The sequence below is a fragment of the Hydrogenophaga sp. L99 genome, from assembly GCF_058731905.1.
The window spans coordinates 3,363,991-3,416,027 of sequence record NZ_CM178972.1; the positions used below are offsets into that span (position 1 = coordinate 3,363,991).

General features: G+C 61.7%; 67 protein-coding genes and 1 tRNA gene (2 of these 68 only partly in view). 20 read left to right on the forward strand and 48 right to left on the reverse strand.

The window, feature by feature from the left end:
* The 3 genes in view from pcaF to catC are tightly spaced (at most 15 nt apart) and all read left to right on the forward strand, a layout consistent with a single transcriptional unit that may run on beyond the window.
* Window positions 1-486: the 3' portion of a 3-oxoadipyl-CoA thiolase gene (gene pcaF, locus AC4QBL_RS15980; RefSeq protein WP_472908135.1), read on the forward strand. The gene continues 720 nt to the left of window position 1, outside the view; only the last 486 of its 1,206 coding nucleotides appear in the window; the start codon falls outside the window, past its left edge; the stop codon is at window positions 484-486.
* A 12-nt stretch (window positions 487-498) separates the two neighbouring features.
* Window positions 499-1,326: a 3-oxoadipate enol-lactonase gene (gene pcaD / locus AC4QBL_RS15985; RefSeq protein ID WP_472908136.1), complete on the forward strand. Its 828-nt coding sequence runs from the start codon at window positions 499-501 to the stop codon at window positions 1,324-1,326.
* Between the two features lie 15 nt (window positions 1,327-1,341).
* On the forward strand, window positions 1,342-1,620 hold the full coding sequence (gene catC / locus AC4QBL_RS15990) for a muconolactone Delta-isomerase (RefSeq protein WP_472908137.1): 279 nt from the start codon (window positions 1,342-1,344) through the stop codon (window positions 1,618-1,620).
* 723 nt (window positions 1,621-2,343) lie between these two features.
* Here catC and AC4QBL_RS15995 read toward each other — a convergent pair.
* A tRNA-Arg gene (locus AC4QBL_RS15995) sits at window positions 2,344-2,419 on the reverse strand.
* A 327-nt stretch (window positions 2,420-2,746) separates the two neighbouring features.
* Here AC4QBL_RS15995 and AC4QBL_RS16000 point away from each other — a divergent pair.
* Entirely contained in the window at window positions 2,747-3,616 is an 870-nt protein-coding gene (locus AC4QBL_RS16000; protein ID WP_472908138.1) for a c-type cytochrome, read from the forward strand.
* Between the two features lie 47 nt (window positions 3,617-3,663).
* Here AC4QBL_RS16000 and AC4QBL_RS16005 read toward each other — a convergent pair whose 3' ends face one another.
* Genes AC4QBL_RS16005 through AC4QBL_RS16015 form a run of 3 tightly spaced genes read right to left on the reverse strand, consistent with a single transcriptional unit; the run spans window position 3,664 to window position 5,717 of the window.
* Window positions 3,664-4,233, reverse strand: a complete 570-nt coding sequence (locus tag AC4QBL_RS16005; protein ID WP_472900153.1) for a DUF2946 family protein — start codon at window positions 4,231-4,233, stop codon at window positions 3,664-3,666.
* A 13-nt stretch (window positions 4,234-4,246) separates the two neighbouring features.
* Window positions 4,247-5,230, reverse strand: coding sequence for a YheT family hydrolase (locus tag AC4QBL_RS16010; protein WP_472900152.1), 984 nt, complete (start codon window positions 5,228-5,230; stop codon window positions 4,247-4,249).
* Window positions 5,231-5,279: 49 nt separating this feature from the next.
* On the reverse strand, window positions 5,280-5,717 hold the full coding sequence (locus AC4QBL_RS16015) for a YybH family protein (RefSeq protein ID WP_472900151.1): 438 nt from the start codon (window positions 5,715-5,717) through the stop codon (window positions 5,280-5,282).
* 139 nt (window positions 5,718-5,856) lie between these two features.
* Here AC4QBL_RS16015 and AC4QBL_RS16020 point away from each other — a divergent pair, with 139 nt between their 5' ends.
* From AC4QBL_RS16020 to AC4QBL_RS16030, 3 genes are read left to right on the forward strand one after another with little or no spacing between them, the layout of a single operon-like run.
* Entirely contained in the window at window positions 5,857-6,471 is a 615-nt protein-coding gene (locus tag AC4QBL_RS16020; protein ID WP_472900150.1) for a LemA family protein, read from the forward strand.
* Window positions 6,468-7,430, forward strand: coding sequence for a TPM domain-containing protein (locus AC4QBL_RS16025; RefSeq protein WP_472900149.1), 963 nt, complete (start codon window positions 6,468-6,470; stop codon window positions 7,428-7,430). Before AC4QBL_RS16020 ends, AC4QBL_RS16025 begins: the two co-directional genes overlap by 4 nt.
* Window positions 7,431-7,444: 14 nt before the next feature.
* The gene (locus AC4QBL_RS16030; RefSeq protein ID WP_472900148.1) at window positions 7,445-7,972 is read left to right on the forward strand and encodes a TPM domain-containing protein; all 528 of its coding nucleotides are present in this window, start codon (window positions 7,445-7,447) and stop codon (window positions 7,970-7,972) included.
* A 15-nt stretch (window positions 7,973-7,987) separates the two neighbouring features.
* On the opposite strand, the gene AC4QBL_RS16035 is transcribed toward AC4QBL_RS16030, so the two are convergent.
* The 10 genes from AC4QBL_RS16035 to AC4QBL_RS16080 all read right to left on the reverse strand — a co-directional run bounded on the left by AC4QBL_RS16035 (window position 7,988) and on the right by AC4QBL_RS16080 (window position 15,997).
* Window positions 7,988-8,557, reverse strand: a complete 570-nt coding sequence (locus AC4QBL_RS16035) for a Crp/Fnr family transcriptional regulator (RefSeq protein WP_472900147.1) — start codon at window positions 8,555-8,557, stop codon at window positions 7,988-7,990.
* 118 nt (window positions 8,558-8,675) lie between these two features.
* The gene (locus AC4QBL_RS16040; RefSeq protein ID WP_304829076.1) at window positions 8,676-9,092 is read right to left on the reverse strand and encodes a F0F1 ATP synthase subunit epsilon; all 417 of its coding nucleotides are present in this window, start codon (window positions 9,090-9,092) and stop codon (window positions 8,676-8,678) included.
* A 122-nt stretch (window positions 9,093-9,214) separates the two neighbouring features.
* Window positions 9,215-10,621 carry a F0F1 ATP synthase subunit beta gene (atpD, locus tag AC4QBL_RS16045; RefSeq protein ID WP_439112167.1) on the reverse strand — a complete coding sequence of 469 codons (1,407 nt, stop codon included), beginning with the start codon at window positions 10,619-10,621 and terminating at the stop codon, window positions 9,215-9,217.
* A gap of 38 nt (window positions 10,622-10,659) precedes the next feature.
* Entirely contained in the window at window positions 10,660-11,526 is an 867-nt protein-coding gene (gene atpG, locus AC4QBL_RS16050; RefSeq protein WP_472900146.1) for a F0F1 ATP synthase subunit gamma, read from the reverse strand.
* 31 nt (window positions 11,527-11,557) lie between these two features.
* Window positions 11,558-13,114, reverse strand: a complete 1,557-nt coding sequence (atpA, locus tag AC4QBL_RS16055; RefSeq protein WP_472900145.1) for a F0F1 ATP synthase subunit alpha — start codon at window positions 13,112-13,114, stop codon at window positions 11,558-11,560.
* Window positions 13,115-13,168: 54 nt separating this feature from the next.
* Window positions 13,169-13,699: a F0F1 ATP synthase subunit delta gene (locus tag AC4QBL_RS16060; RefSeq protein WP_472900144.1), complete on the reverse strand. Its 531-nt coding sequence runs from the start codon at window positions 13,697-13,699 to the stop codon at window positions 13,169-13,171.
* 48 nt (window positions 13,700-13,747) lie between these two features.
* Window positions 13,748-14,218, reverse strand: coding sequence for a F0F1 ATP synthase subunit B (locus AC4QBL_RS16065; protein ID WP_439112171.1), 471 nt, complete (start codon window positions 14,216-14,218; stop codon window positions 13,748-13,750).
* Window positions 14,219-14,344: 126 nt separating this feature from the next.
* A complete protein-coding gene (atpE, locus tag AC4QBL_RS16070; RefSeq protein WP_291088794.1) occupies window positions 14,345-14,590 on the reverse strand; it encodes a F0F1 ATP synthase subunit C in 246 nt (81 codons plus the stop codon).
* A 79-nt stretch (window positions 14,591-14,669) separates the two neighbouring features.
* Entirely contained in the window at window positions 14,670-15,539 is an 870-nt protein-coding gene (gene atpB, locus AC4QBL_RS16075; RefSeq protein WP_472908139.1) for a F0F1 ATP synthase subunit A, read from the reverse strand.
* A 26-nt stretch (window positions 15,540-15,565) separates the two neighbouring features.
* Window positions 15,566-15,997 carry an ATP synthase subunit I gene (locus tag AC4QBL_RS16080; protein ID WP_472908140.1) on the reverse strand — a complete coding sequence of 144 codons (432 nt, stop codon included), beginning with the start codon at window positions 15,995-15,997 and terminating at the stop codon, window positions 15,566-15,568.
* Window positions 15,998-16,213: 216 nt separating this feature from the next.
* Here AC4QBL_RS16080 and AC4QBL_RS16085 point away from each other — a divergent pair, with 216 nt between their 5' ends.
* Genes AC4QBL_RS16085 through lipA form a run of 4 tightly spaced genes read left to right on the forward strand, consistent with a single transcriptional unit; the run spans window position 16,214 to window position 19,166 of the window.
* Complete coding sequence (locus AC4QBL_RS16085) at window positions 16,214-17,125, forward strand: D-amino acid aminotransferase (protein ID WP_472908141.1); 912 nt, start codon at window positions 16,214-16,216, stop codon at window positions 17,123-17,125.
* Window positions 17,126-17,135: 10 nt separating this feature from the next.
* A complete protein-coding gene (locus AC4QBL_RS16090; RefSeq protein ID WP_472908142.1) occupies window positions 17,136-17,420 on the forward strand; it encodes an HP0495 family protein in 285 nt (94 codons plus the stop codon).
* Complete coding sequence (lipB, locus tag AC4QBL_RS16095) at window positions 17,421-18,110, forward strand: lipoyl(octanoyl) transferase LipB (protein ID WP_472900139.1); 690 nt, start codon at window positions 17,421-17,423, stop codon at window positions 18,108-18,110.
* 27 nt (window positions 18,111-18,137) lie between these two features.
* Entirely contained in the window at window positions 18,138-19,166 is a 1,029-nt protein-coding gene (gene lipA, locus AC4QBL_RS16100) for a lipoyl synthase (protein WP_472900138.1), read from the forward strand.
* Window positions 19,167-19,180: 14 nt separating this feature from the next.
* On the opposite strand, the gene AC4QBL_RS16105 is transcribed toward lipA, so the two are convergent.
* Window positions 19,181-19,534 carry a carboxymuconolactone decarboxylase family protein gene (locus AC4QBL_RS16105; RefSeq protein ID WP_472900137.1) on the reverse strand — a complete coding sequence of 118 codons (354 nt, stop codon included), beginning with the start codon at window positions 19,532-19,534 and terminating at the stop codon, window positions 19,181-19,183.
* A 106-nt stretch (window positions 19,535-19,640) separates the two neighbouring features.
* Here AC4QBL_RS16105 and AC4QBL_RS16110 point away from each other — a divergent pair, with 106 nt between their 5' ends.
* A complete protein-coding gene (locus AC4QBL_RS16110) occupies window positions 19,641-20,480 on the forward strand; it encodes a DMT family transporter (RefSeq protein ID WP_472900136.1) in 840 nt (279 codons plus the stop codon).
* 3 nt (window positions 20,481-20,483) lie between these two features.
* On the opposite strand, the gene gloA2 is transcribed toward AC4QBL_RS16110, so the two are convergent.
* The 6 genes from gloA2 to AC4QBL_RS16140 all read right to left on the reverse strand — a co-directional run bounded on the left by gloA2 (window position 20,484) and on the right by AC4QBL_RS16140 (window position 25,336).
* Window positions 20,484-20,879: an SMU1112c/YaeR family gloxylase I-like metalloprotein gene (gene gloA2, locus AC4QBL_RS16115; protein WP_472900135.1), complete on the reverse strand. Its 396-nt coding sequence runs from the start codon at window positions 20,877-20,879 to the stop codon at window positions 20,484-20,486.
* A gap of 13 nt (window positions 20,880-20,892) precedes the next feature.
* Window positions 20,893-22,644: a phosphoenolpyruvate--protein phosphotransferase gene (ptsP, locus tag AC4QBL_RS16120; protein ID WP_472900134.1), complete on the reverse strand. Its 1,752-nt coding sequence runs from the start codon at window positions 22,642-22,644 to the stop codon at window positions 20,893-20,895.
* Between the two features lie 79 nt (window positions 22,645-22,723).
* Window positions 22,724-22,993: an HPr family phosphocarrier protein gene (locus tag AC4QBL_RS16125; RefSeq protein WP_472900133.1), complete on the reverse strand. Its 270-nt coding sequence runs from the start codon at window positions 22,991-22,993 to the stop codon at window positions 22,724-22,726.
* Entirely contained in the window at window positions 22,962-23,408 is a 447-nt protein-coding gene (locus tag AC4QBL_RS16130; RefSeq protein ID WP_472900132.1) for a PTS sugar transporter subunit IIA, read from the reverse strand. Before AC4QBL_RS16130 ends, AC4QBL_RS16125 begins: the two co-directional genes overlap by 32 nt.
* Window positions 23,409-23,417: 9 nt before the next feature.
* Window positions 23,418-24,671 (reverse strand): MFS transporter, encoded by a 1,254-nt coding sequence (locus tag AC4QBL_RS16135; RefSeq protein ID WP_472900218.1) that lies wholly within the window; start codon window positions 24,669-24,671, stop codon window positions 23,418-23,420.
* A gap of 92 nt (window positions 24,672-24,763) precedes the next feature.
* Window positions 24,764-25,336 (reverse strand): hypothetical protein, encoded by a 573-nt coding sequence (locus tag AC4QBL_RS16140; RefSeq protein WP_472908143.1) that lies wholly within the window; start codon window positions 25,334-25,336, stop codon window positions 24,764-24,766.
* 70 nt (window positions 25,337-25,406) lie between these two features.
* Here AC4QBL_RS16140 and AC4QBL_RS16145 point away from each other — a divergent pair, with 70 nt between their 5' ends.
* Together AC4QBL_RS16145 and AC4QBL_RS16150 are read left to right on the forward strand one after the other, a co-directional pair.
* Complete coding sequence (locus AC4QBL_RS16145; protein WP_472908144.1) at window positions 25,407-26,672, forward strand: CaiB/BaiF CoA transferase family protein; 1,266 nt, start codon at window positions 25,407-25,409, stop codon at window positions 26,670-26,672.
* A 42-nt stretch (window positions 26,673-26,714) separates the two neighbouring features.
* Window positions 26,715-27,152 (forward strand): thioredoxin fold domain-containing protein, encoded by a 438-nt coding sequence (locus AC4QBL_RS16150; RefSeq protein ID WP_472900129.1) that lies wholly within the window; start codon window positions 26,715-26,717, stop codon window positions 27,150-27,152.
* Window positions 27,153-27,192: 40 nt separating this feature from the next.
* Here the strand turns inward: AC4QBL_RS16150 and AC4QBL_RS16155 are convergent, their stop codons facing one another.
* The gene (locus AC4QBL_RS16155) at window positions 27,193-27,897 is read right to left on the reverse strand and encodes a DUF4197 domain-containing protein (RefSeq protein WP_472908145.1); all 705 of its coding nucleotides are present in this window, start codon (window positions 27,895-27,897) and stop codon (window positions 27,193-27,195) included.
* Between the two features lie 78 nt (window positions 27,898-27,975).
* Between AC4QBL_RS16155 and AC4QBL_RS16160 the strand changes: the two genes are divergently transcribed.
* Together AC4QBL_RS16160 and AC4QBL_RS16165 are read left to right on the forward strand one after the other, a co-directional pair.
* Complete coding sequence (locus tag AC4QBL_RS16160) at window positions 27,976-28,500, forward strand: TlpA family protein disulfide reductase (protein WP_371136586.1); 525 nt, start codon at window positions 27,976-27,978, stop codon at window positions 28,498-28,500.
* Between the two features lie 260 nt (window positions 28,501-28,760).
* Entirely contained in the window at window positions 28,761-29,258 is a 498-nt protein-coding gene (locus AC4QBL_RS16165; RefSeq protein WP_305659988.1) for a GNAT family N-acetyltransferase, read from the forward strand.
* 64 nt (window positions 29,259-29,322) lie between these two features.
* On the opposite strand, the gene AC4QBL_RS16170 is transcribed toward AC4QBL_RS16165, so the two are convergent.
* From AC4QBL_RS16170 to AC4QBL_RS16275, 22 genes are all read right to left on the reverse strand, one after another.
* Window positions 29,323-29,835, reverse strand: a complete 513-nt coding sequence (locus AC4QBL_RS16170; protein ID WP_472908146.1) for a peroxiredoxin — start codon at window positions 29,833-29,835, stop codon at window positions 29,323-29,325.
* A gap of 131 nt (window positions 29,836-29,966) precedes the next feature.
* On the reverse strand, window positions 29,967-30,236 hold the full coding sequence (rpsQ, locus tag AC4QBL_RS16175; protein ID WP_322304771.1) for a 30S ribosomal protein S17: 270 nt from the start codon (window positions 30,234-30,236) through the stop codon (window positions 29,967-29,969).
* 11 nt (window positions 30,237-30,247) lie between these two features.
* Window positions 30,248-30,451, reverse strand: coding sequence for a 50S ribosomal protein L29 (rpmC, locus tag AC4QBL_RS16180; RefSeq protein ID WP_304835036.1), 204 nt, complete (start codon window positions 30,449-30,451; stop codon window positions 30,248-30,250).
* 17 nt (window positions 30,452-30,468) lie between these two features.
* Window positions 30,469-30,885, reverse strand: a complete 417-nt coding sequence (gene rplP, locus AC4QBL_RS16185) for a 50S ribosomal protein L16 (protein WP_304835037.1) — start codon at window positions 30,883-30,885, stop codon at window positions 30,469-30,471.
* A 2-nt stretch (window positions 30,886-30,887) separates the two neighbouring features.
* The gene (gene rpsC, locus AC4QBL_RS16190; protein WP_439112196.1) at window positions 30,888-31,763 is read right to left on the reverse strand and encodes a 30S ribosomal protein S3; all 876 of its coding nucleotides are present in this window, start codon (window positions 31,761-31,763) and stop codon (window positions 30,888-30,890) included.
* A gap of 15 nt (window positions 31,764-31,778) precedes the next feature.
* The gene (gene rplV, locus AC4QBL_RS16195) at window positions 31,779-32,114 is read right to left on the reverse strand and encodes a 50S ribosomal protein L22 (protein WP_439112197.1); all 336 of its coding nucleotides are present in this window, start codon (window positions 32,112-32,114) and stop codon (window positions 31,779-31,781) included.
* A gap of 9 nt (window positions 32,115-32,123) precedes the next feature.
* On the reverse strand, window positions 32,124-32,399 hold the full coding sequence (gene rpsS / locus AC4QBL_RS16200; RefSeq protein ID WP_304835043.1) for a 30S ribosomal protein S19: 276 nt from the start codon (window positions 32,397-32,399) through the stop codon (window positions 32,124-32,126).
* A gap of 12 nt (window positions 32,400-32,411) precedes the next feature.
* Window positions 32,412-33,236, reverse strand: coding sequence for a 50S ribosomal protein L2 (gene rplB / locus AC4QBL_RS16205; RefSeq protein ID WP_304835046.1), 825 nt, complete (start codon window positions 33,234-33,236; stop codon window positions 32,412-32,414).
* A gap of 2 nt (window positions 33,237-33,238) precedes the next feature.
* Window positions 33,239-33,553 (reverse strand): 50S ribosomal protein L23, encoded by a 315-nt coding sequence (rplW, locus tag AC4QBL_RS16210; RefSeq protein WP_304835048.1) that lies wholly within the window; start codon window positions 33,551-33,553, stop codon window positions 33,239-33,241.
* Window positions 33,550-34,170, reverse strand: coding sequence for a 50S ribosomal protein L4 (gene rplD / locus AC4QBL_RS16215; RefSeq protein WP_304835050.1), 621 nt, complete (start codon window positions 34,168-34,170; stop codon window positions 33,550-33,552). Before rplD ends, rplW begins: the two co-directional genes overlap by 4 nt.
* Window positions 34,170-34,844 carry a 50S ribosomal protein L3 gene (rplC, locus tag AC4QBL_RS16220; RefSeq protein WP_304835053.1) on the reverse strand — a complete coding sequence of 225 codons (675 nt, stop codon included), beginning with the start codon at window positions 34,842-34,844 and terminating at the stop codon, window positions 34,170-34,172. Before rplC ends, rplD begins: the two co-directional genes overlap by 1 nt.
* A 225-nt stretch (window positions 34,845-35,069) precedes the next feature.
* Window positions 35,070-35,384: a 30S ribosomal protein S10 gene (gene rpsJ, locus AC4QBL_RS16225; protein ID WP_304828262.1), complete on the reverse strand. Its 315-nt coding sequence runs from the start codon at window positions 35,382-35,384 to the stop codon at window positions 35,070-35,072.
* Window positions 35,385-35,393: 9 nt separating this feature from the next.
* Window positions 35,394-36,584 (reverse strand): elongation factor Tu, encoded by a 1,191-nt coding sequence (gene tuf / locus AC4QBL_RS16230; RefSeq protein WP_472900126.1) that lies wholly within the window; start codon window positions 36,582-36,584, stop codon window positions 35,394-35,396.
* A 168-nt stretch (window positions 36,585-36,752) separates the two neighbouring features.
* Window positions 36,753-38,855 (reverse strand): elongation factor G, encoded by a 2,103-nt coding sequence (fusA, locus tag AC4QBL_RS16235; protein WP_472900125.1) that lies wholly within the window; start codon window positions 38,853-38,855, stop codon window positions 36,753-36,755.
* 81 nt (window positions 38,856-38,936) lie between these two features.
* Entirely contained in the window at window positions 38,937-39,407 is a 471-nt protein-coding gene (gene rpsG / locus AC4QBL_RS16240; protein WP_439112201.1) for a 30S ribosomal protein S7, read from the reverse strand.
* Between the two features lie 164 nt (window positions 39,408-39,571).
* On the reverse strand, window positions 39,572-39,949 hold the full coding sequence (gene rpsL / locus AC4QBL_RS16245; RefSeq protein WP_056266875.1) for a 30S ribosomal protein S12: 378 nt from the start codon (window positions 39,947-39,949) through the stop codon (window positions 39,572-39,574).
* Between the two features lie 178 nt (window positions 39,950-40,127).
* Window positions 40,128-41,306: a D-alanyl-D-alanine carboxypeptidase family protein gene (locus tag AC4QBL_RS16250; protein WP_472908278.1), complete on the reverse strand. Its 1,179-nt coding sequence runs from the start codon at window positions 41,304-41,306 to the stop codon at window positions 40,128-40,130.
* A 54-nt stretch (window positions 41,307-41,360) separates the two neighbouring features.
* Entirely contained in the window at window positions 41,361-41,984 is a 624-nt protein-coding gene (locus AC4QBL_RS16255; RefSeq protein ID WP_472900124.1) for an alpha/beta hydrolase, read from the reverse strand.
* A 66-nt stretch (window positions 41,985-42,050) separates the two neighbouring features.
* Window positions 42,051-42,389: a (2Fe-2S) ferredoxin domain-containing protein gene (locus AC4QBL_RS16260; RefSeq protein WP_472900123.1), complete on the reverse strand. Its 339-nt coding sequence runs from the start codon at window positions 42,387-42,389 to the stop codon at window positions 42,051-42,053.
* A 21-nt stretch (window positions 42,390-42,410) separates the two neighbouring features.
* Entirely contained in the window at window positions 42,411-43,508 is a 1,098-nt protein-coding gene (locus AC4QBL_RS16265; RefSeq protein ID WP_472900122.1) for a VanZ family protein, read from the reverse strand.
* A gap of 137 nt (window positions 43,509-43,645) precedes the next feature.
* A complete protein-coding gene (locus AC4QBL_RS16270) occupies window positions 43,646-44,086 on the reverse strand; it encodes a CopD family protein (RefSeq protein WP_472908275.1) in 441 nt (146 codons plus the stop codon).
* Between the two features lie 279 nt (window positions 44,087-44,365).
* Entirely contained in the window at window positions 44,366-45,493 is a 1,128-nt protein-coding gene (locus tag AC4QBL_RS16275) for a response regulator (RefSeq protein WP_472908274.1), read from the reverse strand.
* Between the two features lie 280 nt (window positions 45,494-45,773).
* Between AC4QBL_RS16275 and hemB the strand changes: the two genes are divergently transcribed.
* Both hemB and AC4QBL_RS16285 read left to right on the forward strand, forming a co-directional pair.
* A complete protein-coding gene (gene hemB / locus AC4QBL_RS16280; protein WP_472908273.1) occupies window positions 45,774-46,775 on the forward strand; it encodes a porphobilinogen synthase in 1,002 nt (333 codons plus the stop codon).
* 22 nt (window positions 46,776-46,797) lie between these two features.
* Entirely contained in the window at window positions 46,798-47,916 is a 1,119-nt protein-coding gene (locus AC4QBL_RS16285) for a magnesium transporter CorA family protein (RefSeq protein WP_472900118.1), read from the forward strand.
* A 7-nt stretch (window positions 47,917-47,923) separates the two neighbouring features.
* Here AC4QBL_RS16285 and AC4QBL_RS16290 read toward each other — a convergent pair whose 3' ends face one another.
* From AC4QBL_RS16290 to AC4QBL_RS16305, 4 genes are read right to left on the reverse strand one after another with little or no spacing between them, the layout of a single operon-like run.
* Window positions 47,924-48,574, reverse strand: a complete 651-nt coding sequence (locus tag AC4QBL_RS16290; protein ID WP_472908272.1) for a glutathione S-transferase family protein — start codon at window positions 48,572-48,574, stop codon at window positions 47,924-47,926.
* A gap of 2 nt (window positions 48,575-48,576) precedes the next feature.
* Entirely contained in the window at window positions 48,577-49,452 is an 876-nt protein-coding gene (locus AC4QBL_RS16295; protein ID WP_472908277.1) for an amidohydrolase, read from the reverse strand.
* Window positions 49,453-49,510: 58 nt separating this feature from the next.
* Entirely contained in the window at window positions 49,511-50,194 is a 684-nt protein-coding gene (locus tag AC4QBL_RS16300) for a dienelactone hydrolase family protein (RefSeq protein ID WP_472900116.1), read from the reverse strand.
* A gap of 36 nt (window positions 50,195-50,230) precedes the next feature.
* Complete coding sequence (locus AC4QBL_RS16305) at window positions 50,231-50,830, reverse strand: 2-hydroxychromene-2-carboxylate isomerase (protein ID WP_472900115.1); 600 nt, start codon at window positions 50,828-50,830, stop codon at window positions 50,231-50,233.
* A gap of 111 nt (window positions 50,831-50,941) precedes the next feature.
* On the opposite strand from AC4QBL_RS16305, the gene AC4QBL_RS16310 reads away from it, so the two are divergent.
* Both AC4QBL_RS16310 and AC4QBL_RS16315 read left to right on the forward strand, forming a co-directional pair.
* Window positions 50,942-51,688, forward strand: coding sequence for an SDR family oxidoreductase (locus AC4QBL_RS16310; protein ID WP_472900114.1), 747 nt, complete (start codon window positions 50,942-50,944; stop codon window positions 51,686-51,688).
* A 138-nt stretch (window positions 51,689-51,826) separates the two neighbouring features.
* Window positions 51,827-52,037: the 5' portion of a MaoC family dehydratase gene (locus AC4QBL_RS16315; RefSeq protein WP_472900113.1), read on the forward strand. The gene runs 287 nt beyond the window's last position; the window shows 211 of its 498 coding nt (coding positions 1-211); the start codon lies at window positions 51,827-51,829; the stop codon falls past the right edge of the window.

Below are 52,037 nucleotides of genomic sequence, written 5' to 3' on the forward strand. Positions count from 1 at the left end.
GTGGTGCGCCCGGGCGGCAGCGTGACGGCCGGCAACGCCAGCGGTGTGAACGACGGTGCCTGCGCCGTGCTGCTGGCCAGCGCTGCGGCCGCCGAGCGCCACGGGCTCACGCCCCGCGCCCGGGTGGTGGGCATGGCCACGGCCGGTGTCGCACCGCGCATCATGGGCATCGGCCCCGCACCGGCCACGCTGAAGGTGCTGGCGCAGACCGGGCTCACGCTGGCGCAGATGGACGTGATCGAGTTGAACGAAGCCTTCGCCTCTCAGGGACTGGCCGTGCTGCGCCAACTGGGCCTGGCCGACGACGACGCACGCGTGAACCCGCAAGGCGGTGCCATCGCCCTGGGCCACCCGCTGGGCGCCAGCGGCGCGCGGCTGGTGACCACCGCCGTGGCTCAACTGCACCGCACCGGCGGGCGCTACGCGCTGTGCACCATGTGCATCGGCGTGGGTCAGGGCATCGCACTGATCATCGAACGTGTTTGAAGGAGACCGGACATGCCACATGCCAAGCCTTCGTCACCCGTGCCGCTGACCACAGCGCGTGGCACATTCCGCGTCACGGTCGACGGCGATGCCGACGCACCGGCGCTCATCCTGTCCAACTCGCTGGGTACCCCACTTGAGATGTGGGACCCGCAGGTGGACGCGTTCTCCGAACACCACCGGCTGATCCGGTACGACACCCGCGGCCACGGCGGCAGTCCGGTGACGCCAGGCCCCTACAGCTTCGCCGACCTGGGCCAGGACGTTCTTGCCGTGCTGGACGCACTGGACATCGCACGCGCCGCGTTCTGCGGTATTTCGATGGGGGGCCACACCGGCCTGTGGCTGGGCATCCATGCCGGCAGCCGCTTCAACGCCATCGCCGTGTGCAACAGTGCCGCCAAAATCGGTACGCCGCAGGGATGGAACGACCGGGCGACGATGGTCCGCGAAGGCGGCCAGGCCAGCATGCAGGCCCTGGCCGCATCGTCCCCTGGCCGGTGGTTCAGCGCGGATTTTGTCTATTCGCAACCTGTCGCCGTGCAACGGGCGCAGGCCTGGATCGCCGGCATCGCGCCGCAGGGCTATGCCGCTTGCTGCGAGGCCCTGGCCACATCGGACCTGCGCGAGGACCTCGGCCGTATCACCCTTCCCACACTGCTTTTGGCGGGCGCATCGGACCCGGTCACAACCGTTGCCGATGCCCAGACCATGCAGATGGGCATTGCCGGTGCGGAGTTGGCTGTGGTGTCAGCGTCCCATCTGTCCAACCTGGAAGCGCCCAAGGCGTTCAACCAGGCCGTACTTCGTTTTCTTTCCACCTCAAGGCTCTCTGCCTGACCAAAAGGACATCCCATGCTTTACCTGGTTCACATGGTCGTCAACATTCCATCCACGCTCGCACCGGAAGAGGCCGCACGCATCAAGGCCGAGGAGAAGGCCTACTCGCAGCAATTGCAGAGCGCCGGCAAGTGGCCTCACCTCTGGCGCGTGGTGGGCGAGTACGCCAATTACAGCGTGTTCGACGTGGAGAGCAACGACGAGCTGCACAACACCTTGAGCAACCTGCCGCTGTTCCCGTTCATGAAGATCACGGTCACGCCGCTGGCCAAGCATCCCTCGTCCATCGTCTAGTCCCCGGGGCCATTCACCGTCGAACCTTGGCCCTGCCAACCGTCCTGGGGCTACCCAGCTCAGCCATGGCGCTGACCTGACAGGCTGCTGAAATACCCCACGCCGAAACGACCGCCATCAGTGCAATGAGTCAGTTTCCGTCGATAGGGTCTATTGCGGTCGCGCAAAGCGCCATCCAGGGGGCCGGTTTGCGCGTTTGAAGGACCTTTTTTCCCGCATTTGGCACCCATTGCGCACCCTGCAGACGGAATTGTCCCAAGGTGCGCATGCGCACACAGCCCTCGGCGGGCTTTCGTTCACTACCGCATAGCCATCTGTGTTGGTTCCTGGCGGGGCCTCCTTCCGTTCACGAAAGGGTGGTCATCCCACGAATAACCGTCGAATTTGATCAACTGCAGCTTGCCCAAATGGATTTAAGTTGTTTTTTCGCTACGAATTGACATCAAATTTTCCTGACGGCAAGGCTTCTTCGCTAGTGGCTATCGATCACAGAAAAGAAGCGAGTCGGGCTCCAGACCTACAGTCAAAAAAGACCGTCGGCGAGTTTAAGGACAGAGTCGGTGGGCCACGCGTGGGCCACAGGTGGGCCATAGCCAAAAGGTCAGAGCTGCTGTGACCATCGGCCCCGTACATTGCGTAGCCCAAATTTTGAGCTAGGTGAGGCTGATGGCAAGTTTTCGACTGTCGCGTGGGCCACGGAAAACCCACGTAAGTCATTGATTTTGGTGCGGCTGGCGGGGATCGAACCCACGACCCTTGGCTTCGGAGGCCAATACTCTATCCACTGAGCTACAGCCGCATGCTGTCAAAAGACCAATACTCAAATTCTGCGCCGCATCTCGAATGCCTAAAGGCTTCAGAGGCCAATACTCTATCCACTGAGCTACAGCGGCATGCTGTTTTGGGACCGATAGTCGATACGGACCCTCTCGTGTCGATGTTGATCGGCTTTAGGCCCCAACACCAAGTTTCGTGGATGCGCGGTGCAAGACGCGATTCTATCAGCTACCCCTCCAAGCAAGGCCAGCGCAGGGGGCGCTTGACTATAATCGCGGGCTGTCTGCCCAACCCGTGCAGGCCTGCCATTTCCCATCTTGGCCCCGTTCCGCCACCCCTTGAGGACACCATGAGCGATCACGCGCACGAATCTCACACCGGCCCGATCAAGACACCCGCACAGCTGTTGTGGACGTCTTTCTTCTCCTTTGTGGCTCCCATTTTTATCATCATTGGTTTGGTTTACGTCGTCACCTCAGGCGACAAGCCTGCCGCTGGCGCCGTGGACCCAGAGCTGGCTACTGCCATGCGAATCCAGCGCGTGGGCTCGGTTGAACTGCGTGACGCCAACCGTCCACTGCAAGCTGGCGACGCGGTTTACAAGGCGCAATGTGCCGCCTGTCACGACGCTGGTCTGGCTGGCGCGCCCAAGTTTGGCGATACCGGTGCATGGGCTGCCCGCGTGGCAACGGGTTACGACGCTTTGCTGGCCTCGGTGCTGCAGGGCAAGGGAGCCATGGGTTCGCAAGCTGGCGGCGCTTTCAGCGACGTGGAATTAGGTCGCGCTGTGGTGCACTTGGCCAACGCAGGTGGTGGCAAGTTTGCCGAGCCCGCAGCGCCAGCGCCAGCGGCAGAAGCTGCAGCCCCAGCGGCTTCCGCCGCCGCTGCCCCTGCCCCTGCGGTGGAAGCCCCTGCCGCCGTTGTAGCCGCAGCGCCTGTTGCAGCTGCAGCAGCCGTGCCTGCATCGGCCACGGTTTCCGCGGGTGCTGGTGAAGCGCTTTACAAGCAAGCCTGCGCTGTGTGCCATGTGGCCGGCGTGGCGGGCGCACCCAAGTTTGGCGACAAGGCCGCCTGGGCACCTCGTCTGGCTTTGGGCGTTGACGGCCTGACGGCCAGCGTGATCAAAGGCAAGGGAGCCATGCCACCCAAAGGCGGTTCCGCGGCTTCTGATGCTGATATCAAGGCATCTGTTGAGTACATGCTGGCTTCGGTGAAGTAATTCACCTCAGCTGCGAAAAAGCCGGACAGCGTCCGGCTTTTTTTTGCTCAAATGGCTGTCTGTGCGCTTTGGGCCATCCGCTGCGGGCTCCTGACAAAGGCACCCATCAAGGGCAGGTCCTTCGACTGTATGTCTTGCGGACTCCAGCTTCCCGCTTCGACCGCATCTGCGGCCTGCACCATGTCGCTGGTATGCACCAGACCCCAACCGAGTTCGGTTTGCAGGTACAGCCGCCCCAGTTCATCGACCGCGCAAGCTTTCACGCGTCCAGCCGGCTGACCCGTATGGGCCAGTACAGCGCCGCCGGGCTGAAGGCGCCAGATGTAAGGCGTGTTTTCCAGCTCGACGTAGACCCGCTGTGGACCATTTTGAAAGAACCAGCACCCGCCAGCATCGCGGCTGTAGTTGCGGTGTATGAATTCGATCAGTTTTTCGTGCAAAAGCAGGGAGCCTTTGGCTGATTTGCAAGGTTCGCCGGGTTCGCAGGCAAAGGGGCCTGCAGCCTGGGTGGCGTCATCCCGCATGAACCATTGGCCCCGCGCGTCGAGCCCGAGCCAACCGTAACAATGCGGCACGTTAGGCCATTTGGCCATGGCGGCTTTGACGATATCGTCCATGTGAATCTCCTTTTCAGGTGTGCGCGAGCAGCCAGCGCCCGACCGATTCGGGCATGGTGCGCACATGCCCCGGAACACCCAGGGGCCCAGCCGAGCAGGGAAAGCCCACATGTCCGCCCTGGGTTGGCTGCCACAGCGTCACACAGGGGCCGACGTGTTGCGCGGAAGGCAAGGATGGCGCTGGAACGAAGGGGTCGTTCAGGGCGTTCAGTGCCAGCGCGGGCACGCGTATGCGGTGCAGCACCGGCTTGGCAGACGCACGCGCCCAGTAATCGTCGGTGTTGCGAAAGCCATGTAGTGGCGCGGTGAACAGGTTGTCAAATTCGTAGAGATCGCGCGCTGCCAGAAGGGCTTCTCGGTCAAACAGACCGGGGTGCTGTTCCAGCTTTTTGAGGGCCTTGGGGACCATGGTGGAAAGAAACACGCGGGTGTACACCTGCCGGTTGAATCCACGGCCAATGGCATGGCCACCTGCGGCCAAGTCAAGCGGTGAGCAGACGGCGGCCACGGCGCGAACCCGCTCACCCGCAGCCTCCCCAGCTTCGCCTGCCCAACGCAGCAAGGCATTGCCTCCCAGCGAAACCCCCACGGCGACCAGCGGGCGGCCAGGGTTTTCACGTGCAAAGCGAGCCAGCACCCAGTCGATTTCGGTGAAATCACCTGAATGGTAGGCCCGTGGTGCGTGGTTGAGCTCACCCGAACAGCCTCGAAAGTGGGGCACGGCAAAAGCAATGCCTTGGGTGGCGGCAAAGTCGGCGAACGCCATGGCGTAGTGGCTGCCCGACGAGCCTTCAAGCCCGTGAAACAGCACCAGCAAGGGCGCTTGCGGCGCGCTGGCGTGTGTGGCCTGGTCCACGTCAATAAAGTCGCCATCGGGCGTGGTCCAGCGGCTGCGCTGCCACGCCGGCGCCGGACCAAAATGGCGCCGGCTGGCAAGCGCTGCCCACAGGGTTTGCAGGTTGCCACCAGGCAACCACCAGGGCGCCTGATAGTTCATACCCTCAACGGCCCGGGCTTGGTCGCTTATGGTTTGCACAACCGGCGCGTCAATGCAGCACGGGCTGGGCCGTCAGCACCTCAACCGGCTCGGTGCGTGTGCCCGGGCTGGCATGGTGGGCCACCATGCGCCAACCCTGTGCGGTCTTGGCGTAGACATTGGTTGCAACCACCCAGGCGTGCTGCATACCGTCGTCACTCATCACGGCTACACGCTCCACCACGCTGTGCACACTGCACGGTCCAGCGTCCAGCCTGCGCACTTTTTCAGGGAATGCCTGTACGCTGCCATTGGCAAACATGGCCTCAAAAGCGGCACGCACCGCCGCGTGACCTACCAGCCGCGGGCCGCCAGGATGCACGCAGACGATGTCATCCTCGTCGACCCAACAGGCCATCAAGCGCTCAATATCGGCGTGCTGCAAAGCGTCGTAAAACGCGTGTTCGGTGTCGTCAGGGGTGCCCAGGGGCAGTTTCGGTTTGCGCATGCCTGTATTTTGACGCCTGCACACCCGACCTGCTGCACACCTCGCTCGTTCAGGCGGCGCGGTGGCGGGTATAGTATTTTTTGTTGACTTCTACCTATTTGTTTTTCAAGCGGCCTACCGGGCCAGCGGAGGTTCCCCCATGCGCACATCCACAGCCGTCACCCGTCTCTTTTACTGGATCAGCGGCCTGCTGCTGGCCGTCAGCCTCACGGGCTGCGGCTACAACGACTTTCAGCGGCTGGACGAGCAAAGCAAGTCGGCTTGGTCTGAGGTGTTGAACCAATACCAGCGGCGGGCTGACCTGATCCCCAACATCGTCGCCACCGTGAAAGGCGAGGCCAGTTTTGAGCAGGACACGCTGACCAAGGTGATTGAGGCACGCTCCAAAGCCACCTCGATCCAAATGACACCCGAGATGGTCAACGATCCGGCCGCCATGCAGAAATTTCAGGCGGCACAAGGGGAAGTGAGCAGCGCGCTCAGCCGGCTGATGGTGGTGGTCGAGCAGTACCCCAACCTCAAGGCCAACCAGGGCTTCAGCGATCTGCGCGTTCAGCTGGAAGGCACCGAAAACCGCATCACCGTGGCACGCAACCGCTATATCCAGACCATTCAGGAATACAACGTGCTCACCCGCAGCTTCCCGACCAACCTGACCGCCATGGTGTTCAGCTACGCGCCCAAAGCCAACTTCCAGGTTGAAAACGAAGCCGCCATTTCGACCCCACCCACCGTGGACTTCAACAAGCCATGAAAGCCGCCTGGGCAGCCAAGCCATGCCTGGGCCGATCGGCCCTGCCAGGATTGGCTCGACGGCTGTCAATCCGTTCGCTCATTCTGGGCTTGCTGGCGTTGCTGCTGTCTTTTGGCACCCTGGCCCAAGGGCTGCAGCCCTTACCCGAGCTCAGCGCCCGCGTGATGGATCAGACTGGCACCCTGGATGCTGCCAGCCTGGCGTCGCTTGAAGCCAAGCTCGCGGCCTTTGAAGCGGAAAGAGGCTCACAGGTGGTGGTGTTGATGGTGGCGACGACCACACCGGAAGACATCGCCGACTACACCCAGCGCCTCGGTGATGCTTGGAAGATCGGGCGCAAGGACGTGGGCGACGGCGTGCTGTTTGTGATCGCCAGGGACGACCGGCGTTTGCGCATTGCCACAGCCAAGACGCTCGAGGGCGCCATCCCCGACCTTATGGCGCGCCGAATCCTGGACCAGGCCGTCACGCCCGCGTTTCGCGCAGGCGATTACGCAGGCGGCATCCACGCGGGCGTAGATCAGATTCTGGCCCGCATCCGGGGCGAAGCACTGCCGCTGCCAGAGGCCACAACCTCTGGGGGCGGCGGTGATTTTGAATGGATGGATCTGCTTATTTTTCTGGTCTTTGCCGTACCCATCATTTCGTCGGTGCTTCGAAGCATTTTCGGCAACAAATTGGGTGTGCTGCTGACCGGCGTGGGCGCGGGCGGTTTGGCCTGGGCCATCACGTCCGTGTTCTGGATCGCTGTTGGCGCCGGTATGCTGGGCATGCTGGCAGGGCTTTTCATGCAGTTCGTCCCGCACCTTCCAGCAACCGGTCGCAGTGGCCGCGGAGGTTCTTGGGGTGGAAGCAACGGGGGTGGATTTCGTGGAGGCGGCGGCTTTGGGGGTGGGGGCGGCTTTGGTTCGGGTGGCGGGGGCAACTTTGGCGGCGGCGGCGCATCGGGCGGCTGGTAACGGCACAACACGGCATGAACAAATTTGTCCGCATTCTTCAACACCAGTGGCTGGACCGCTCTGACACACTGCGCGCAGTCCCGGACGACCTGGCTGAAAGACTCGCGCGCCGCGTAGCAGCCAGTGAGACACGACACACCGGTGAGGTGCGTCTTTGCGTAGAGGCTGCCCTGCCTTTCTCAGACCTTTGGAATGTCTCTGACCAGCGACCTCTGCGCAACGTGGTCAGGGAACGCGCACTCGGCTGGTTTGGAAAGCTGCGTGTGTGGGACACCGAGCAAAACAACGGTGTGCTCATTTACCTGCTACTGGCGGAACACGCGATCGAATTCGTGGCCGACCGGACTTTGGCACGCCGTGTCAGCCCGGCCCAGTGGCAAGCCATCGTTGACCGACTGGGTCACAGCTTGCAGGGTGGTGACTTTGAAACAGGTTTGACGCAGGCACTGGAAGAGGTGTCGGCCTTGCTGGTGGAACACTTTCCTTCTGCAGCGGAGACACCCATCCTCAATGAACTGCCTGATTGCGTGGTTCGCTGCTAGTGCAAGAGGGTCAAGTCACGCTGCGCTCTTGGGTCTTTTTTTGTGACTGCTGATGGCAGCCTGCAGTTCCTCTTGAAGTGCCTTGTTCATTTGTGCAAAGGTGTTGAGCTTTTTTGTCATATCCCGCATCCGGTCTGCCATGCGTTTGGAAATGGCCATCAACAATCTAGCGGCCAATTCGGGCTCGTCTCTTAACAACGCCATCAGCTCAGTACGCGTCAGCACCGCTGCCACCACATCGGTGCTCGCTGTGCAGGTGGCAGATCGTGGCGCGCCGTCGAGCAAACCCATTTCACCGATCAAATGGCCCGCTCCAATGACGTTGAGCACCATGCCTTCATCCAGGTTGGGAATCTCGGTTTCCACGGCGATATCGCCATCGAGTACCAACAGCATGTAGTCGTTTTGCTCAACCTCTCCCTCACGTATGAAAACAGTGCCAGCAGAGATCCAGCGTGGTCGCATATAGGCCACCACCCTGACCGCGTCAGGCAGCGTCAGTTCGTTCAGCGCGGACGAAGTGACCAACAATTGCGCTGCAACCTCTTCGGAGGACAGTTCTGGATTTTCCGAAATAGACGACATACGTTCCTCCTGCGGCCAGCATACCCGAGCGCTTGAGCGCTGTTAGCAAACAGCCAATTCAGGCATAAAAAAACCGGCCACAGGGCCGGTATCTTCTAGCTGAGCAGCAGTGGGCTGCTCACTTCTTCTGGCGGTACTTGCGCAAGGCAGCAATCTGTGCAGCCATGACCGCAAGCTCAGACGTGGCTTTCGCCAAGTCAATATCGCTCTTGGCGTTCTTCACCGCTTCTTCAGCCTGCTTGCGTGCATCAGAAGCTTTGGCCTCGTCCAAGTCCTTGCCACGGATAGCGGTGTCAGACAGCACGGTGATGTGGTGGGGCTGCACTTCAAGAATGCCGCCCGCCACAAACACAAATTCTTCACCGCCATCGGCCTTTTCGATGCGTACAGCACCGGGCTTGATCCGGGTGATCAGCGGAATGTGGCCAGGCAAGATGCCCAGCTCACCAGCTTCGCCCGGCAACGCCACGAACTTGGCATCGCCAGAAAAGATGGACTCTTCAGCGCTGACTACATCGACGCGAATGGTGCTCATATGTACTCCTGTAAAAAGTCGGGTTCAAGCGAATCTAGGGAAGTCCGGCTGGTCATGGGGCGAGAAACTTGGGTTTGAACCCTTTCACCCTCCGAGCCAACCGGATGTCCGATCAGACCGCTTTAGGCGACTTTTTTGGCCTTCTCAAACGCTTCGTCGATCGAGCCAACCATGTAGAACGACTGCTCCGGCAGGTGATCGCACTCACCAGCGGTGATCATCTTGAAACCGCGGATGGTTTCAGACAGCGGCACGTACTTGCCCGGGGAACCGGTAAACACCTCGGCCACGTGGAACGGCTGCGACAGGAAACGCTGGATTTTCCGGGCACGGGCCACGGCCAGCTTGTCTTCAGGTGCCAGTTCGTCCATACCCAGAATGGCGATGATGTCGCGCAGTTCTTTGTAGCGCTGCAGGGTATTCTGCACGGCGCGGGCAGTTTCGTAGTGCTCCTGACCGACAACCAGCGGGTCCAGCTGGCGGCTGGTGGAGTCCAGTGGATCCACAGCGGGGTAGATACCCAGCGATGCAATGTCACGCGACAGCACCACAGTGGAATCCAGGTGGGCGAAGGTGGTAGCAGGAGACGGATCGGTCAAGTCATCGGCTGGCACGTAAACGGCCTGAATGGAAGTGATCGAACCGACTTTGGTGGACGTAATACGCTCCTGCAGGCGGCCCATTTCTTCGGCCAGCGTGGGCTGATAGCCCACGGCGGAAGGCATACGGCCCAGCAGTGCGGACACTTCGGTACCGGCCAGCGTGTAGCGGTAAATATTGTCCACGAAGAACAGCACGTCACGGCCTTCGTCGCGAAATGACTCTGCAATGGTCAAACCGGTCAGCGCAACGCGCAGGCGGTTTCCTGGAGGCTCGTTCATCTGGCCGTACACCATAGCCACTTTGGACTCACCCAGGTTCTCCAGGTTCACCACGCCAGAATCGGCCATCTCGTGATAGAAGTCGTTGCCCTCACGGGTACGCTCACCCACACCAGCGAACACGGACAGACCGCTGTGGGCCTTGGCGATGTTGTTGATGAGTTCCATCATGTTCACGGTCTTGCCCACACCGGCGCCACCGAACAGACCCACCTTGCCGCCTTTGGCGAACGGGCAGATCAGGTCAATCACTTTGATGCCGGTTTCCAGCAGTTCCTGCGAAGGCGACAGATCGTCATAAGCCGGGGCCTTGCGGTGAATGGGTGCCGTCAGCGTCTGGTCCACCGGACCACGCTCGTCGATCGGTGCGCCCAGCACGTCCATGATGCGGCCCAACGTGGCCTTGCCCACGGGCACGGTGATGTTCGCGTGGGTGTTGGTCACCAGCATGCCGCGGCGCAGACCGTCAGACGAACCCAACGCAATCGTGCGCACCACGCCGTCGCCCAGCTGTTGCTGGACTTCCAGCGTCAGGGCGGAGCCTTCCATTTTCAGAGCGTCGTAAACGCGCGGCATCTCGTTGCGCGGAAACTCCACGTCCACGACGGCGCCGATGCACTGAACAATCTTGCCTTGTACTTGAGACATGATGGATACCTTTTAATTTCTCTGAATTCTGTTGAACGTCAAACCGCTGCAGCACCGGCCACGATTTCCGAAAGTTCTTTCGTGATCGCAGCTTGACGGGTCTTGTTGTAGACCAGCTTGAGTTCGCCGATGACGCTACCCGCGTTGTCGGTAGCCGCCTTCATGGCGACCATGCGAGCGGACTGCTCCGAGGCCATGTTTTCTGCAACCGCTTGGTACACCTGTGCTTCAACGTAGCGCAGCAGCAGCTCGTCGATCACGGCAGGTGCATCGGGCTCGTACACATAGTCCCAGTCGCGGCCACCCGCGTTGTCCTGCAACTCACCGGCGTTCAGGGGCAACAGCTGCTCAATGACCGACTCCTGCTTCATCGTGTTGATGAACTTGGTGTAGCAGAGGTAGACCGCATTAACGCGGCCTTCGGTGTACGCGTCGAGCAACACCTTGACGGGGCCAATCAGCTTGTCCAGGTGGGGCGTGTCGCCCAGGCCTGTCACGCTGGACACGACCTTCGCGTTGATGCGGTTGAGAAAGCCCAGCCCTTTGTTGCCAATGGCCACGGCCTCCGCGCCCACGCCTTGCGCCTGCAAGTCCTTGAGCTGGTTGGTCACGGCACGCAACACGTTGGTGTTGAGACCGCCACACAAACCCTTGTCGGTGGTCACAACGACAAAACCAGCGGTCTTGGCGTTGTTGGTCTGCATGAACGCGTGCGCATACTCCGGATTGGCCCGGCTCAGGTTGCCAGTGATCTGGCGCACTTTCTCGGCGTAAGGCCGGGCCGCACGCATGCGTTCCTGCGCCTTGCGCATTTTGGAGGCGGCGACCATCTCCATGGCTTTGGTGATCTTCTTGGTGTTTTCCACCGATTTGATCTTGCCGCGTATTTCCTTGCCTGCTGCCATTGCTGCTCCTTTATCGGGTCAATGGGCCGGATCAGTACGTGCCGGTTTTCTTGAACTCGGCAATGGCGGCCGCCATCTGGGCTTCAGCGTCCTTGTCCATGGCCTTGTCGGCTTCCAGCTTGGTCAGCAGGGCCACGTGCTTGTCCTTCAAGAACGCGTGCAGGCCGTTTTCGAAGGCCAAGATTTTCTTGACTTCGATGTCGTCCATGAAACCCTTGTTCACGGCAAACAGCGTGGACGCCATCAGACCGATCGACTGCGGGCTGTACTGAGCTTGCTTCAGCAACTCGGTCACGCGGGCACCGCGGTCGAGCTGCTTGCGGGTGGCTTCGTCCAGATCGGAGGCGAACTGCGCAAACGCAGCCAGTTCACGGTACTGTGCCAAGTCGGTACGAATACCACCGGACAGGTTCTTGATCAGCTTGGTCTGGGCAGCACCACCGACGCGCGACACCGAGATACCGGCGTTGATGGCGGGGCGGATACCGGCGTTGAACAGGCTGGTTTCCAGGAAGATCTGGCCGTCGGTGATCGAGATCACGTTGGTTGGCACGAACGCAGACACGTCACCGGCTTGCGTTTCAATGATAGGCAGCGCGGTCAGCGAACCGGTCTTGCCTTTGACTTCACCCTTGGTGAAGGCTTCGACGTAGTCGGCGTTCACGCGAGCAGCGCGTTCCAGCAAACGGCTGTGGAGATAGAACACGTCGCCAGGATAGGCTTCGCGGCCTGGTGGGCGGCGCAGCAACAACGACACCTGACGGTAGGCCACGGCCTGCTTGGACAGATCGTCGTACACGATCAGGGCGTCCTGACCACGGTCGCGGAAGTACTCGCCCATCGTGCAGCCAGAGTAGGCCGACAGGTACTGCATAGCAGCAGATTCAGAGGCCGAAGCAGCAACGACAATGGTGTAGTCCATCGCGCCGGCTTGCTCCAGGGCACGCACCACGTTCTTGATCGACGACGCCTTTTGGCCAATCGCGACGTAAACGCAGGTCATGTTTTGACCCTTTTGGTTGATGATGGCGTCGATAGCCACAGCCGTTTTACCGGTCTGGCGGTCGCCAATGATCAGCTCGCGCTGACCACGGCCCACGGGCACCATCGAGTCGATCGACTTCAAGCCGGTCTGCACCGGCTGGTCCACCGATTTACGGGCGATCACACCGGGCGCAACCTTTTCGATCACGTCGGTCATTTTGGCGTTGATCGGGCCTTTGCCGTCGATCGGAGCGCCCAAGGCATTGACCACGCGGCCAATCAGCTCGGGACCGACCGGCACTTCCAGAATGCGGCCCGTGCACTTCACGGTTTCGCCTTCGGAGATGTGCTCGTATTCACCCAGAATCACGCAGCCGACGGAGTCGCGCTCGAGGTTCAGCGCCAGACCAAAGGACGGCACGCCGTCTTTGTTGGCCGGGAATTCCAGCATTTCGCCCTGCATCACATCGGACAGGCCGTGGACGCGGACGATACCGTCGGTCACCGACACCACGGTGCCCTGGTTGCGCACATCGGTCGATGCGGCCAGTCCCTCAATGCGGGACTTGATCAGTTCAGAGATTTCGGCGGGATTGAGTTGCATGACTCTTTCCTTCTTTCGTTAAATGTGATGCAGGCGCGCCCGGGGATCGAGCCGTCAGGCCGTCAGGGCAATTTTCATTTGTTCCAGGCGGGCTTTGATCGAGGTGTCAAACACCTCGTCACCCACCACAACGCGAATGCCACCGATCAACTCGGGCTGCAGTTCAACCTGGAGGTTGAGCTTGCGACCGAAGCGTTTTTCGAGCACACCCGACAGATCGGCCAGCGCAGCGCTGTCCAGATCGAAAGCGCTGTAAACCACGGCGTCAAACGTACCCTGCTGCGCGTTTTTCAAGACGCGGAACTGGGCAGCGATTTCGGGCAATGCAGCGAGACGACCGTTGTCGATCACCGTGCGCAAGAAGTTGCCACCCATCTCGGGCAGCTTGCTTTTCAGCACGCCAGCGATGAGGTCAAACACCTGGGCAGGCGACGATTTGGGGCTGTCCGCAAACTGGCGCAGCTGATCGTTTGAAGCCACGGCGGCCAGCTCGTCGAGCCAGACCGCGGTCGTGGCTGCGTCGGCTGTGGCAGCCTGGAACAGCGCTTCCGCGTAAGGGCGGGCAATGGTGGCAATTTCGGCCATGGTTTACCTTTGGATGCCTCTAGACGATACCGACTGGGTTGCGGCGAATCAGAGCTCGGTCTTCAGGCGACCCAGCAACTCGGCGTGAACGCCGGCGTTGACTTCGCGCTTGAGGATTTGCTCGGCGCCCTTGACAGCCAGCGCAGCCACTTCTTCTCGCAGAGCTTCGCGGGCCTTGACGACCTGCTGCTCGGCTTCTTGACGGGCTGCGGCGACGATCTTCGAGGCCTCGTCGGTGGCCCGACCTTTGGCTTCTTCAATCAAGGTTTGCGCACGGCGCTCAGCATCGGCCAGGCGGGTAGCAGACTCGTTGCGCGATTTGCTCAACTCTTCTTCCACCCGCTTGTTGGCGCCAGCCAGTTCGGTCTTGGCTTTTTCGGAAGCCGCCAGACCTTCGGAAATCTTCAACGCACGCTCATCGAGCGCTTTGGCAATCGGGGGCCACACGAATTTCATCGTGAAGAGCACCAGGATCGCAAAGACGATGGCCTGCGCAAAGAGGGTTGCATTGATATTCATCGCAACGCCTTTCTGTGTGTTAACAAGAGTGGTGACGCACTTGCCGCCGCGAAGCGCCAGGTATTGCAACGGAGGTCAGAACCTCGCATCACACACCCACGGCGCCGCGCTGGGCAGCAAACCCAATTACAGCGTGAAGGGGTTGGCGAAAGCGAACAACAGAGCGATAGCCACGCCGATCAGGAAAGCGGCATCAATCAGACCAGCCAAGATGAACATCTTGGTCTGCAGGTCGTTCATCAACTCAGGCTGACGGGCCGAGGCTTCCAGAAATTTGCCGCCCATCAGCGCAATGCCGATGGATGCGCCAATGGCGCCCAGACCAACGATAAGACCGCAAGCCAGTGCGACAAGACCCAGAACGTTTTCCATGATGACTCCTATGAGATGAACGAAAGTTGAGAAAGAAACAAACGAGAGAGAAAACCAGAGCGCGACCGTTCAGTGCGCTTCAGTGAGCGTCATGCGCTTGCCCGAGATAAATCAGGGCCAGCATCATGAAAATGAACGCTTGCAAGGTAATGACCAAGATATGGAACAAAGTCCAAACCGTGCCAGCGATCACGTGTCCGACGAAGAAGAGTCCACCGCCGAGCGACAAGGCACCGTAGGCACCAAGCAACGCGATCAGCATGAACACCAGCTCACCAGCGAACATGTTGCCAAACAACCGCATGCCGTGGGAAACCGTTTTGGCCACGAACTCGATCATTTGCATCAGGAAGTTGACAATGCCCAAAAGCAGTGCCCAAACAGGATTTTTGCTGGTGCCGAAAGGTGCGCTGACCAACTCATGCGCCCAACCGCCCAAACCTTTGATCTTGATGTTGTAGTAGAGGCACAGCAGCAACACCGAAACAGAGAGACCCAGCGTGGTCGAAAGGTCAGCCGTGGGCACAACACGCATGTAGTCTTTGAATCCCATCGCAGGTCCGGCGGTGTGCCAGATGGTTGGGATCAAATCGACCGGAATCATGTCCATGAAGTTCATCATGAAGATCCAGACGAACACGGTCAACGCCATGGGCGCTATCAATTTGCGGCTGTTGGCGTTGTGGATCACCGACTTGGCTTGACTGTCCACCATTTCGACCAGCAGCTCGACCGCCGCCTGGAAGCGACCCGGCACGCCGGCAGTGGCCGACCGCGCTGCTTTCCACAACACGAAGCACACGAGCATCCCGAGCAACGAACTCACGACCACGGAGTCGATGTTGATCACCGAGAAGTCCACAATGGACTCCTGCTTGGAATTGGTCAGGTGAACCAAATGGTGGCGAATGTATTCGCCGGGGGTTAGAACGTTACCGTCAGCTGCCATTTTTATTTCACCGATCTGTCGGAAATTTAACCGTTTTTATTCGTACGGCGGGACTGAATCCAGAAGCCCAACCAGTACACCTTCAGCACCACCACCAAGCCGGCCAAGAGGCCAAACCAATTCAAATCCGGGACCGCCGAAGGTGCCAGCCACAACATGGCCACCACCAACAGCACTTTGACACCCTCCCAAAACAGGAGGCCGGCAAACGCCGCCTGCGCAAAGCCCGAGGTGAGTCGGGACAATGCGCTTGATGTCAATCCGTAGGCCATCAGGGCCGACGGAATCACAACCGAAGCTGCACCATACAAAACCGACCAACCCACCGACGCCGATTGCGTCAGCAACCATCCCAGCAAACCGACACCATGCCCAGCCAGCAACTGCGCACCAACCAAGCGCCAGACAGACAGAACCGGCTGACTGGCTCGCCACTGCTGCGCTTCTTCGCGCGTCAAGGGCTTGAATTCAGGCTCTTGCGCCCCATCTTCCCATTCGTCTTGCTGTGTCGCCTTCGACTCAACCGGTGGCATTGTCGTCATGGCAAATTACAAGCAGGTTACAAACGCGAGAGGTCCCGCAAAGCCGCTCATTATACGTAGAAACCCCATGAGGTCGTCAAGCCCCTTGGGCACGATTCTTGTGCGCGCGGGTGCCAGCCGATAATTCACCCCATGAACTCAATGGCCCAGGGCGATGCGCCCATCCTTCCCAACTCTCTCTGTTACCTGAACGGCGACTTCAGCCCCGTGTGCGACGCCAAGGTGAGCGTGCTCGACCGCGGCTTCATTTTTGGCGACGGCGTGTACGAGGTGCTGCCTGCCTACAACGGACACATTTTCCGGCTTGACGAGCACCTGGCCCGCCTAGACCGTTCGCTGGCCGAACTGCGCATACCCAACCCGCTCTCGAATGAAGCTTGGCTCCAGATTGCCCAGCGGCTGATCAACGATCTGGCGAACACCACGGGCGCACCCAACCAGTTGATTTACATCCAGGTGACCCGAGGCGTCGCCCCGCGAGACCATGTGATGCTGCCGGGCTTGAAGCCCACGGTGTTTGTGATGTGTGGCGAGATGAAGCTGGCCAGCGCTGCGCAGCGCACGCAGGGCGTGGCGTGCGTGACCGCGTCCGACTTCCGGTGGGAGAAGGCCCACATCAAAAGCACCAGCCTACTGGGCGCGGTATTTGCCCGGCAGATCAGCGCGGACGCTGGCGCGCTGGAGACGGTGATGTTTCGGGGTGATTTTTTGAGCGAGGCGGCTGCCAGCAATGTGTGGGTGGTCAAAAACGGTGTGGTCATGGGGCCACCCAAAGACAACCTGGTGCTCGAAGGCATTCGTTTCAACCTGATTGAGGACATTTGCCGCGAACAAGGCATTCCCTTCGAGTTGCGCCGCATCACCCGCGCGGAGGTGCTGGACGCAGACGAACTCATGCTGTCATCGGCCACCAAAGAGGTGCTGCCTGTGACCCTGCTGGACGGTGCGCCGGTAGGCCACGGCGCTTCGCGTGGACTGCCAGGCCCTGTTTACCAGCGCCTGTACGCGGGTTACCAGACGGCGAAAGCCAACCCGTCCATCTGAGGAGCACCGCATGGACACACCACCGGATATCCCACCAGAGCAATCGCTGATTATTTACCCATGCCACTTCCCCATCAAGGTCATGGGTGCCAATGCCGAGGGCTTCTTGCCGGCCATAACGAACGTGGCGCGAGCGTTTGACCCCAGTTTTGACGAGGCCACGGTGGAGCAGCGCCCAAGCAAGGCGGGCAACTACATGGGCCTTACCTTGTCGGTGCATGTCACAAGCCGCGAACAGCTCGATGAGCTGTACCGCACGCTGACCACGCACCCCATGGTCAAGATCGTGCTCTGAATGGATCTGCAGTTTCTCGGCCGGGTGGACTACGCCCCCACCTACGAGGCCATGCAGGCCTTCACGGCGGCCCGTACCACCGACACGCCCGACGCACTCTGGGTGTGCGAACACCCGCCGGTATTTACCCAAGGCCTGGCCGGCCGTGAAGACCACCTGCTGGCACCCGGCGACATTCCGGTGGTGAAAACCAACCGCGGCGGCCAGGTGACTTACCACGGGCCAGGCCAGGTGGTCGTTTACCCGTTGATCGACCTGCAGCGAGCCGGCTATTTCGTCAAGGAGTACGTTTACCGCATTGAAGAGGCCGTCATCCGCACGCTGGCGCATTTCGGTGTGACCGGCCATCGGGTGGCCCACGCGCCAGGCATCTACGTGCGGCTGGAAGACCCGACCAGCCACGCTCTGCTGCCCCAGCGGCCGCAAAAGAAGCTGCCTGGTGAGTCGACAGAACCCGATTTCACCGGCTTGGGCAAAATTGCCGCGCTGGGCATCAAGGTCAGCCGCCACTGCACGTACCACGGTGTGGCGCTGAACGTGGCCATGGACCTTCAACCCTTCTGGCGCATCAACCCCTGTGGTTATGCTGGCCTGCAGACAGTGGACCTTTCTACAATCGGGGTTGCCGTTTCATGGGATGAAGCGGCCCAGGTTTTGGGCAAGAAGCTCCAGACCACCCTCACGCCCTGACACAACCGCGCGTATCGCGCCCACGCCATGACCAGCCCCGACACCCCCACGGCCGCCACATCCAGCACGTCCAACACCGTGCGCGAAGCGCAGTCTGCCGCCCAATACGACGCCACCGCCAAGCAGAAAAGCCAGGCCAAGACCGCGCGTATCCCGATCAAGATCGTGCAGGCCGAGGTGCTCAAAAAGCCCGAATGGATTCGCGTCAAGGCAGGGTCACCCACGACGCGCTTTTACGAAATCAAGGACGTGCTGCGCGCCAACAAACTGGTGACCGTTTGCGAAGAGGCCAGCTGCCCCAACATTGGCGAATGTTTCGGCAAGGGCACGGCCACCTTCATGATCATGGGAGACAAATGCACGCGGCGCTGCCCGTTTTGCGACGTGGGCCACGGCCGCCCGGACCCGCTTGACGTGAACGAGCCCGACAACCTGGCCAAGACCATTGCGCAGCTCAAGCTGAAATACGTGGTGATCACCAGCGTGGACCGCGACGACCTGCGCGACGGCGGCGCCGGCCACTTTGTAGCCTGTATTGAAAAGACCCGCGCACTGTCCCCGCACACACAAATTGAAGTGCTGGTGCCCGACTTTCGCGGCCGGGACGACCGCGCGCTGGAGATTTTGAAAGCCGCGCCACCCGACGTGATGAACCACAACATGGAAACCGTGCCGCGCCTGTACAAAGAAGCGCGGCCGGGTTCGGACTACGCGTTCAGCCTGAACCTGCTGAAGAAATTCAAGGCGCTGTTCCCCCATGTGCCCACCAAGAGCGGCCTGATGGTCGGCCTGGGCGAAACGGACGAAGAGATCCTGGATGTGATGCGCGACATGCGCGCGCACGACATCAACATGCTCACCATTGGCCAGTACCTGGCGCCCAGCGGCCACCACCTGCCGGTGCGCCGCTATGTGCACCCGGACACGTTCAAGATGTTCGAAGCCGAGGCCTACAAAATGGGCTTCACCCACGCCGCCGTGGGCGCCATGGTGCGCAGCAGCTACCACGCTGACCAGCAGGCCCACAACGCACTGAACCCAACGCCGGCCGCCTGAGGCCAAGGGCTTTTTCAGCCCTTGTTGGGGTGCATCTTGTCCCAGGCCGTGATGGCTTCGGCGGCGTACATCAGCGCCGGACCACCCCCCATGTACACGCAGACGGCCAGCATTTCCTCCAACTCGGCGCGGGTACATTCCAGGCGGTGCAACGCCTTCACATGAAAGCCAATACAGCCTGAGCAGCGCTGCGTGACGCCAATGGCCAGCGCAATCAGCTCCTTTTGTTTGGCACTGAGCACGCCGTCGGTGATGGCAGCCTTGGCGAGCGCACCAAACCCGGCCATGGCCTCGGGCTGCGCCTTGCGAAACGGCGCCAGGCTGTCGTTGATGTCTTGAATCAGACCACTGTGATCGAAGGTGCTCATGTCATGTCCTATGCAATTTAAAAATACCCATTGGAGTATCTGAGATGGTGGTGCTTTTCGGCTTTGTTCTGGATCAACCCGCGGTGCAAAACAACGGAGCCCGCCCATGAGCGCCAACCTGCTGGCGCTGGGCGCCATTGCGCTGTGGGCCTCGCTGGCTGCGCTTGGGGTTTCGCTGTCGCATGTACCGCCTTTTTTGCTGACTGGACTGGCCTTGCTGGTGGGCAGCGTGATTGCCCTGCCGCTGTCGCGGTTTGACTTTCGCCAGTGGCGCGTGCCGCTATCCACGCTGGCCATTGGGGTGTATGGCCTGTTTGGCTTTCACTTTTTGCTGTTCATTGCGCTTCGCCACGCGCCACCGGTGCAAGCCAATCTGGTGAACTACCTCTGGCCGCTGGGCATTGTGGTGATGGCGCCGCTGTTTCTGCCGGGCATGTCGCTCACGTTGCGGCACGTGCTGGCCGCCCTGCTGGGTTTTGCCGGCGCAGCGCTGGCCATCCTGGGTGGGCGCGGTGGCAGCGCCGACGCGGTGTGGGCCTGGGGCTACATTCCGGCACTGGGCTCGGCATTCATCTGGGCCAGCTACTCGTTGCTCACAAAGCGGGTGCGCAGCTTTCCCACCGCCGCCATTGGCAGCTTTGCGCTGGTCTCGGGGCTGCTGTCTTTGCTGTGCCATGCCTGGCTGGAGCCCGCCACCGCGCTGTCGGCACGCGACTGGGGGCTGATTGCGCTGATGGGCCTGGGCCCGCTGGGCGGTGCATTTTTTCTGTGGGACGCGGCACTCAAGCGCGGCGACGCACGGCAGATCGGGGTGCTGAGCTTTCTGACGCCGCTGCTGTCCACGCTCACGCTGCTGTGGGTGCGCGGTGAAACCCCCAGCCTGTCGGTGGCGCTGGCGGCTGTGATGATCATCGGTGCTGCGGTGCTGGCCACGCGCACGCGCTGAGCTTCAGGCGGTGCGGCCGCCCTCGTAGAGTTCTAGCGGCAAACCATCCGGGTCGGCGAAAAAGACGAAGCGCTGACCGGTGTATTCATCCACGCGAATGGCTTCGACAGCCACCCCCTTGGCTTCCAGATCGCGCTTGCACTCGGCAACGTCTTGCACCGCAAACGCCAGATGGCGCAGGCCTTGCGCTTCGGGGTAAGACGGGCGCGGTGGCGCGCCCGGAAATGAAAACAGTTCGATCTGCGAACCGTCGGGCAGTGCCAGATCCAGTTTCCAGCTCTGGCGCTGCGCGCGGTGGTGCTCGGCAAGCACCGTCAGCCCCAGCAGCGCGGTATAAAAATGCTTGGACCGCGCATAGTCCGAGGCGATGATGGCCGCGTGGTGGATACCCAGGAGCATGGGGTTCGGGACGTCAATCGGCCATCAACGCAGCCGGGTCTTCGGCCACCAGCACGCTCTGCGCCCAGGTGGCGAGCTTGGCCGTGTCGCAACGCAATATTTGCTGCTTCACCGCCAAAATTTGCGACGGATGCATGGAAAAACTGCGCAAGCCCAAACCGAGCAACAGGCGCGTCATCGCCACATCGCCCGCCATTTCACCGCACACGCTCACGCCCTTGCCTTGGGCCCGCGCCTGCGCGATGGTGCCGGCCAACAGCTGCAGCACGGCCGGGTGCACCGGGTCATACAGGTGCGACACAGCCTCATCGGCGCGGTCAATGGCCAGCGTGTACTGGATCAGGTCGTTGGTGCCGATGGACAGAAAGTCGAAGTGCCGCAGAAACAGCGGAATGGTGAGCGCTGCGGCCGGCACCTCAATCATGGCGCCCAGGCGCACCGCGCCATACACCTGGCCACGCGCGTCCAGCTGCTCGCGGGCGCGCTGCACCAGCGCCAGCGTCTGGCGAATTTCGCTGGCGTGGGCCAGCATGGGCACGAGCAGATTGACCGCCCCGTGTGCGGCGGCGCGCAAAATGGCACGCAACTGCGCCAAGAACATGGCCGGATCGGCCAGGCTCCAGCGGATCGCACGCAAACCCAGCGCCGGGTTCAGGTAGTCGTCCACCGCGCGCGAGGCGCCACGGTCCAGCGGTTTGTCGGCACCCACGTCCACTGTACGAATGGTGACGGGCAAACCCTGCATCCCCTCAACCGCACGCCGATAGGCCTGGTACTGCTCCTCTTCATCGGGCAGTTTGCCGTTGCGCCCCATGAACAAAAATTCGGTCCTGAACAGGCCCACACCCACCGCCCCGGCCTTGAGCGCAGCCACCGCGTCTTCGGGTTGCTCAATGTTGGCCAGCAACTCGATCTTCTGGCCGTCCAGCGTCACAGCCGGGGTGTTTTTGAGGCGCGACAAGCGCTCGCGTTCTACCTCGCCCTGGCGCTGCTTGAAGCCATATTCAGCCAGCAGCACCGGCGATGGATCGATCACCACAACGCCCGCATCGCCATCGATGATGACCCAGTCGTCCTGCGCAATCAGGTGGCTGGCCGAGCGCGCGCCGACCACCGCCGGAATGTCCATGCTGCGTGCCACGATGGCGGTGTGGCTGGTTTTGCCACCGACGTCGGTGACAAAACCGGCAAACACGCTTTGCTTGAACTGCAGCATGTCGGCAGGCGACAGGTCGTGGGCAATCAGCACCAGGGGCACGTCGTTGCTGCTGTCGTGCGTGCCGGGCTGGGCGCCGGTGACCACGGGCGACACCATGCCCCGCATGACCCGCAACATGCGCTCGACCACCTGTTCCAGGTCGGCCTTGCGCTCGCGCAGGTAGGGGTCTTCCATTTCATCGAACTGGCGCGCGATCACCTCCAGCTGGCTGGTGAGCGCCCATTCGGCGTTGTAATGGCGCTCCACGATCCAGTGTTTGACGCCGCTGGTGAGTTGCTCGTCCTGCAGCAGCATGAGGTGCACGTCCAGCAGGGCAGAAAGCTCGGGGTGTGCGTCGTTGGAGCCCAGCGCACCCAGGCTGTGCTGCACGCGCTCGATTTCTTCTGCCACCGCGTTGCGGGCGCTGCGCAGCCGTTCAATTTCGGCCGGCACCTGCTCGGTGGTGACGAAATAGTGCGCCACGTCCATGCGGCTGGACGCCACGATGACCGCCCGCCCGATGGCGATGCCACGAGAAACCGCCTGACCGTGAACAGAAAAGCTCATGCGGACTCCTAGCCGGCAGACACAAGGTCAGAGGCCTGCGAAGCGGCGCAGCGCCTAAGCACAACCGCAGCAGCCACCATCATTCGCCCTCGCCGAATTTGTCGTTGATGAGGGCCACGAGCGCATCCATGGCCTGCTGCTCGTCGGCGCCGCTGGTTTCCAGCTCGACCTGGCTGCCCAGGCCCGCAGCCAGCATCATCACGCCCATGATGCTCTTGGCGTTGATGCGGCGCTCGCCGCGTGACATCCAGACCTCGCAGCTGTGGCTGCCTGCGAGCTTGGTGAGTTTGGCCGAGGCACGGGCGTGCAGCCCGAGCTTATTGCTGATGGTCACGGTGGTCTTGATCATGGGTGGCTCGTCTGGCCTGATTTTGGGGAGCGGTCACAGCCACCTGAATCACACCCTGCGTGGCGCCGATCATGGCGCGCGAGATCAGCGCGTCCAGCGACTCATGGCGGTACGACACGGTGCGCAGCAGCATCGGGAGGTTCACGCCAGTGATCAGCTTGGAGCGCACGCCGTCCACCAGCTTTTGCGCCACATTGCAGGGGGTAGCGCCGAACACGTCGGTCACCACCAGGGTGTTGGGTTGGCCCAATTGGCGCATCAAGGCGCGCGCCTGGGCCAGCGATTCTTCGGGCGGCATATTGGGTTGAACGTCCAGCGCAGCCACTGCCTCGGCGCTGTCTGGAAACACGTGCAACACGCATTCGCGCAAAGCCGAAGCCAGCGGCGCGTGGGCAATGATGAGGATGCCGTTCATGGCACCAGTTTAGCCTTGTTGCAAACCCGCGTTGCGGGCCTGCGAACGGACGTAAGGGCGGAGAAAGCCCAGGTAGGCCAGCACACAACACAGCAGAAAAACGCCCATCGCAGCGCGGTAGCGGTCGGGTTCGCTCCAGCCCAGTGCGCTGAACGCGTCAATCACGAGGCCAATGCCCCATTGCACCGCAAACACCCCGGAGAAGATGGCCAGGTTGTAAGCCGACAACGCACGGCCTGCGGCCTCGGCAGGCAAAGCCAGCGCCACCGCCGGCTGCGACAACGCCACAAAGGTGCTGCTGACGCAAAACAAGGCCCACAACGGCCAGCCCGCGCCGGCGCCCAGCAACACGATGGCCGCCAGCACACCCAGACTCAGCGGCAAACCCCAGGCAATCAGACGCTCGGCGCTCAGCCCTCGCTGCACCAGCCGGGGGTTCACAATGCCCCAGAGCCAGAACGCGCCCAGCATGGACAGGTTGATGCCAAACAGCCCGGCCGCCGACTGCTGCGGTGTGTAGCCCGCCACCTTCACCATCCACGGGCCAGCCCAGAGCGTTTGCACCGCCACCATGCCACCGTAGTTGACAAAACCAATCGGCAGCATCTGGCGAAAATACGGGTGCCGCCAGATCAGACCATAGCCCGGCGGCGTGGCGCTGGCTTCGTGCGGGAGCGGCCGCGCCACCGCTTGGCGCCAGGGTGGTACGGCCGCCGCAATGCCCGCCATGGACAGCACGATCAGCGCCGCCAGCGCCCAAAACAAACCCCGCCAACCCATCAAGGGCATGAGCCACTGCACGGGCAGCGTGGCGGCCACCATTCCCAGCGAGCCAGTCATGAGCATCCAGGAGTTGGCACGCATTTGCGCCGCCGGCGCCAGCCAGCGGCGGTAACCGGTGAGGGGCGCCATGAGGCAAGCGCTCACGCCCATGCCCGTGAGCACCCGCGCTGCCAGCAACCCCGAGAAACTGGTGGCCAGGGCAAAGGCCACACAACCCAGCACCGCCAGGCTCAGGAACGCAAGGATCACGCGGCGCGGGCCATGGCGGTCCAGCCAGTTGCCCAACGGCAACTGGGTGAGTGCAAAACCAAAAAAGTAACCGCCGGCCAACAAACCCAGGTCGCTGGCGTTCAGAGCCAGTTCCACACTCAAGGTGGGTGAAATCGTGGCGGTGATGGCGCGCACCAGCGCGGAGAAAAAATACGCCAGGGCGAACGACAGGAAAACGACCACCGCTGCGCGCAGGCCCAGCTGGTCCACCGAAGGGCTTGGGCTGGGCGCGGACGCTTGCCGCACCGGCCCAGAGCGATGGGACGCGCTGGCTGCGCCGGGCAAATGGCGTTCGGGGCCGCTCATGGCAGTCTCAGCCCGTCAAAAAACGTGGTGACTTCGGCGTCGGGCAAACGGGTGCCGTACACCGCCGCCTGGTAAATCTGGCTACCCCGGGCGAAATACACCGCGCGCATCTGCACCGGACGGTTGTCGTGGGTGGTGCCCTGGGCCCTGAGGCCTTGCGCAGTGGGCGCCCCTGGCACCCGCGCGTCCCACTGGGTTTGGGCGTCAAGCGCCAAAGCCGGGTCTAGCCGAATGGCGGCCAGCGCCGCGCCGCGCCACTGGCCCAGCGCCTCGGGTGCGCGCGCCGCATCGGTCAGGTCGGCCCAGGCCACGGCAAAGGTCAACCCACCGGCGTCGCAGCTATGCATGTGCAAGGTGGTGGGTGCGCCGCCCAGCGGCACCGGGCGCACGGCGCTCTCGGGTTTGCACGGCATGAGCGCCAGCAGGGGCGTGCCGTCGCTGCGCCATTCACGCCAATTGAATGTGGGACTGCAGGCCGACACAGTCCAGGCCAGCAGCAAAAAAGGCAACAGCCCGCGTGACACGGTGCGGCTGGCGCGGGTCGCACCGGCCCGGTTGAAGAGCAACATGGAATTCCAGTAAGGGGGTGACCACGCGTGAGCGACAACCGAACCGCGTCGGGTCGCGCACAATGGCGTTATGAACGCTCTGGATGGTATCCGCATACTTGATTTGTCGCGCGTGCTCGCCGGTCCCTGGTGCACGCAAACCCTGGCCGACCTGGGGGCCGACGTGGTGAAGGTGGAACGCCCGCCGGGCCCGAACCACCCGGGCGGCGACGACACCCGCGGTTGGGGACCGCCGTTTCTGCGAGGGCGCGACGGCGCCGACACCGCCGAGGCGGCTTACTACCTGGGTGCCAACCGCAACAAACGCTCCATCACCTGCGACATTGCCCAGCCTGAAGGCCAGGCGCTGATTCGCGAACTCGCTGCCAAAGCCGATGTATTCGTGGAGAACTACAAGGTCGGCGACATGGCACGCTATGGGCTGGACTTCGCCTCGCTGCACGCCATCAACCCGCGCCTGGTGTACTGCTCCATCACCGGTTTCGGCCAGACCGGCCCCTACAAAGACCGCGCGGGTTACGACTACGCCATTCAGGGCATGGGTGGCCTGATGAGCGTGACCGGCGAACGCGACGATCTGCCCGGTGGCGGCCCACAAAAGGTTGGCGTGGCCGTGGCCGATCTGTTCACCGGGCTCTACGCCACGGTCGCCATTCAGGCAGCGCTGCGCCACGCCGAGCGCACCGGCGAAGGCCAGCACATTGACATGGCGCTGCTGGACACGCAGGTCGCCATGCTCGCCAACCTCGGCGCCAACTACCTGGTGCGCGGCCGCGAAGAGGGCAAAGTGCCCGGACGGGCGGGCAACGCGCACATCAACATCGTGCCCTACCAGGTGTTTGAAGTCGCACCCGATGCCCAAGGCCAGCCGCAACACATCATCTTGGCCGTGGGCAACGACAGCCAGTTCGCCAAATTCTGTGAAGTGGCGGGGCAGCCCGCACTGGGAACCGACGAGCGCTTCGCACGCAACCAAAACCGGGTGCGCCACCGCGACACGCTGGTGCCGTTGCTGGAGTCCATCATGAAAACCCGCAGCAAGACCGACTGGCTGGCGGCACTGGAGGCCGCCAAGGTACCCGGCGGCCCGATCAACAACCTGGCCGAGGTTTTCGCGGACGAACACATCCTGTCGCGTGGCATGGTGCAGCGGTGGGAACACCCCATGGCCGATGCGGTGGACCTGGTGGCCAGCCCGCTCAAGCTCAGCGCCACCCCGGTTCGCAACGACCTGCCTCCTCCCCTGCTGGGCCAACACACCGAAGAAGTGCTGTGCGACTGGTTGAACGCTCCCGCAGAGCGCTTGTCTGAGTTGCAGCAGCGCGGTATTGTTTGAGCCGCCACTGGCCGGGCGCTGCCCCCAACATTCAGCCACACCATGACCACAGCCACACCTGCGCGAGCCACTGCCCCAAAAGCCCATGCCGCCCTGCCCAGCCCGTCTTCCCTGCGGGCGGCAGCCCAGGCGGCTGCGGCGCGCGGGGAACCCCTGGTGGTCATGACCACCCTCACCGGCTGCCCCTATTGCGATCTGGTGCGCAACCACTACCTGCTGCCTATGCGGCGCGATGCCGGCGTGCAGGCGGTGCAGATCGATATACGCGACCGCACCACCAACCTACAAGGTTTTGCCGGCGAAAACACCACGCCCGCTGACCAGGCCCGCGCCTGGAAAGCCCGCTTTGCGCCCACGGTGTTGTTTCTGGGTCCCAACGGACAGGAATTGGCCGAGCGTCTGGTGGGTGTGGCCGTGCCCGACTTTTACGGTGAGTACCTGGAAGCCCGCCTGACCGAGGCGCGCTCCAAATTGAAGTGAGCGCACGCTGACATCACTCGGTTGACGGTGGGGCAAAGCGTTATTTCAAGGCGCCAAATACCTTGCTTAATATGGCGCTGCCGGCACCCACCGGGTCCTGGCGAATCTTGCGCTCTTCCTCGCCAATGATGGTGTACAGGCCGTCGAGTGATTTGCTCGTCACGTACTGTTGAATATTCGCGTCTTCTTTCTTCACCAAACCGATACCCGCCGCTTTGCCGGCAACTTTGTTGTATTTCGCGGCCAGTCCTACTTTTTCAGTGGCCTGCGTCACCACTGGCAAAAACTTCTCTCCGAGCGGGAGACGTGTTTTTTCGGCAAAGAATTGCGTCACCGAGTTGTCGCCACCGGTCAGAATCTTCTTCGCATCGATGACTGACATGCTTTTCACCGCACCCAGCAGCAGGTCTTTGCCCATGGGCACAGCCGCCTCTGCGGCGCGGTTCATGCTGGTCACGAGTTCGTCCACCCGCTTGCCCTGCCCGGTCATCTTCAGCAGTTTGGCCGCATCTTCCAGGAAACCTGGCAGCGGAATGCGCACCTTGGGGTTGCCCAAAAAGCCGTCTGGCTTGCCCAGCAACGCCACGGCCGCCAGCGCACCTTTTTCCAGCGCGGTCTTCAGACCGGCGCTGGCATCTTTGTCGGTCAGGTCCGCCAGCGTGAGGGCGTGCGCCTGTTGGTGGGCTGCCAGTATCAACAAGGCTGTGGCGCTGGCAAGCGACTGGTTAAACTGGCGACGTTGCATGGTGAACTCCTGAAGATAGACGGCATCAGACATTTTCGATTGACCTGAGCACTGTATTCCCGGCACCCTCGAACCACAATGACCCAAGAAACACACTCCCCGGTAGCCCGGCGCGCCCTGCTCTCAGCGGTGGCCGTTCTGGGCTTGGCTTCCACTTTGATGCTGACGGGCTGCGGCACCCGGGACCCGGCGCCCGACTCGACCTTTGTGCTGCTGGACGGCGCCAAGACGACCACTGCCGACCTTAAAGGCAAAGTGACGCTGGTGAATTTCTGGGCCACGACCTGTGTGTCATGCGTCAAAGAAATGCCGGCTCTGGCGTCAACTTACAACAAATACAAGGACCAGGGCTTCGAAACCGTGGCTGTGGCCATGAGCTACGACCCCCCAGCCTGGGTCTTGAATTTCGCCCAAACCAGACAACTGCCGTTCAAAGTGGCGCTCGACAACACCGGCGAGATCGCCCAGAGTTGGGGAGACGTCAAACTCACGCCCACCACCTACCTGGTGGACAAACAAGGGCGCATTGTCAAACGCTATGTGGGTGAGCCCGACTTCGCAGCGCTCCACACACTCATTGAAAAGCTGCTGGCTCAGAGCTGACGGTTTCAATCAACGTTAGAAGGTCTGTTTATCTTAAGACCCCGGTCTTCTTTCAGGGTCCGCACGCACCATCGCTGCGCGGTACTCAGTCTTTCCGATAAACGTCGTTGCAAGCCTTGCAGGTCTGACCCTCAGCGCGAGCGCTGAATGACGTTTTCACATCGTCCAGGTTGCTGGACTTGGCGGCCGCATTCAGCTTCGCTGCCTTATAGTGGCAGGCCACCTACCGCGCGTTAGCCCTTGCGCCCCACTGCCAGCACATGACTGAGACTCCTTCAACCGACATCATCCTTCGGTGGGCCCAAGGCCCAGACGACATCGAGGCAGTTCGGGCCCTTTTCCTGGACTACCAGGCAGACCTTGGCATCGACCTCTGCTTCCAGGGGTTTGCGGCCGAACTGGACGAACTCCCAGGTGCTTACACCACGCCAAACGGCGCCATCGCGTTGGCGCTGGTGGGTGGAAGCCCGGCCGGTTGCTGTGCGTTTCGCCCCTTGGAGGGAAGTGACCACCTGAACGCCTGTGAAATGAAACGCCTGTTCGTGCGTCCGGCGTTCCGCGGTTTCGGCCTTGGGCGCCAGTTGGTGGACCTCATCCTGTCAGAAGCCCGCCTGGCTGGGTACACCAACATGCTGCTGGACACGTTAACAGACATGGAAGCCGCACGCGCCCTCTACCAGGAAGCCGGCTTTTACGAGGTTGCGCCGTATTACCACAACCCCATTGCGGGGGCGCACTACCTCAAGGTCGAGCTCTGACGGCTGCCATAAAAAAAGCCGCGCTGTGTTTACAGCGCGGCTTTTTTGCAGAAAGCGTTGAAGGTCAGACGCCGGCTTTTGCCTGGGCCAACAACGTGTCTGCATCGCTCACTTCAAACTTGCCTGGCCCCTCGACGTTCAGGCTTTTCACCACCCCATCCTGAACCAGCATGGAATAGCGGTTGCTGCGCAAACCCATACCGCGGGCCGTCAGGTCCAGCGTCAGACCGGTGGCCTTGGCGAAATCGGCACTGCCGTCGGCCAGCATACGAACCTTGTCAGCAGTTTTTTGATCACGCGCCCAGGCACCCATCACGAAGGCGTCGTTCACGCTCAGACACCAGATTTCGTCGACACCTGCGGCCTTGAACGCAGCAGCCTGGTCCACAAACCCCGGTACGTGCTTGGCAGAGCAGGTTGGCGTAAAGGCACCGGGCAACGCAAATACGGCGATGGTTTTGCCCGCAGAGGCGGCCTGGACATCAACCGGGTTGGGGCCAACGCTGCAACCATTGCCCTCGACCTCAATGAACTCCATCAACGTAGTCGCCGGAATTTTTTCGCCAATCTGAATCATGCTGTGCTCCTCGTGGTTATGGACCCGCAGGTCTAAAAAACATGGCCTCAAAAAGTGGGGCCTAGAAAGTAAAAAAGCGACCGAAGTATCGGTCGCTTTTCAGATTTGCGCTGCGAACAGCACAAACAAGCTTACACCAGAGCTGCTTTTTGCACCAGGCGGCTGACCACCCAGTTTTTCGTCTTGGAAAGCGGACGGCTTTCGGTGATCTCGATCACGTCGCCCGTCTTGTATTCGCTGTTTTCGTCGTGCGCATGGTATTTGCTCGACTTGGCAACGATCTTGTCGTAAAGCGGGTGCTTCACGCGACGCTCAACCAACACCGTCACGGTCTTGGCACGCTTGTCACTAACCACCTTGCCAACCAAGGTGCGCTTGAGGGATGTTTTAGCTTCCGTCATGGGTTCGCTCCTTATTTGGCCGCAGCAGCGCGCTGCTTCTCGGCCAGGATGGTCTTGGCACGGGCGATGGCGCGACGGGTGTCGCCCAGCGTGGCGTTGTTGTTGAGTTGTTGCGTGGCTTTTTGCATGCGCAGGCCAAAGTGGGCCTTTTGCAGCGATTTCACTTCGGCTTCGAGGCCAGCCACATCCTTCTGGCGCAGTTCAGTAGTTTTCATATGCATGTTCTCCTGAATCACTGACCCAGCAAGCGCGTCACGAACGTGGTGCGCAATGGAAGTTTGGCGGCGGCCAGCGTGAACGCTTCACGAGCCAGCTGCTCCGGCACACCCACGATCTCGTAAAGCACTTTGCCGGGCTGAATCTCAGCCACGTAGTACTCAACCGAGCCCTTACCATTGCCCATACGGACTTCGGCAGGCTTGTTCGAGATCGGCTTGTCCGGGAACACGCGGATCCAGATACGGCCGCCACGCTTCACGTGACGGGAAATCGCACGGCGTGCGGCTTCGATCTGGCGGGCCGTGAGGCGACCGCGATCGGTGGACTTCAGACCGAAGTCACCGAAAGCCACGGTAGCGCCGCTGGTGGCGACGCCCGTGTTGCGGCCTTTTTGCTCTTTACGGTACTTGCGACGAGCAGGTTGCAACATAGTTATTCTCCTTTGCCGTCCGCAGCTGCAGATGCGGGTGCGTCTTTACGAACGCGCTTAACGGCGGGTTTGTCGGTGCCGGTGGTGGCTTCAGCAGGCTTGTCGCTGCCATCGGCCGGTGCGGCATTGGCGCCAGGGCGGCGAACCGCAGCGCGGGCAGGAGGACCTGCTGGACGCTCACGGCGGGGACCGCGCGGACGACGCTCTTCTTCGGCACGGGGTGCCTCGGCAACCACGGGCGCATCATTGCGACCCAGGGTGTCGCCCTTGTAGACCCAGACCTTGACACCAATGATGCCGTAGGTGGTCTTGGCTTCGGACGTGCCGTAGTCGATGTCAGCACGCAGGGTGTGAAGTGGCACACGGCCTTCGCGGTACCACTCGCAGCGTGCAATTTCGATACCGTTCAAACGGCCCGACGACATGATCTTGATGCCAAGGGCACCCAGACGCATGGCGTTTTGCATCGCACGCTTCATGGCGCGGCGGAACATGATGCGCTTTTCGAGCTGCTGCGTGATGCTGTCGGCGATCAGCTTGGCATCGATTTCAGGCTTGCGCACTTCTTCGATGTTGACCGCAACTGGAACGCCCAACTTGGCAGCCAGTTCTTTCTTCAGCTTCTCGATGTCCTCGCCTTTCTTGCCGATCACCACGCCCGGACGGGCCGAGTAAATGGTGATGCGTGCGTTTTTGGCGGGGCGCTCGATCACGACGCGCGAAACGGCGGCGTTCTTTAGCTTGCCCTTGAGGTACTCGCGCACCTTGATGTCTTCGGCCAGCATGCCGGCGAAGTCACGGTTGCTCGCGTACCAGCGGCTGGCCCAGTTGCGCGAAATGGCGAGGCGGAACCCGGTAGGGTTGATTTTCTGTCCCATATTCCTGTGACCTCTTCAGTTGCCAACCGTCACATAGATGTGACAGGTGGGTTTGCTGATGCGGTTGCCGCGGCCTTTGGCGCGGGCCGAGAAGCGCTTGAGCGTGGTGCCTTGCTCGATGTAGATGGTCTTGACCTTCAATTCATCGATGTCAGCGCCGTCGTTGTGCTCGGCGTTGGCAATGGCCGACTCGAGCGCTTTTTTGACGATGCCGGCAGCTTTTTTCTGCGTGAACGCGAGAATGTTCAGTGCCTGGTCAACTTTTTTGCCGCGAATCAAGTCGGCAACCAGTCGGCCTTTGTCCACCGACAGGCGCACGCCGCGAACGACGGAGCGGGTTTCTGTACTCATGGTAGGTCCTTACTTCTTCGCTTTTTTGTCCGCCGGATGGCCTTTGAACGTCCGCGTCTGCGAGAACTCGCCGAGCTTGTGTCCAACCATCTGGTCGGTGATGTACACGGGTACGTGCTGCTTGCCGTTGTGCACGGCAATGGTCAGGCCGATGAAATCGGGCAGGATCATGGAGCGACGGGACCAGGTCTTGACGGGCTTTTTGTCCTTGGTGGACACGGCCTTTTCGACTTTGGCCATCAGGTGATGGTCAACGAAAGGGCCTTTTTTGAGTGAACGAGTCATGTTGTCAACCCTTTACTTCTTGCGACGCGACACGATCATCGACTGCGTACGGCGGTTGTTGCGCGTACGGTAGCCTTTGGTCAGGTTGCCCCATGGATCCACTGGCGCACGGCCTTCGCCGGTCTTGCCTTCGCCGCCACCGTGTGGGTGGTCGATTGGGTTCATGGCGGTACCGCGGACGGTTGGGCGAATACCCATGTGACGCTTCACACCGGCCTTGCCCAACTGGCGCAGGCTGTGTTCCTGGTTGGACACTTCACCAATGGTGGCGCGGCAATCAACGTGGACCTTGCGCACTTCACCCGAGCGCATGCGCACTTGAGCGTAGATGCCTTCGCGAGCCAGCAACACAGCCGAAGCGCCTGCGGAGCGGGCGATTTGGGCGCCTTTACCGACTTGCAGTTCGATGCAGTGAATGGTGGAACCAACCGGGATGTTGCGGATAGGCAGCGTGTTGCCGACGCGGATCGGGGACTCCGAACCGGACAGCAGCGTTGCACCCACCTCAACACCGCGCGGGGCGATGATGTAGCGGCGTTCGCCGTCGGCGTAGCACACCAGCGCGATGTGCGCCGTGCGGTTGGGGTCGTACTCGATACGCTCAACCTTGGCCGGGATGTTGTCCTTGTTGCGACGGAAGTCGACCACGCGGTAGTGGTGCTTGTGACCACCGCCCTTGTGGCGAACTGTGATGTGACCGTTGTTGTTGCGGCCGGCCTTTTGGAACTGAGGTTCCAGCAGGGGCGCAAAACCTTCACCTTTGTGGAGGTGGTCACGCGTAACCTTCACCATGCCACGACGGCCTGGTGAGGTGGGCTTCATCTTGATAACTGCCATGATTAAACAGCCTCCCCGCCGAAGTTCAGCTCTTGACCCGGCATCAGGGTCACATAAGCCTTACGCACGTGATCGCGGCGACCGACGGTCTTGCCGAAACGCTTGGCTTTGCCCTTCTGGTTGAGAACGGAAACGCCCTTGACCTGAACCTTGAACATCAATTCCACAGCGGCCTTGATTTCTGGTTTCGAGGCGTCACGCAGCACCTTGAACAGCACAGCGTTGGTTTGCTCGGCCACTTGCGTGGCTTTTTCCGACACGATCGGTGCTACCAGCACCTGCATCAAGCGGCCTTCGTCGTATTTCGTGACGCTCATGCGAACATCTCCTTGAGCTGGTCAATGGCGCCCTTGGTGACGATCACCTTTTTGTAGTGCACCAAAGACACCGGGTCTGCGTAACGCGGCTCAACAACCAAGATGTTGGGCAGATTGCGCGAAGCCAGGTACAGGTTTTCGTCGACTTCTTCGGCAATCACCAGCACATGGCTCAGGTTCATGGCCTTCAGCTTGTCAGCGAATTGCTTGGTCTTGGGCGAGTCCACCTTCATGGAGTCCACCACAGACAAACGACCTTCGCGAACCAACTGCGAGAAGATCGAAGCCATACCAGCGCGGTACATTTTCTTGTTGATCTTCTGGGTGAAGTTTTCGTCCGGGCTGTTCGGGAAAATACGACCGCCTCCGCGCCACAGCGGGGAAGACGTCATACCGGCGCGGGCGCGACCCGTACCTTTTTGCTTGAACGGCTTCTTCGTCGAGTGCTTGACCTGCTCACGGTCTTTTTGAGCACGCGTACCCTGGCGGGCGTTGGCCTGATAGGCCACAACCAGCTGGTGAATCAGCGCTTCGTTGTAATCGCGACCAAAAACGGTCTCGGGCACGTCCACGTTGGACGATGCTTGACCCTGGTCATTCAGGAGTTCAACTTGCATCAGTTTGCTCCCTTGTTGACTTTGGCTTTGATGGCGGGACGAACGGTCAGGAAACCGCCGTTGCAACCCGGCACCGCACCGCGAATCATCAGCAACTGACGGGCTTCGTCAACGCGGAAAATGTCGAGGTTTTGGATGGTTTTGGTGTCATCGCCCATGTGACCGGTCATTTTCTTGCCGGGGAACACGCGACCTGGGTCTTGTGCCATGGAGATCGAGCCGGGCACGTTGTGCGAACGGCTGTTACCGTGGGACGCGCGCTGCGACTTGAAGTTGTGGCGCTTGATGGTGCCGGCGAAGCCTTTACCGATCGAAGTACCTTGCACGTCCACCTTTTGGCCAGCCGCGAAGATCGCGGTAGCAGCCACCACGGCACCAGGCTGGTACTGGGCGGCAACGTCGGAGGCGACGCGGAATTCTTGGATGATCTCACCCGCTTCAACACCGGCCTTGGCCAGGTGGCCCGCTTCGGGCTTGGTCACGCGTGAGGCACGGCGGGCACCAAAGGTGACCTGCAATGCATCGTAGCCATCATTGGCTTGAGTTTTGACTTGCGTCACACGGTTGTTAGACACGTCGACCACCGTGACAGGAACTGCGTCCCCATCATCGGTGAACAGGCGCATCATGCCCACCTTGCGACCCAACAACCCGAGGGAGTTGCTAAGACTCATTGTTTTCTCCGTTCCCGACTTCAATTGGCCGGGGCTGATGATGCGTCGGCACCCTGTGAAGGACACCGACACGTTTTAAAAATACGGCTGCTGCAAAATTGACAGGCCGCATCGGCAAAGCCGAACCCATCGGACAAAAGTCCGAAAAGCCCGCCAGTATAACCAGCGGGCTTTGTTTCTGCAAGCCCGGCAGCATCGAAATGCCACCGGCCCTACAAAAGCTGCTTACTGCAACTTGATTTCCACGTCCACGCCAGCCGGCAGGTCGAGCTTCATCAAGGCGTCAACCGTTTTGTCGGTTGGGTCCACAATGTCCATCAGACGCTGGTGGGTGCGGATTTCGAGCTGGTCGCGGCTGGTCTTGTTGACGTGCGGCGAACGCAAGATGTCAAAACGCTTCATGCGGGTCGGCAGGGGCACGGGGCCCTTGACGATCGCACCGGTGCGCTTGGCAGTATCAACGATTTCAGCAGCGGAGCTGTCGATCAGTTTGTAGTCAAACGCCTTCAGGCGGATGCGGATTTTTTGCTTGGAAGACATGCGTGCTCCTTAAGCAATGATCTTGGCAACCACACCGGCGCCGACAGTACGACCACCTTCGCGAATGGCGAAGCGCAGGCCTTCTTCCATGGCGATGGGGTTGATCAGCTTCACGGTGATCGACACGTTGTCACCAGGCATCACCATCTCTTTGCCTTCTGGCAGCTCGATGGAGCCGGTCACGTCGGTCGTGCGGAAGTAGAACTGTGGACGGTAGTTGTTGAAGAACGGCGTGTGACGGCCACCCTCGTCTTTGGACAAGACATAGATCTCGCCGGTGAAGTGGGTGTGTGGCTTGATCGTGCCGGGCTTGCACAGCACCTGGCCGCGCTGCACGTCTTCGCGCTTGGTACCGCGCAACAGGATACCGACGTTGTCGCCAGCCTGACCCTGGTCCAGCAGCTTGCGGAACATTTCCACGCCGGTGCAGGTGGTCTTCTGGGTGTCAGCGATACCAACGATTTCGATTTCTTCGCCGACTTTGACGATACCGCGCTCGATACGACCGGTCACCACGGTGCCGCGACCGGAGATGGAAAACACGTCTTCCACGGGCATCAGGAAGGCACCGTCCACAGCGCGGTCTGGCGTTGGGATGTAGGTGTCCAGCGCTTCAGCCAGCTTCATGATGGCCTCTTCACCCAGGGGACCCTTGTCGCCTTCGAGGGCGAGCTTGGCAGAGCCGTGAATGATGGGGGTGGCATCGCCAGGGAACTCGTACTTGTCGAGCAGCTCGCGCACTTCCATTTCCACCAGCTCGAGCAGCTCGGCGTCGTCGACCATGTCGCACTTGTTCAGGAACACGATGATGTAAGGCACGCCCACCTGGCGGGCCAGCAGGATGTGCTCGCGGGTCTGGGGCATGGGGCCGTCAGCGGCCGAGCACACCAGAATAGCGCCGTCCATCTGCGCGGCGCCGGTGATCATGTTTTTCACATAGTCAGCGTGGCCGGGGCAGTCAACGTGGGCGTAATGGCGGTTGGCCGTTTCGTATTCCACGTGGGCGGTGTTGATGGTGATACCGCGGGCCTTCTCTTCCGGAGCCGCATCGATCTGGTCGTAGGCCTTGGCGGAGCCGCCATACTTGGCCGACAGCACGGTGGTGATGGCCGCGGTCAGGGTGGTTTTACCGTGGTCAACGTGACCGATGGTGCCAACGTTGACGTGCGGCTTGGTCCGCTCAAATTTCTCTTTTGCCATTTTTCAATTCCTTAGAAAGAACAAACCCGTGTCACTGGTTTTAGGTCTGCATCACACTGCTGGTTCGCCCCGCACGGGGACAGGGCGGCGCGTGATCGCAGACCGGCTTTGATTCTTGACCCACCCGAGGCAGTTGATGCCTCGGGTTGAGCCCTTTCAAGCGGCTGGTTACTTGGCGCGCGATGCAACGATGGCTTCGGCCACGTTGCGAGGAGCTTCCGAGTAGTGCTTGAATTCCATGGTGTAGCTAGCGCGACCTTGTGTGGCCGAGCGCAGCGAGGTGGAGTAACCGAACATTTCGGACAGGGGCACTTCGGCCTTGATGGCCTTGCCGCCACCCACCATGTCGTCCATACCCTGCACCATGCCGCGGCGGCTGGAGAGGTCACCCATCACGGTACCGGCGTAGTCTTCTGGCGTCTCAACTTCCACGGCCATCATGGGTTCCAGGATGACGGGCTGGGCCTTGCGGCAGCCTTCCTTGAAACCGAAGATGGCAGCCATCTTGAAGGCGAGTTCGTTGGAGTCCACGTCGTGGTACGAACCGAAGTGCAGCGTGACCTTCACGTCCACGACGGGGTAACCCGCCAGCACGCCTTGGCCCAGCGCTTCGATCACGCCCTTTTCGACCGCAGGAATGTACTCGCGCGGAACCACACCACCCTTGATGGCGTCGACGAACTCGAAGCCTTTGCCCGGCTCTTGCGGCTCGATCTTGAGCACCACGTGACCGTACTGACCCTTACCACCGGACTGGCGCACGAACTTGCCTTCGGCATCTTCGATGGTGCCGCGGATGGTTTCGCGGTAGGCCACTTGTGGCTTACCGACGTTGGCCTCGACACCGAATTCGCGGCGCATACGGTCAACAATGATGTCCAGGTGCAACTCGCCCATGCCGGCGATGATGGTCTGACCCGACTCTTCGTCGGTACGAACGCGAAACGATGGATCTTCTGCGGCCAGACGGCCCAGAGCGATGCCCATTTTTTCCTGGTCGGCCTTGGTCTTGGGCTCGACAGCCTGGGCAATCACAGGCTCCGGGAACACCATGCGTTCCAGCATGATGATGGCGGATGGATCGCACAGGGTTTCACCGGTGGTCACGTCCTTCAAGCCCACGCAAGCGGCAATGTCACCGGCGCGAATTTCTTCGACTTCCAGGCGGTTGTTGGCGTGCATCTGAACGATACGGCCAATGCGCTCTTTCTTGCCCTTGACCGCGTTGTAAACGGTGTCGCCTTTTTTGATGACGCCAGAGTACACGCGCACAAACGTCAGCTGACCCACGAACGGATCGGTCATCAGCTTGAATGCCAGTGCGGACAGCTTTTCTTCGTCATCGGCCTTGCGGGTCGTTGGCGCTTCGTCGTCGTCGGTGCCCTTGACGTCCTCAATGTCCACCGGCGAAGGCAGCAGCTCAATAACAGCGTCAAGCATGCGCTGAACACCCTTGTTCTTGAACGCGGTACCGCACAGCATGGGCTGGATTTCACAAGCCAGGGTGCGCGTACGCAGGCCGGCGGTGATCTCTTCTTCGGTCAGCGCTTCGCCACCGAGGTACTTGTCCATCAGCTCTTCGCTGGACTCGGCAGCAGCTTCCACCATTTTCTCGCGCCACTCTTGCGCCAACTCCAGCAACTCGGCCGGGATGTCGGTGAAAGTGAACTTCATACCCTGGGAGGCTTCGTCCCAGATGATGGCTTTCATCTTGCGCAGATCGACCACACCCGTGAAATGCTCTTCAGCACCAATTGGGATCACGATCGGCACAGGGTTCGCCTTCAGGCGCGTCTTCATCTGGTCAACGACCTTGAAGAAGTTGGCGCCGGTACGGTCCATCTTGTTCACAAAAGCCAGGCGTGGCACTTTGTATTTGTTGGCCTGGCGCCAAACGGTTTCGGACTGGGGCTGCACACCGCCCACAGCGCAATACACCATGCAAGCACCGTCCAGCACGCGCATGGAACGCTCCACCTCAATGGTGAAGTCCACGTGGCCGGGGGTGTCGATGATGTTGAAGCGGTGCTCAGGGAAGGCGCCATCCATGCCCTTCCAAAAACAGGTGGTGGCAGCGGACGTGATGGTGATACCACGCTCTTGCTCCTGCTCCATCCAGTCCATGGTGGCGGCGCCGTCGTGCACTTCACCAATCTTGTGGCTCACGCCGGTATAGAAAAGAATGCGCTCGGTGGTGGTGGTCTTGCCGGCGTCAATGTGGGCGGAAATACCGATATTGCGGTACCGCTCCAGTGGCGTAACTCGTGCCATGAAAATACTCCTGAATAAGGCAAGCCCGCCACCCTTTATTGGGGTCCGCGGGCTCGCTTGAACTGACGATGGGAACGGGTCTTAGAAGCGGAAGTGGCTGAAAGCCTTGTTGGCTTCGGCCATGCGGTGCACTTCGTCACGCTTCTTCATGGCGCCACCACGGCCTTCGGTGGCCTCGACCAGCTCATTGGCCAGGCGCATGGCCATGGACTTCTCGCTGCGCTTGCGCGCGGCTTCCTTGATCCAGCGCATGGACAACGCCAGGCGACGGACAGGGCGCACTTCAACGGGCACCTGGTAGTTGGCACCACCCACGCGGCGGGACTTGACTTCCACCATGGGCTTGACGTTGTTGATGGCGTTCGAGAAGATTTCGACCGGGTCTTTACCGGTCTTCTTTTCGATCTGCTCCAAGGCACCGTAAATGATGCGCTCGGCGACAGCTTTTTTGCCGCCCTCCATGATCACGTTCATGAATTTGGAGAGCTCGACGTTGCCGAACTTGGGATCCGGCAGGATTTCACGTTTAGGGACTTCGCGACGACGTGGCATTATTTCACCTCATAAAACTTCAGTTGGCGTCTTTTCAAACACCGCGAGGGTCAGTGGAACCCTCACTTACTCGACCCACACGGAACATTCCGCGCTTCGGGTCACAACGCTGAATCACCGCGCCACGCGGGAAACAGCAACTGGATATCCGGACGAAGCAGGGCTTATTTGGCCTTGGGCTTCTTCGCACCGTACTTGGAGCGCGACTGCTTGCGGTCTTTCACGCCTTGCAAGTCGAGCGAACCACGCACGATGTGGTAACGCACACCGGGCAAGTCCTTGACACGACCACCACGAACCAGCACGACGCTGTGTTCCTGGAGGTTGTGGCCTTCGCCGCCGATGTAGGAGATGACCTCAAAACCGTTGGTCAGACGCACTTTGGCGACTTTACGCAGAGCGGAGTTGGGCTTCTTTGGGGTCGTGGTGTACACACGGGTGCACACACCGCGACGCTGCGGAGAGTTTTCCATGGCCGGGCTCTTGGATTTGGTCTTTTCGACCTCCCGGCCGTGGCGCACGAGTTGATTGATAGTTGGCATGAAACGTCCCTAAACGTTTAGAAAAAAGCAAAAACGGATACTTCCCGGAAGATTCCGAAAAGCCCTCGACTGTAGCACGGGCTCAATTTTCTGGCAAATCAAATGAACTTGGCGCACCTCAAGCTGGCCGCTTGAGTGGTGCTTCTGCCGAAAGCTGGCGTCGCAGCCTCCCCGCGACTCACTGGATCCAAAGGCGCAAAGCATCCCAGGCGCGGCCGATCACGCCACTTTCTTCCACCGTTTCGAGCACGGTGAGTGGCCTTTCGGTGACCAGCGCACCGCTGGCCAGGCTGACGCGCAACGTGCCCACGGATTGCCCCTGCAAGAGCGGCGCCACCAGAGGATCGGGCCGCACAATCTCGGTTTTCAGACGCCCACCTTCACCGGCAGGCACCGAAACCACCACGCCGTCAGGCTGACCCAGCTTCACCAGGGGAGCCTTGCCTTTCCAGACCCGCGGCGTGGCCACGGGCGCTCCCGCAGGGAACAGACGCACCGCATCGAAGGCGGTGTAACCCCAGTTCAGCAACTTTTGGCTTTCGGCTGCGCGTGCGTTTTCACTGGAAGCGCCCAGCAACACGCTGAGCAAACGGCGCTGGCCCTGAGCACCTGTGCCGAGCGCTGGCACCTGCCGCCGGGCGGTCGCCACCAGGCAGTAGCCAGCCGCGTTGGTGTGGCCCGTTTTCAACCCGTCGACGCTGGGGTCGCGAAACAGCAACAGGTTGCGGTTGGTGTCGTTGGCGGCCGGCGTACCCGGGTAGCGGTAGCGCTGGATGGCGTAGTAGGGCACGTAGTCGGGAAAATCGCGCATGAGACGGGTGGCCAGCGTGGCCAGGTCCCGCGCCGTGGTGGTGTGGCCGGCAACGGTCAGGCCTTCGGGGTTTTTGAAGCTGCTGCTGGACATGCCCAGCGCTTTGGCTTGCTCGTTCATCATCTGGACGAAGCGTTCGACGGAACCTCCCACGCCCTCGGCCAGCGCCACGGTGGCGTCGTTGCCCGACTGCACGATCATGCCCTTGATGAGGTCTTCCACCGGCACCTGCATCTTGGGGTCAATGAACATGCGCGAGCCGGGCATTTTCCAGGCCCGCTCGCTCACGGGAAAGGTTTGGGTCAAGCTGATCTTGCCGGCCTTGAGCGCATCAAACACCAGGTAAGCGGACATCAGCTTGGTGAGAGAGGCCGGCTCAACCGGCTGGTCGGGGTCTTTGGCCGCCAGCACCTGGCCCGACGTGAGATCGAGCAGCAAGTAGGCTTTGGCAGCAACCTCGGGTGGCTGCGACAACTGGGCGGCTGCCGGAAAAACCGCCAGCGCTGACAAAGATAGGAACAACACACGGAGAAACAATCGACGCAACAAAACGCTGTCCTTGGATGAAGAAAAAAAAGAAAGTGAACGGACTAGCCAGCATCAGGCGCGCAGGTGGCGCAGCACCAGATCGCGCAGCAACGGCAGCTGCCCGTGGAAGAAATGACCGCCACCGGGCACCACCAGCACCGGCAGCACCTGGGGCCTAGCCCAGTCCAATACAGACGCGAGCGGCACGGTATCGTCCTGCTCGCCATGAATGACCAGTGTGCGGCCATGGAGTTCCGCAGCGACCTCGGCCACCGAGAAACGGCTGGCCGCGGTACCGACCAGCACCAGGCGCTGCAGGTCGCGCGTGCTCTGCACCCGCGCGGCGGCGTGGCTGGTCACAAAAGCCCCAAACGAAAACCCCGCCAGGCACAACGGCCCCTCGGGAGCCTGCTCGGCAACCACGGCGAGCAGATCGTCCAGCTCACCCCGTCCCTCGTCATAGACTCCCTCGCTGCGCCCCACCCCTCGGAAATTGAACCGCACAGCGGTCCAGCCAGCCATCACGCAAGCGCGTGCCAAAGTCTGCACCACTTTGTTGGACAAGGTGCCGCCGTGCAGGGGATGGGGGTGAGCGATCACCGCCACGCCTAAAGCGGCATCGGCGGGTCGGTCAATGGCAATCTCCAGCCGACCGGCTGGGCCGTCCTGCAGCAGGTATTCGGTCTGAGCATTCATGATGCCAACTCCGGGGAAAGAGCGCAAAAGCCCGCGTCTGCTGGGGCTGCGCAAAGAAGAATGGGATCAGCGGCCGACGTCGGACGGCGTCACCAGACGCTGCACCACCACGCCATCGCGCAGATGCGATTGCACGATCTCGTCGATGTCGCTCTCGTCGACGTAGCTGTACCAAACCGCCTCCGGGTAGACCACGGCAATGGGACCGCCTGCACAGCGGTCCAGACACCCGGCCTTGTTGACCCGCACCTTGCCCGGGCCCAGCAGGCCCTGTGCTTTGGCCTGCGACTTGCAACGGTCAAACGCCGCCTGCGCCTTGTGTTGGGCACAACACGCTTCGCTGCCCTCACGCTGGTTCAGGCAGAAGAAAATGTGGCGCTCGTAATAAGACTTGTTTTCAGGCATGGCGCTGATTTTAGTGTGCGCTCACCGCGCGGCGGGCTGGCGAAGCACCGCACGCACGCCAAAAACCAGGGCGGCAAACGGCCACAGCCAGCCCAGCCATTGAGAGAGCCCATGAAACCGAATGAACCGGCCTTGCTCCCATACTTCCAGCGACTGCGCGAAATACGGACTGGCCGGCGCCCGGTTCAGCAGGCTCAAGGACACCGCCAGGCTCAGCAACATGGCCACCGTGCAAACCCTGCGCGGCAAAGCCAGCAGCGCCATGGCCCCCAGCATGGCCAAGACCAACCCCATGCCCGCGGGCGGACTGATCCAGGACCAGGCATGCGTTGGGCCGTAAGTCAGCGCCGAGGACAAGGATGCTGTTGCCGCAGCGCAGAGAAACAAGAGCCACGCAAAGATCAAACGGCGCAGCACCGAACGCAGGTCGGCGTACCCCATCAGCAAGGGCGCCAGCAGACACAAGGCGACACAAAAAGCCTCGGCCAGCGGGCTCAAAGGCAAGGGTTGCTGGGCACGCAGGGGCAACCATTCCAGAAAAGGGGTTTCTGCCAACAGGCGTCGCAACCCGGCTTCCAGGCGTTCCGCCACCTGGCCCAGGCCGAAGGGCACCGACACGGGGTACAGCAAAGCAAACGGCCACAAGGCCAGCAAAACCAGCCCGCCATGGGCGCCGGGGTCGAACCAGTCGGCACGAAACTGGCTCCAGCGGCGCAAGCCTCCCAGCCGCTCCAGCACCCACGCGGTGCTCGCGCCCGCCACAGCACCTGTGGCATTGAGGGCGAAGTCCACATTGGAAGGCACGCGCATGGGCAGGTAATTTTGCAGCGCCTCGATGGCAAGAGAGAGCAAGGCCGACAGACACACCGCCAGCGGCCAGGCCGCGCGTGACCACCCGGAGCGCAACAGCGCAAGCGCCAACAAAAAGCCGAGCGGTGCATACCCAACAAGGTTGGCCCCCACGTCAAAGCCCGTCCAGTATTGGGGCAGCGGAGCGTGCAAAAACGCCAGCGGGGCAACGCCCTGAAAACGCCAGCCCGTGAAAGGGTAGAAGCTGGCGTACACCACCAACCCCGCAAACAGCAGGGCCAGCGGCCAGGCAGATGAGCGGGTATTCAATCTAGCGACGGCCGCTGGGCCGATCCGATGGGGCCGCAGAAGGGTGCAGTTGACGGGTGCCGGCAAGCAGGTCCGATACAGCCCGGGCACCCCAGGGCTGCGTCAACCGGTCAACGACCTGCACCATATGCCGAGCCTCAAAAAGGCTTGACCACCACCAGCACCACCACCACCACGAGCATGATCACGGGCGCTTCGTTGAACCAGCGGTACCACACGTGGCTGCGCCGGTTGCTGCCGCTCTCAAACTTGCGCAGCATGACGCCGCAGGCATGGTGGTAACCGAGGATCAGGACCACCACGGCCAGCTTGGCGTGCATCCAGCCGTTGCCAGGCCCCCAGCCAAAGCCCCAGCCGACTGGCGCAGGAAGCCACATCCACAAGCCCAGCGCCAACGCCGGCACGGCCAGCAAGGTGGTGAAACGCATCAGCTTGCGCGCCATGAGCAGCAGGCGCTGCCGCTCGGCCACGCTTTCGGGCGGCACCATGGCCAGATTGACAAAGATGCGCGGCAGGTAAAAAAGACCAGCAAACCAGCTGGCGATGAACACGATGTGGAAGGATTTGACCCAGAGCATGGTGGCAGTGTAGCCGCGCACCCCGCGCACCCCGCGCACCACCCGCTGCTTGGCAACAGCGTTGAAAACGGTGGCGAAAAAAAACCCGGCCCACAGGGCCGGGTTAGGAAGCCTTTTTGCTGTCACACACTAAGGCACCCGCTCAGGGAGGAAAAGCGGGGAGCTTACCTTTCGGCTCACTCGGGTGAAATGGTACACCAATATTTTCCTGACATCGCCGAACCCCTGTCAAATTTGACAAAACCGAGAAAAACGCTGACAGGCCAATCGGTGAAAGCCTTACATCATCTTGGCCAGTTCGAACATGACCGCAGTGCCCAAAGCCTCGCGGATGTTGCCTCGGCCCACTTTCGCCATCGAAAACTCGCCAAAGCCTGACATGTCAAATGAACTGTCGTCCGGCGAAATTTCGACAAACGGAAACTCAAACACCTCGCGCAGCAAATCGCGGCGAAAGGCTTCGAACTCATCGTCCTTGATTTCGGAGTCGATCACGATCAGGTTGGGCATGCGGCCTTTGAGCGCCTCACGGGCCTGACCGAAGTCGACCACGCTGTCGGACATGATGCCAATCTCGCGCAAGGCATCGCGCACGTCGGCGCGAATTTGCAAATTGGGCGAGACAGTGAGCACATAGGTCCCGGAAAGCGACTTGAACATCGACGAGTGCTCATCCGACAAGTCCACCGCCGAAATGCCGTCCACGGCTTGCACGGTGCGGTTGAACAGCGCCGTGAAACTCACGCCCTCTTCGTTAAGTTCACGGTCGATTTCAATGCCGCCGGCCGCCAGGGCGATCTGACGGATCAGCATCCAGCTCAGGTTGTCCGACGTGGTGCTGCTCGACGGCGGCACGCCGTCGTTGGATACACGCACCTGAAAGCGGGCATGCTGCGGCCAAGCATTGAGGTCCATTCGCACGTCGACCCGGCTGCCAAAAGGCAAGCCCCAGTCGAGAACGGCGTTGACAAACGTGTGGGCCACCGTGGGATCGATCAGCACCTCCACCGGCTTGAGCTTGCGGCGCAGCGCTATGCCCAGCACACCGAGCTCTTTTTTTCGCTCCTGCAGCACGCCTTCAACCAGTTCCGCCATGTCCACTTTTTCGTGCGACTGCCGAATGCGGCCACCGTAAAAGCGGTTGATTTGCTGGGCGCTGATACCGCCAAGCTTGATGCGCTCGGCCGGTATGCTGAGCGCGCGGTGCTCAGCCTTGGTGATGCGGCCTTTGATCAACAATTGGTCGATGCTGCTTTGCAGGGTACTGACGCCTTCGGTGATCTGATCGGCCAGGCCCGCCAGCAATTCGGGCCAATGATCGTCCAGCGACCATCCATCGGGCTCAGCACCTCCCCCGGGCTTGACTGACGCGGATGGGTTCGCGTTGCTTTTTTTGGTTTGCAGCATGACGAGAGAAATATGTAGACAGTTGAGGCAGCAGACAGACAAGATACTTGCACAGCCTTGCGTAGCAAAGTGCTGGCACGACACCCAAGCGCGGTTTTCCGTCAGTCGGCTGCTGAAAATACCACCTCCAGCGGACCTTGACCCGCCCGACACTCGCAGTATTTTCTTACTACCGCACAGTTCACCACAATCTTTTGCGTTTTTCAATCAACGGCCAGCGCTGACAACCGACCTCCCGTCGAGAAAATGCCAACGATGGCACTTTGACACAATACCGAACATGCACGCACCTGCCCCCTACCCCCTGTACCGCCCACGCCGCCTGCGCCGCGACGCCTTCACCCGCGATCTGGTGCGCGAACACCGGCTCAGCCCGGCCGACCTGATATACCCCGTGTTTGTGCTGGACGGCGAGAACCGCCGTGAAGCGGTGGGCTCCATGCCCGGCGTGGAGCGCCTGAGCCTGGACCTGCTGCTGCCAGTGGCCGAAGACTGCGTGGCGCTGGGCATTCCGGTCTTGGCGCTGTTCCCGGTGATCGACCAGTCGCTCAAGACGCCCGACGGACAGGAAGCGCTGAACCCCGATGGCTTGGTGCCGCGCGTGGTGCGCGAGTTGAAACGCCGTTTTCCCCAACTGGGCGTGATGACCGATGTGGCGCTGGACCCCTACACCAGCCATGGTCAAGACGGCCTGCTGGACGAGCACAACTACATCCTGAACGACCCCACGGTGGAGATTCTGGTGAAACAGGCCGTGACCCAGGCCGAAGCGGGCGTGGACATGGTCGCGCCCAGCGACATGATGGACGGGCGCATTGGTGCCATTCGCCAGGGGCTAGAGGCGCGTGGCCTGGTACACACGCGCATCATGGCGTACAGCGCCAAATACGCCAGCGCCTTTTATGGCCCGTTTCGCGACGCGGTGGGCTCGGCGGCCAACCTGGGCAAGGCCGACAAGAAGGTCTACCAGATGGACCCGGGCAACAGCGACGAAGCGCTGCGCGAGGTGGCGCTGGACCTGGCCGAGGGCGCCGACATGGTGATGGTCAAGCCCGGCATGCCGTACCTGGACATCGTGCGCCGGGTGAAAGACGAATTCGCCGTGCCCACGTTCGCCTACCAGGTGAGTGGGGAGTACGCGATGCTCAAGGCCGCTGCCCTCAACGGCTGGCTGGACCACGACGCGGTGATGATGGAAAGCCTGCTGGCCTTCAAGCGGGCGGGCGCTGACGGCGTGCTGACCTACTTTGCACGCGACGCCGCGCGGCTGCTGCGCGGCTGAACCCCTTCATTTGCCAGACGCCATGCGCGTTTTCAGCATCCTGCCCGGTGGCGTGAGCGAAAGCTCGGCAGCGCCCGCCGCCTTGCCCGAGCGGGGCTATGTCTGGATTGCCTGCGAGAGAAGCGAGTTCGAGCAACAGCAGGCCACGATCCAGGCCAGCCTGCGCCACCTGTGCGGCGTGTCGATCGTGGACCTGCACGTCTCTGACCTGCTCAACCAGCACCTGCCCTCGCACTTCGACTACACCTCGCAATACGACATCCTGGTCTTCCGCCGCCTGGCGGCGGGACATGGCGAGACCCCCCAAGACATCACCCCGGCACCGGCTCAGCGGCCCAAAAAGGGCGGGCCTCCGGTACTGCGCCGTATCGATACCAGCCCAGTGGGCTTCGCGCTGTTCGACCGCGTGTTGCTCACCGTGCACCCGGCGGGTTGCACCACGCTGGCGCACTACGCTTCGCGGCTGATGTCGTCTGGCGCAACGGATGTGCGCGTCAGTGGAGCGCAGATACCGGCCAGTCCGGCCGACCTGATGCTGCGCATCGTCAACCACCTGGTGGACGGCTACCTGGCGCTGCGCCGTGAGCTCACGCGCCAGCTGGACCACTGGCAGTCCGAGCTGCTGCACCCCAAGGCCCGGTTCAACAACTGGGGGGCGCTGCTGGAAGCGCGCATTGCCTTGCACCACCTGGACGAGATCTGCGAAGACCAGCGCTCGGCCATCCTGGACTGGATCGAGGCACTGGCGGAATGGGAGGTTGTCGAGCAGGGCACCGACCACTTTGGCGGCCACCGCGGGCTGGAACTGCTGCGGGTACGGAGCCGGGACCTGCTGGAACACATCCAGCGCGTGGTGCACCACGTGCGGCAACTCGAACAGAATGCCGAGGTCGCGATCCAGATGCACTTTTCAGCCCAGAGCAACCGCACCAACGACACCATGCGCACCCTCACGGCGCTGACCGCCATCTTTCTGCCGCTGAACCTGATCGCCGGGATTTTCGGCATGAACTTCGAGTTCATTCCGCTGCTGCACCAGAAGTCGGGTTTCTGGTGGGCCATGGGCACCATGAGCCTGACGGCGGTGGTCTTGAGCGTCGTCTTCTGGCGCAAGCGCTACATCGCGCATTCGGGGCGGTAACGCCGTTTCAGACGAACGGGGCGCTCAGGCCCTCGTTGACCAGCACACGCTGTACCGCCGGGCGTTCCAGCATGCGCTGCAGGTAGGGTCCCAGGTAGCGTTTGTCACGTGCTGGCGCGCTGGCAAAACCGCGGGTCCAGCGGCACAGGGTGAACACATAGGCGTCGAGCGCGGTGTAGGCCTGGCCCATGAACCAGGGGCCGCCATGGCGCACGAACTCGGCGTCGAGCTGTTTGAGCAGGTTGTTGACGCGGATTTCAGCATGGTGCTTCACCTCGGCCGCACCCGCCACATTGCCGGCATTCACCCAGCGCTCGGGATAGAAATACACCATGAGCGTGCTCTGCAGCGTGTTGGTCAGCCACATCAGCCATTTGTAAAAATGGGCGCGCTCGTGCGTGCCCAGCGCGGGCGCCAGGCCGCTGGCGGGGTGCGTGTCGCACAGGTGCAGGGCAATGGCGGCCGTCTCGTACAACACCAGCTCACCGTCGGTCAGCACCGGGATCAAGCCGTTGGGATTGAGCTTCAGGTAAGCCGTGGTTTTCTGTGCGTCCTGGGTGCGGTCCACCAGCACACGCTCATAGGGCACGCCCAGCTCTTCCAGCAAGATGTGCGGCACCATGCTGGCGGTGCTGGGGTAGTAATGCAGTTGGATCATGTTCAATTTTTTGGCGTGGCCACGCCAAACAGGCGCGCCCCATTGTCCCAGGCAATGCGCCGGGCCACGGCCGGTGGCAAGCCGCCGAGCCAGGTGCGGCAGCCCTGCATCAGATCGCCGTAGTACAGCCAGCGCTGGTTGACCCAGGTGTCGGAACCGATCATGAAACGGTCGGGGTACTTGAGCATGAGGGCACGCCACTCGGGGCACAGCTGTCCGCCCTCGCAGGTGAGGCCGGGGCGGTAAGACAGTTCGCCCATGAGCAGCGGGTAGCGGGCCATGAGTGCATCCACCCGTTCAACCGGGGTGCCGCCAATGCCGGTGTGGGCCCAAATCAAACGCATGTTCTGACCCTTGGACGGCGTGTTCGCCATTAACAGGTCAATTGCCACGTCATCCACGTGGGCCAGGATGGCAAGGCCTTTTTCGTCGGCCAGCGCCATGAGCTTTTGGGCCACCGGGCCGTTGGCGTTGACGCTGTCGTACAAATGAAATTCACCCAGGCCACGGTAGGGGCCGGCGGGCGTGCCTTGGGCCAGTTCGGCCTGCACCAGGTCCACGATGGTGTCGTCACGGAACCAGTTGTTGTAGTCGGCGCGGTGGCGGTACAGGCGCACAAACGGCACCACGGTCACGCCCGCAGCGCGGGTCTGGTCCTGCGCGGTGGCCAGGGCCTTGGTACCGTCGTTGGGCCGGGAATTGGCCAGCACACCGCGCACGCCGCTGGCCTGCATGCGCGCGAGCACATCGGCCAGCGGGTGCGGGCAACCGGGCGCCGGTGCGTCGTGCACGCAGGCTTCGTCGTTGTAGTGCAGGTGGGCGTCAAACAGCGGGCCAGCGTAGGGCTGCGGGCTTTGCGCCAGCGCCTGAGCGCCCATGAAAAAGCCCGCCAGCGCCAGCCCCAGCGCACGAACGCCCCGCCATGCGGCCAGGGCATCAGCCGACATGCTGCGCCAGAAAAGCCAGCGTGCGTTCGCGCGCCAGCTCGGCGGCGGGCTGGTTGTACGAGCCGCGCTGGTCGCAATTGAAACCGTGGTTGGCGGCGTACACCTGCACCGCCACACCGGGCTGGGCCTTTTTGAAGGCTTCCACCGTGTCCAGGGGAATCCAGTGGTCCTGGTCGCCAAAGTGGGCCAGCACGGGCACCTGCGGCTGGCGGGCGGCATCGGCCTCGCCGGTCATGCCGCCGCCGTAGTAAGGCACCGCAGCGGACAAACCCTTGAGCAGGCAGGCCGAGCGCCAGGTGAGCAAACCGCCCCAGCAGTACCCCAGGATGCCCACCTTGCCGGCTTGCGCCGCGTGGTCAATGGCAGCCTGGATGTCGGGCATGACGCCGGGCTCGGGCAGGGCTTCCACCGCCGTTTTCAGCGCGAAGCCGGCGCCCATGTCGGCCTCGGTGTAACCCAGTTCCACACCGGCTTTGACGCGGTGAAAGGTGGACGGCGCAACCACGAAATACCCGTCGGCGGCATAGCCGTCGGCCACCGAACGGATGTGCGAATTGACGCCAAAAATTTCTTGCAGCACCACCAGGCCGCCCTTGGGCGTGCCCGCGGGTTGCGCCACGTAGGCAGGGAAGGTGAAACCGTCGGCGGAAGTGAGTTCAACGAACTGGCCCATGCAATGCTCCTGTGTGTTGGTTTTTGAAAGGGAAACTCAGGCGGTCAAGCGGCGCTCGACATAGTCGAGCCGGTCTTGACCCCAGAAAATCTCGCCATGAACGACGTAGCTTGGCGCACCAAACACCCCTGCGTCAACCGCCTCGCGGGTGTGCTGCGCGTAAAGCGCCTTGTTGTCAGCGTCCTGGGCCTGCGCCAGCCGCTGAGCGTCCAGCCCGCATTCGGACAGCACAGCGGCCAGCTCGGTGGCATCGGCCATGTTGCGCTCTTGGGCCCAGATGGCCTGGCCAATGGCACCCGTGAGCCGCATGGCAGCAGCTGCGCCGTCGTGTGCGGCCACCGCGGTGATGAGCAGGGCCGAAGGGTCACCGGGCAGCGGAAAGTGGCGCGGCTGCGGGTTCAAAGGCACGCCCAGCGCTTCGCTGAAGCGGCGCAGTTCCACCAGCCGGTAGGCCTGGCGCTGTGGGGCACGCTGTGGCAAGGGCAGACCGCCCGACACGGAGAAGATGTGGCCAAAGTCCACCGGGCGCACACGCACCTCGGTGTTCGTTCGCTGCAGCAGTTCGCTCAGCCGGGCATGGCCCAAATACATCCAGGGGCTCTGGGGTGCAAAGTAATAGTCGAGTGTGCGACGCATGGGTGTCTCCTGGCGCTGTTGTAATCAAGGCTTGCGCAAGCCCTGAAGATATTTGAATTCTGGTGAGCCCGTGTTGTAAGCGATGCCACCCCTTTTTGCAGGAGACCGGTTATGAGCCCCGTGCTTTTGGTGACAGGCGCCAGCCGCGGCATTGGTGCCGCTACCGCCTTGTTGGCTGCGCAGCAGGGCTGGGCGGTGGCGGTGAACTACACGGCCAATTCGCTGGCTGCCGACGAGGTGGTGCGCCGCATCCGTGCCGGCGGCGGCACCGCCATGGCGGTGCAGGCCGACGTGGCCAACGAGGCCCAGGTGCTGGCCATGTTTGCCCGGATCGACGCCAAGCTCGGGCCGCTGAGCGGCTTGGTCAACAACGCCGGCGTGGTGGACGTGAGCGCGCGGGTGGACGAAATGGACATGGCGCGCTGGCGCCGGATGTTTGACGTCAACGTGCTGGGCAGCATGCTGTGCGCCCGCGAAGCCGTGCGGCGCATGAGCACCCGGCACGGCGGCAGCGGGGGCTCCATCGTCAACGTGTCCAGCGCAGCGTCGCGTCTGGGATCGCCGGGCCAGTACGTGGACTACGCCGCGGCCAAGGGTGCCGTGGACGCCTTCACCATCGGGCTGGCCAAAGAAGTAGGTGCCGAGGGCATTCGCGTGAACGCGGTGCGCCCGGGTCTGATCGAGACCGAGATTCATGCCTCGGGCGGCTTGCCCAACCGGGTGCAAGACCTGAAGCACCTGGTGCCCATGCATCGCGGCGGCACCGCCGACGAGGTGGCGCAGGCCATTGTCTGGCTGCTGTCCGACGCGGCAAGTTACACCACCATGTCTTTGTTGGACGTCTCAGGAGGAAGGTGAAATGACACCCCCGCAGCGCTTCGCGCTACCCCCTTTTAGGGGGCGGCACTGGCCGTCCGCCAAAGCCGGCCCGGCGATGCCCTGGGCTGCGCCTTTTTTACACGCCAGGATGGAACTCCGGCACCTTGAAAGACGAACATGACCGCCACCACCCCCGAACAAAGCCCGCACATCAAGGTCTGGTGGGAAGACCTGGAAATTGGCCAGGTGCGCGATCTGGGCACGGTCTCGCCGACCAAGGACGAGATCATCGCCTTCGCCAGCCAGTTCGACCCGCAACCTTTTCACCTGAGCGAAGAAGGTGGCAAGGCGTCGGTATTTGGCGCCCTGAGCGCCAGCGGCTGGCACA

Coding starts and splice junctions, on each gene's coding strand:
- pcaD (WP_472908136.1), top strand. CDS start 499: ATGCCACATGCCAAGCCTTCGTCACCCGTGCCGCTGACCACAGCGCGT.
- catC (WP_472908137.1), top strand. CDS start 1,342: ATGCTTTACCTGGTTCACATGGTCGTCAACATTCCATCCACGCTCGCA.
- AC4QBL_RS16000 (WP_472908138.1), top strand. CDS start 2,747: ATGAGCGATCACGCGCACGAATCTCACACCGGCCCGATCAAGACACCC.
- AC4QBL_RS16005 (WP_472900153.1), bottom strand. CDS start 4,233: ATGGACGATATCGTCAAAGCCGCCATGGCCAAATGGCCTAACGTGCCG.
- AC4QBL_RS16010 (WP_472900152.1), bottom strand. CDS start 5,230: ATGAACTATCAGGCGCCCTGGTGGTTGCCTGGTGGCAACCTGCAAACC.
- AC4QBL_RS16015 (WP_472900151.1), bottom strand. CDS start 5,717: ATGCGCAAACCGAAACTGCCCCTGGGCACCCCTGACGACACCGAACAC.
- AC4QBL_RS16020 (WP_472900150.1), top strand. CDS start 5,857: ATGCGCACATCCACAGCCGTCACCCGTCTCTTTTACTGGATCAGCGGC.
- AC4QBL_RS16025 (WP_472900149.1), top strand. CDS start 6,468: ATGAAAGCCGCCTGGGCAGCCAAGCCATGCCTGGGCCGATCGGCCCTG.
- AC4QBL_RS16030 (WP_472900148.1), top strand. CDS start 7,445: ATGAACAAATTTGTCCGCATTCTTCAACACCAGTGGCTGGACCGCTCT.
- AC4QBL_RS16035 (WP_472900147.1), bottom strand. CDS start 8,557: ATGTCGTCTATTTCGGAAAATCCAGAACTGTCCTCCGAAGAGGTTGCA.
- AC4QBL_RS16040 (WP_304829076.1), bottom strand. CDS start 9,092: ATGAGCACCATTCGCGTCGATGTAGTCAGCGCTGAAGAGTCCATCTTT.
- atpD (WP_439112167.1), bottom strand. CDS start 10,621: ATGTCTCAAGTACAAGGCAAGATTGTTCAGTGCATCGGCGCCGTCGTG.
- atpG (WP_472900146.1), bottom strand. CDS start 11,526: ATGGCAGCAGGCAAGGAAATACGCGGCAAGATCAAATCGGTGGAAAAC.
- atpA (WP_472900145.1), bottom strand. CDS start 13,114: ATGCAACTCAATCCCGCCGAAATCTCTGAACTGATCAAGTCCCGCATT.
- AC4QBL_RS16060 (WP_472900144.1), bottom strand. CDS start 13,699: ATGGCCGAAATTGCCACCATTGCCCGCCCTTACGCGGAAGCGCTGTTC.
- AC4QBL_RS16065 (WP_439112171.1), bottom strand. CDS start 14,218: ATGAATATCAATGCAACCCTCTTTGCGCAGGCCATCGTCTTTGCGATC.
- atpE (WP_291088794.1), bottom strand. CDS start 14,590: ATGGAAAACGTTCTGGGTCTTGTCGCACTGGCTTGCGGTCTTATCGTT.
- atpB (WP_472908139.1), bottom strand. CDS start 15,539: ATGGCAGCTGACGGTAACGTTCTAACCCCCGGCGAATACATTCGCCAC.
- AC4QBL_RS16085 (WP_472908141.1), top strand. CDS start 16,214: ATGAACTCAATGGCCCAGGGCGATGCGCCCATCCTTCCCAACTCTCTC.
- AC4QBL_RS16090 (WP_472908142.1), top strand. CDS start 17,136: ATGGACACACCACCGGATATCCCACCAGAGCAATCGCTGATTATTTAC.
- lipB (WP_472900139.1), top strand. CDS start 17,421: ATGGATCTGCAGTTTCTCGGCCGGGTGGACTACGCCCCCACCTACGAG.
- lipA (WP_472900138.1), top strand. CDS start 18,138: ATGACCAGCCCCGACACCCCCACGGCCGCCACATCCAGCACGTCCAAC.
- AC4QBL_RS16105 (WP_472900137.1), bottom strand. CDS start 19,534: ATGAGCACCTTCGATCACAGTGGTCTGATTCAAGACATCAACGACAGC.
- AC4QBL_RS16110 (WP_472900136.1), top strand. CDS start 19,641: ATGAGCGCCAACCTGCTGGCGCTGGGCGCCATTGCGCTGTGGGCCTCG.
- gloA2 (WP_472900135.1), bottom strand. CDS start 20,879: ATGCTCCTGGGTATCCACCACGCGGCCATCATCGCCTCGGACTATGCG.
- ptsP (WP_472900134.1), bottom strand. CDS start 22,644: ATGAGCTTTTCTGTTCACGGTCAGGCGGTTTCTCGTGGCATCGCCATC.
- AC4QBL_RS16125 (WP_472900133.1), bottom strand. CDS start 22,993: ATGATCAAGACCACCGTGACCATCAGCAATAAGCTCGGGCTGCACGCC.
- AC4QBL_RS16130 (WP_472900132.1), bottom strand. CDS start 23,408: ATGAACGGCATCCTCATCATTGCCCACGCGCCGCTGGCTTCGGCTTTG.
- AC4QBL_RS16140 (WP_472908143.1), bottom strand. CDS start 25,336: ATGTTGCTCTTCAACCGGGCCGGTGCGACCCGCGCCAGCCGCACCGTG.
- AC4QBL_RS16145 (WP_472908144.1), top strand. CDS start 25,407: ATGAACGCTCTGGATGGTATCCGCATACTTGATTTGTCGCGCGTGCTC.
- AC4QBL_RS16150 (WP_472900129.1), top strand. CDS start 26,715: ATGACCACAGCCACACCTGCGCGAGCCACTGCCCCAAAAGCCCATGCC.
- AC4QBL_RS16155 (WP_472908145.1), bottom strand. CDS start 27,897: ATGCAACGTCGCCAGTTTAACCAGTCGCTTGCCAGCGCCACAGCCTTG.
- AC4QBL_RS16160 (WP_371136586.1), top strand. CDS start 27,976: ATGACCCAAGAAACACACTCCCCGGTAGCCCGGCGCGCCCTGCTCTCA.
- AC4QBL_RS16165 (WP_305659988.1), top strand. CDS start 28,761: ATGACTGAGACTCCTTCAACCGACATCATCCTTCGGTGGGCCCAAGGC.
- AC4QBL_RS16170 (WP_472908146.1), bottom strand. CDS start 29,835: ATGATTCAGATTGGCGAAAAAATTCCGGCGACTACGTTGATGGAGTTC.
- rpsQ (WP_322304771.1), bottom strand. CDS start 30,236: ATGACGGAAGCTAAAACATCCCTCAAGCGCACCTTGGTTGGCAAGGTG.
- rpmC (WP_304835036.1), bottom strand. CDS start 30,451: ATGAAAACTACTGAACTGCGCCAGAAGGATGTGGCTGGCCTCGAAGCC.
- rplP (WP_304835037.1), bottom strand. CDS start 30,885: ATGTTGCAACCTGCTCGTCGCAAGTACCGTAAAGAGCAAAAAGGCCGC.
- rpsC (WP_439112196.1), bottom strand. CDS start 31,763: ATGGGACAGAAAATCAACCCTACCGGGTTCCGCCTCGCCATTTCGCGC.
- rplV (WP_439112197.1), bottom strand. CDS start 32,114: ATGAGTACAGAAACCCGCTCCGTCGTTCGCGGCGTGCGCCTGTCGGTG.
- rpsS (WP_304835043.1), bottom strand. CDS start 32,399: ATGACTCGTTCACTCAAAAAAGGCCCTTTCGTTGACCATCACCTGATG.
- rplB (WP_304835046.1), bottom strand. CDS start 33,236: ATGGCAGTTATCAAGATGAAGCCCACCTCACCAGGCCGTCGTGGCATG.
- rplW (WP_304835048.1), bottom strand. CDS start 33,553: ATGAGCGTCACGAAATACGACGAAGGCCGCTTGATGCAGGTGCTGGTA.
- rplD (WP_304835050.1), bottom strand. CDS start 34,170: ATGCAAGTTGAACTCCTGAATGACCAGGGTCAAGCATCGTCCAACGTG.
- rplC (WP_304835053.1), bottom strand. CDS start 34,844: ATGAGTCTTAGCAACTCCCTCGGGTTGTTGGGTCGCAAGGTGGGCATG.
- rpsJ (WP_304828262.1), bottom strand. CDS start 35,384: ATGTCTTCCAAGCAAAAAATCCGCATCCGCCTGAAGGCGTTTGACTAC.
- tuf (WP_472900126.1), bottom strand. CDS start 36,584: ATGGCAAAAGAGAAATTTGAGCGGACCAAGCCGCACGTCAACGTTGGC.
- fusA (WP_472900125.1), bottom strand. CDS start 38,855: ATGGCACGAGTTACGCCACTGGAGCGGTACCGCAATATCGGTATTTCC.
- rpsG (WP_439112201.1), bottom strand. CDS start 39,407: ATGCCACGTCGTCGCGAAGTCCCTAAACGTGAAATCCTGCCGGATCCC.
- rpsL (WP_056266875.1), bottom strand. CDS start 39,949: ATGCCAACTATCAATCAACTCGTGCGCCACGGCCGGGAGGTCGAAAAG.
- AC4QBL_RS16255 (WP_472900124.1), bottom strand. CDS start 41,984: ATGAATGCTCAGACCGAATACCTGCTGCAGGACGGCCCAGCCGGTCGG.
- AC4QBL_RS16260 (WP_472900123.1), bottom strand. CDS start 42,389: ATGCCTGAAAACAAGTCTTATTACGAGCGCCACATTTTCTTCTGCCTG.
- AC4QBL_RS16270 (WP_472908275.1), bottom strand. CDS start 44,086: ATGCTCTGGGTCAAATCCTTCCACATCGTGTTCATCGCCAGCTGGTTT.
- AC4QBL_RS16275 (WP_472908274.1), bottom strand. CDS start 45,493: ATGCTGCAAACCAAAAAAAGCAACGCGAACCCATCCGCGTCAGTCAAG.
- hemB (WP_472908273.1), top strand. CDS start 45,774: ATGCACGCACCTGCCCCCTACCCCCTGTACCGCCCACGCCGCCTGCGC.
- AC4QBL_RS16285 (WP_472900118.1), top strand. CDS start 46,798: ATGCGCGTTTTCAGCATCCTGCCCGGTGGCGTGAGCGAAAGCTCGGCA.
- AC4QBL_RS16290 (WP_472908272.1), bottom strand. CDS start 48,574: ATGATCCAACTGCATTACTACCCCAGCACCGCCAGCATGGTGCCGCAC.
- AC4QBL_RS16295 (WP_472908277.1), bottom strand. CDS start 49,452: ATGGGCGCTCAGGCGCTGGCGCAAAGCCCGCAGCCCTACGCTGGCCCG.
- AC4QBL_RS16300 (WP_472900116.1), bottom strand. CDS start 50,194: ATGGGCCAGTTCGTTGAACTCACTTCCGCCGACGGTTTCACCTTCCCT.
- AC4QBL_RS16305 (WP_472900115.1), bottom strand. CDS start 50,830: ATGCGTCGCACACTCGACTATTACTTTGCACCCCAGAGCCCCTGGATG.
- AC4QBL_RS16310 (WP_472900114.1), top strand. CDS start 50,942: ATGAGCCCCGTGCTTTTGGTGACAGGCGCCAGCCGCGGCATTGGTGCC.